At 41.3% G+C, this 57,671-nt stretch carries 47 protein-coding genes and 2 pseudogenes (1 of these 49 running past the window's edge); 37 read left to right on the forward strand and 12 right to left on the reverse strand.

Annotated features, from left to right (window positions below):
• Positions 1-35: 35 nt before the first annotated feature.
• Positions 36-686 (reverse strand): hypothetical protein, encoded by a 651-nt coding sequence (locus tag RMX89_RS22350; protein ID WP_322690486.1) that lies wholly within the window; start codon positions 684-686, stop codon positions 36-38.
• A gap of 288 nt (positions 687-974) precedes the next feature.
• On the opposite strand from RMX89_RS22350, the gene RMX89_RS22355 reads away from it, so the two are divergent.
• The 4 genes from RMX89_RS22355 to RMX89_RS22370 are packed head-to-tail and all read left to right on the forward strand — an operon-like array spanning position 975 to position 3,560.
• The gene (locus RMX89_RS22355; protein ID WP_322690487.1) at positions 975-1,229 is read left to right on the forward strand and encodes a SemiSWEET transporter; all 255 of its coding nucleotides are present in this window, start codon (positions 975-977) and stop codon (positions 1,227-1,229) included.
• A 21-nt stretch (positions 1,230-1,250) separates the two neighbouring features.
• Positions 1,251-2,897 (forward strand): radical SAM protein, encoded by a 1,647-nt coding sequence (locus RMX89_RS22360; protein WP_322690488.1) that lies wholly within the window; start codon positions 1,251-1,253, stop codon positions 2,895-2,897.
• A gap of 11 nt (positions 2,898-2,908) precedes the next feature.
• A complete protein-coding gene (locus tag RMX89_RS22365) occupies positions 2,909-3,097 on the forward strand; it encodes a CPXCG motif-containing cysteine-rich protein (RefSeq protein ID WP_322690489.1) in 189 nt (62 codons plus the stop codon).
• 19 nt (positions 3,098-3,116) lie between these two features.
• Complete coding sequence (locus RMX89_RS22370) at positions 3,117-3,560, forward strand: SRPBCC family protein (RefSeq protein WP_322690490.1); 444 nt, start codon at positions 3,117-3,119, stop codon at positions 3,558-3,560.
• A gap of 28 nt (positions 3,561-3,588) precedes the next feature.
• Here the strand turns inward: RMX89_RS22370 and RMX89_RS22375 are convergent, their stop codons facing one another.
• Positions 3,589-4,407, reverse strand: coding sequence for an SDR family oxidoreductase (locus RMX89_RS22375; protein WP_322690491.1), 819 nt, complete (start codon positions 4,405-4,407; stop codon positions 3,589-3,591).
• A gap of 350 nt (positions 4,408-4,757) precedes the next feature.
• On the opposite strand from RMX89_RS22375, the gene RMX89_RS22380 reads away from it, so the two are divergent.
• From RMX89_RS22380 to RMX89_RS22400, 5 genes are all read left to right on the forward strand, one after another.
• Positions 4,758-4,949: a chlorophyll a/b-binding protein gene (locus tag RMX89_RS22380; protein ID WP_322690492.1), complete on the forward strand. Its 192-nt coding sequence runs from the start codon at positions 4,758-4,760 to the stop codon at positions 4,947-4,949.
• A 331-nt stretch (positions 4,950-5,280) separates the two neighbouring features.
• Positions 5,281-6,042, forward strand: coding sequence for a beta-carotene ketolase CrtW (crtW, locus tag RMX89_RS22385; protein WP_322674389.1), 762 nt, complete (start codon positions 5,281-5,283; stop codon positions 6,040-6,042).
• Between the two features lie 112 nt (positions 6,043-6,154).
• On the forward strand, positions 6,155-7,135 hold the full coding sequence (cofG, locus tag RMX89_RS22390) for a 7,8-didemethyl-8-hydroxy-5-deazariboflavin synthase subunit CofG (protein ID WP_322690493.1): 981 nt from the start codon (positions 6,155-6,157) through the stop codon (positions 7,133-7,135).
• A 502-nt stretch (positions 7,136-7,637) separates the two neighbouring features.
• Positions 7,638-8,999: an ATP-binding protein gene (locus tag RMX89_RS22395; RefSeq protein ID WP_322690494.1), complete on the forward strand. Its 1,362-nt coding sequence runs from the start codon at positions 7,638-7,640 to the stop codon at positions 8,997-8,999.
• Positions 8,980-10,857 carry a tetratricopeptide repeat protein gene (locus tag RMX89_RS22400; protein ID WP_322690495.1) on the forward strand — a complete coding sequence of 626 codons (1,878 nt, stop codon included), beginning with the start codon at positions 8,980-8,982 and terminating at the stop codon, positions 10,855-10,857. Before RMX89_RS22395 ends, RMX89_RS22400 begins: the two co-directional genes overlap by 20 nt.
• A gap of 3 nt (positions 10,858-10,860) precedes the next feature.
• Here RMX89_RS22400 and RMX89_RS22405 read toward each other — a convergent pair whose 3' ends face one another.
• Positions 10,861-11,043 (reverse strand): hypothetical protein, encoded by a 183-nt coding sequence (locus RMX89_RS22405; protein WP_322690496.1) that lies wholly within the window; start codon positions 11,041-11,043, stop codon positions 10,861-10,863.
• Between the two features lie 40 nt (positions 11,044-11,083).
• On the opposite strand from RMX89_RS22405, the gene hflX reads away from it, so the two are divergent.
• The 5 genes from hflX (at position 11,084) to gshB (ending at position 18,060) form a co-directional block, all read left to right on the forward strand.
• Positions 11,084-12,829: a GTPase HflX gene (gene hflX / locus RMX89_RS22410; protein ID WP_322690519.1), complete on the forward strand. Its 1,746-nt coding sequence runs from the start codon at positions 11,084-11,086 to the stop codon at positions 12,827-12,829.
• Positions 12,830-13,262: 433 nt separating this feature from the next.
• Positions 13,263-14,144 carry a 2OG-Fe(II) oxygenase gene (locus tag RMX89_RS22415; protein WP_322690497.1) on the forward strand — a complete coding sequence of 294 codons (882 nt, stop codon included), beginning with the start codon at positions 13,263-13,265 and terminating at the stop codon, positions 14,142-14,144.
• Between the two features lie 446 nt (positions 14,145-14,590).
• The gene (locus tag RMX89_RS34565; RefSeq protein WP_416211999.1) at positions 14,591-16,060 is read left to right on the forward strand and encodes a PEP-CTERM sorting domain-containing protein; all 1,470 of its coding nucleotides are present in this window, start codon (positions 14,591-14,593) and stop codon (positions 16,058-16,060) included.
• Between the two features lie 521 nt (positions 16,061-16,581).
• Positions 16,582-16,854 carry a glutaredoxin 3 gene (gene grxC / locus RMX89_RS22425; RefSeq protein WP_190893995.1) on the forward strand — a complete coding sequence of 91 codons (273 nt, stop codon included), beginning with the start codon at positions 16,582-16,584 and terminating at the stop codon, positions 16,852-16,854.
• A 231-nt stretch (positions 16,855-17,085) separates the two neighbouring features.
• Positions 17,086-18,060, forward strand: a complete 975-nt coding sequence (gene gshB / locus RMX89_RS22430; RefSeq protein ID WP_322690498.1) for a glutathione synthase — start codon at positions 17,086-17,088, stop codon at positions 18,058-18,060.
• A gap of 533 nt (positions 18,061-18,593) precedes the next feature.
• Here the strand turns inward: gshB and ftsZ are convergent.
• The 3 genes from ftsZ to RMX89_RS22445 all read right to left on the reverse strand — a co-directional run bounded on the left by ftsZ (position 18,594) and on the right by RMX89_RS22445 (position 21,820).
• Positions 18,594-19,910 carry a cell division protein FtsZ gene (ftsZ, locus tag RMX89_RS22435; RefSeq protein ID WP_322674396.1) on the reverse strand — a complete coding sequence of 439 codons (1,317 nt, stop codon included), beginning with the start codon at positions 19,908-19,910 and terminating at the stop codon, positions 18,594-18,596.
• A gap of 60 nt (positions 19,911-19,970) precedes the next feature.
• Entirely contained in the window at positions 19,971-20,258 is a 288-nt protein-coding gene (locus tag RMX89_RS22440; RefSeq protein ID WP_322682504.1) for a hypothetical protein, read from the reverse strand.
• Positions 20,259-20,986: 728 nt separating this feature from the next.
• Entirely contained in the window at positions 20,987-21,820 is an 834-nt protein-coding gene (locus tag RMX89_RS22445) for a cell division protein FtsQ/DivIB (RefSeq protein WP_322674398.1), read from the reverse strand.
• Between the two features lie 880 nt (positions 21,821-22,700).
• On the opposite strand from RMX89_RS22445, the gene RMX89_RS22450 reads away from it, so the two are divergent.
• Complete coding sequence (locus tag RMX89_RS22450; protein WP_322690499.1) at positions 22,701-24,032, forward strand: P-loop NTPase fold protein; 1,332 nt, start codon at positions 22,701-22,703, stop codon at positions 24,030-24,032.
• 91 nt (positions 24,033-24,123) lie between these two features.
• A complete protein-coding gene (locus tag RMX89_RS22455) occupies positions 24,124-29,172 on the forward strand; it encodes a hypothetical protein (protein ID WP_322690500.1) in 5,049 nt (1,682 codons plus the stop codon).
• A gap of 110 nt (positions 29,173-29,282) precedes the next feature.
• On the opposite strand, the gene RMX89_RS22460 is transcribed toward RMX89_RS22455, so the two are convergent.
• A complete protein-coding gene (locus tag RMX89_RS22460; protein ID WP_322690501.1) occupies positions 29,283-29,630 on the reverse strand; it encodes a hypothetical protein in 348 nt (115 codons plus the stop codon).
• 787 nt (positions 29,631-30,417) lie between these two features.
• Here RMX89_RS22460 and RMX89_RS22465 point away from each other — a divergent pair.
• From RMX89_RS22465 to RMX89_RS22510, 10 genes are all read left to right on the forward strand, one after another.
• Positions 30,418-31,254: a photosystem II manganese-stabilizing polypeptide gene (locus RMX89_RS22465; RefSeq protein ID WP_322674402.1), complete on the forward strand. Its 837-nt coding sequence runs from the start codon at positions 30,418-30,420 to the stop codon at positions 31,252-31,254.
• A 767-nt stretch (positions 31,255-32,021) separates the two neighbouring features.
• Positions 32,022-32,798 carry an RNA polymerase sigma factor SigF gene (locus tag RMX89_RS22470; protein WP_322674403.1) on the forward strand — a complete coding sequence of 259 codons (777 nt, stop codon included), beginning with the start codon at positions 32,022-32,024 and terminating at the stop codon, positions 32,796-32,798.
• A 163-nt stretch (positions 32,799-32,961) separates the two neighbouring features.
• Positions 32,962-33,849: a hypothetical protein gene (locus RMX89_RS22475; protein WP_322690502.1), complete on the forward strand. Its 888-nt coding sequence runs from the start codon at positions 32,962-32,964 to the stop codon at positions 33,847-33,849.
• 2 nt (positions 33,850-33,851) lie between these two features.
• Complete coding sequence (locus RMX89_RS22480; RefSeq protein WP_322682509.1) at positions 33,852-34,100, forward strand: hypothetical protein; 249 nt, start codon at positions 33,852-33,854, stop codon at positions 34,098-34,100.
• A gap of 397 nt (positions 34,101-34,497) precedes the next feature.
• The gene (gene glyA, locus RMX89_RS22485; protein ID WP_322682510.1) at positions 34,498-35,781 is read left to right on the forward strand and encodes a serine hydroxymethyltransferase; all 1,284 of its coding nucleotides are present in this window, start codon (positions 34,498-34,500) and stop codon (positions 35,779-35,781) included.
• A gap of 117 nt (positions 35,782-35,898) precedes the next feature.
• A complete protein-coding gene (locus RMX89_RS22490) occupies positions 35,899-37,149 on the forward strand; it encodes a competence/damage-inducible protein A (protein WP_322690503.1) in 1,251 nt (416 codons plus the stop codon).
• A gap of 49 nt (positions 37,150-37,198) precedes the next feature.
• On the forward strand, positions 37,199-37,447 hold the full coding sequence (locus tag RMX89_RS22495; RefSeq protein ID WP_322690504.1) for a CopG family transcriptional regulator: 249 nt from the start codon (positions 37,199-37,201) through the stop codon (positions 37,445-37,447).
• A 399-nt stretch (positions 37,448-37,846) separates the two neighbouring features.
• The gene (locus RMX89_RS22500) at positions 37,847-38,290 is read left to right on the forward strand and encodes a hypothetical protein (RefSeq protein ID WP_322674408.1); all 444 of its coding nucleotides are present in this window, start codon (positions 37,847-37,849) and stop codon (positions 38,288-38,290) included.
• 736 nt (positions 38,291-39,026) lie between these two features.
• Positions 39,027-40,934: a 1-deoxy-D-xylulose-5-phosphate synthase gene (gene dxs, locus RMX89_RS22505; protein WP_322690505.1), complete on the forward strand. Its 1,908-nt coding sequence runs from the start codon at positions 39,027-39,029 to the stop codon at positions 40,932-40,934.
• 54 nt (positions 40,935-40,988) lie between these two features.
• The gene (locus RMX89_RS22510; protein WP_322690506.1) at positions 40,989-41,117 is read left to right on the forward strand and encodes a hypothetical protein; all 129 of its coding nucleotides are present in this window, start codon (positions 40,989-40,991) and stop codon (positions 41,115-41,117) included.
• Positions 41,118-41,215: 98 nt separating this feature from the next.
• Here the strand turns inward: RMX89_RS22510 and RMX89_RS22515 are convergent.
• Positions 41,216-41,425 (reverse strand): annotated as a pseudogene (locus RMX89_RS22515) (hypothetical protein); the annotation flags it as partial.
• Positions 41,426-42,443: 1,018 nt separating this feature from the next.
• On the opposite strand from RMX89_RS22515, the pseudogene RMX89_RS22520 reads away from it, so the two are divergent.
• From RMX89_RS22520 to RMX89_RS22550, 7 genes and pseudogenes are all read left to right on the forward strand, one after another.
• Positions 42,444-42,979, forward strand: a pseudogene (locus RMX89_RS22520) (GAF domain-containing protein).
• A gap of 81 nt (positions 42,980-43,060) precedes the next feature.
• Positions 43,061-43,450, forward strand: coding sequence for a VOC family protein (locus RMX89_RS22525; RefSeq protein WP_322690507.1), 390 nt, complete (start codon positions 43,061-43,063; stop codon positions 43,448-43,450).
• 86 nt (positions 43,451-43,536) lie between these two features.
• Positions 43,537-43,671, forward strand: a complete 135-nt coding sequence (locus tag RMX89_RS22530) for a hypothetical protein (RefSeq protein ID WP_322690508.1) — start codon at positions 43,537-43,539, stop codon at positions 43,669-43,671.
• Between the two features lie 6 nt (positions 43,672-43,677).
• Positions 43,678-43,857: a hypothetical protein gene (locus tag RMX89_RS22535; RefSeq protein WP_322690509.1), complete on the forward strand. Its 180-nt coding sequence runs from the start codon at positions 43,678-43,680 to the stop codon at positions 43,855-43,857.
• A gap of 129 nt (positions 43,858-43,986) precedes the next feature.
• Positions 43,987-45,165 carry a class I SAM-dependent methyltransferase gene (locus tag RMX89_RS22540; RefSeq protein WP_322690510.1) on the forward strand — a complete coding sequence of 393 codons (1,179 nt, stop codon included), beginning with the start codon at positions 43,987-43,989 and terminating at the stop codon, positions 45,163-45,165.
• Positions 45,166-45,589: 424 nt separating this feature from the next.
• Positions 45,590-46,468: an NAD(P)-dependent oxidoreductase gene (locus RMX89_RS22545; protein ID WP_322674413.1), complete on the forward strand. Its 879-nt coding sequence runs from the start codon at positions 45,590-45,592 to the stop codon at positions 46,466-46,468.
• A 200-nt stretch (positions 46,469-46,668) separates the two neighbouring features.
• The gene (locus RMX89_RS22550; protein ID WP_322690511.1) at positions 46,669-46,812 is read left to right on the forward strand and encodes a hypothetical protein; all 144 of its coding nucleotides are present in this window, start codon (positions 46,669-46,671) and stop codon (positions 46,810-46,812) included.
• Positions 46,813-46,846: 34 nt separating this feature from the next.
• Here the strand turns inward: RMX89_RS22550 and RMX89_RS22555 are convergent, their stop codons facing one another.
• Positions 46,847-48,922, reverse strand: a complete 2,076-nt coding sequence (locus tag RMX89_RS22555; RefSeq protein WP_322690512.1) for a chromosome segregation ATPase — start codon at positions 48,920-48,922, stop codon at positions 46,847-46,849.
• 160 nt (positions 48,923-49,082) lie between these two features.
• Complete coding sequence (gene hslO / locus RMX89_RS22560; RefSeq protein ID WP_322690520.1) at positions 49,083-49,982, reverse strand: Hsp33 family molecular chaperone HslO; 900 nt, start codon at positions 49,980-49,982, stop codon at positions 49,083-49,085.
• Positions 49,983-50,222: 240 nt separating this feature from the next.
• Between hslO and RMX89_RS22565 the strand changes: the two genes are divergently transcribed.
• A complete protein-coding gene (locus tag RMX89_RS22565) occupies positions 50,223-50,618 on the forward strand; it encodes a hypothetical protein (RefSeq protein ID WP_322682527.1) in 396 nt (131 codons plus the stop codon).
• 341 nt (positions 50,619-50,959) lie between these two features.
• Here the strand turns inward: RMX89_RS22565 and RMX89_RS22570 are convergent, their stop codons facing one another.
• Entirely contained in the window at positions 50,960-51,385 is a 426-nt protein-coding gene (locus RMX89_RS22570; protein ID WP_322674420.1) for a universal stress protein, read from the reverse strand.
• Positions 51,386-51,747: 362 nt separating this feature from the next.
• Positions 51,748-53,046: a histidinol dehydrogenase gene (gene hisD / locus RMX89_RS22575; RefSeq protein ID WP_322690513.1), complete on the reverse strand. Its 1,299-nt coding sequence runs from the start codon at positions 53,044-53,046 to the stop codon at positions 51,748-51,750.
• A gap of 744 nt (positions 53,047-53,790) precedes the next feature.
• Here hisD and rpsT point away from each other — a divergent pair.
• The 3 genes from rpsT to rpoB all read left to right on the forward strand — a co-directional run.
• Positions 53,791-54,087: a 30S ribosomal protein S20 gene (gene rpsT / locus RMX89_RS22580; RefSeq protein ID WP_322666272.1), complete on the forward strand. Its 297-nt coding sequence runs from the start codon at positions 53,791-53,793 to the stop codon at positions 54,085-54,087.
• 111 nt (positions 54,088-54,198) lie between these two features.
• Positions 54,199-54,996, forward strand: coding sequence for a TatD family hydrolase (locus RMX89_RS22585; RefSeq protein ID WP_322690514.1), 798 nt, complete (start codon positions 54,199-54,201; stop codon positions 54,994-54,996).
• An 889-nt stretch (positions 54,997-55,885) separates the two neighbouring features.
• Positions 55,886-57,671: the 5' portion of a DNA-directed RNA polymerase subunit beta gene (rpoB, locus tag RMX89_RS22590; protein ID WP_322674423.1), read on the forward strand. 1,514 nt of this gene lie beyond the right edge of the window; only the first 1,786 of its 3,300 coding nucleotides appear in the window; it begins with the start codon at positions 55,886-55,888; its stop codon lies beyond the right edge, outside the window.

Here is a 57,671-nt window from a genome sequence, read left to right on the forward strand (position 1 = left end):
TAATTCTATTTGATTCGCGTTCTCTCATATCGCTTTTAGTCTAAACTCCAGTCTAGTTGAGCAAATCTATTGTCAATAAAATTAATGTCTCCAATGTAAGGTAGGAATAATTCTTCTTTCTTTTTAATCAATTTTGCCAAATCACCCCAATCAATACAATAAAGAGGTGAACTACCTCCTCTTGGGGAAACCCACTTGTTTTTTATTTCTTTATTTTTAACTCTTTCTACTTTCTTTAACATATCTGTATTTGCAACTTGTTCCCACCAATTATCTCCAAGTTCCTTTGAGAATATTTTTTCAATAAAGCAACGAACCGAATTTTCGTAACAGTGGAGGATTACATATAAACTAGACATTCTATCGGCACTTAATACATCTTCATGATTAAGATAGGGCGTATTAAATATTTCAGTAGTTTCTAGTTTATTAAGAATTCCTATAAGCGTAGCTTTGGCGATTGACATGGCTACCCATAAAGAGCCATCATCTGAATAAATTGTACCGCTTAGTGCTTTGTTCCAACTATTTAATTCATCATTCATGTCAGCACTAACAAGTATTTGTTTAACACTGTCTATCCAGTTTGAAAAGTGCCGACAAATAACATCTGGAGAGTCATAAAACTCCTCCATGCTAGATAAACCAGACAATAATGCTTCTAGAATTTCTCGTTTATGTTTCATAATCTTTAAGCAAATGGGTAATTAATATTATATTACGTATATTAGTAGTATGTGATTATTTTAACTAGGTTAAACAATTTTATAAAGTAGAAAGGAAATTAATATTTTTAATTACTAGGGAATTAAAGTTTCTACGAGGCACTATTCACCCGAATTAAATATTTGTTTATCTGGGAGATTTGATGATCTTGACATTTGGATGATTCGTTCATTTAAATAAGTAATTTTCAAAAATCAGATAAAATTGTTATATATTATGGTATTGCAACTTAATATAAATAATTAAACATGGATTTTATAACAATTTTAGGATTAGCTGCCGCCACAATAACCACAATCTCTTTTTTGCCGCAGATGTTTAAAACTTGGCAAACAAAATCAGCAAAAGATGTTTCTTTAATTACCCTGATTACATTCATAAGTGGTGTTTTTTTGTGGCTCATCTATGGAATTTATTTACAATCCTTGCCAATTATTCTTGCTAACGCCATAACATTGATTTTTAACTTAATTATTCTATGGCTTAAAATTAAATATAGATAAACTTGCCTCTAACAAACACCTGTGACATCATCTGTATTTGACTCTGAACGCCTTCTCTTTACACCTACCACCCCAGACACCAACGCTATCCCCATAATCTTCGCCTTTCCCAACGAGTACAGCGTAGGTATCACTAGCCTTGGCTATCAGGTGGTGTGGGCAACTTTGGCAATGCGTGATGATGTGCAGGTAAGTCGCCTGTTTACAGATACTCACGAACAACTCCCCAGAACGCCGGAAATTGTGGGGTTTTCGATTTCGTGGGAACTGGATTATGTAAATATTTTAAATTTGCTGGAATCTTTAGAAATTCCCATTCGAGGAACCTCTCGTGATGATTCTCATCCGATAATTTTTGGTGGTGGCCCAGTTCTCACTGCTAACCCCGAACCTTTTGCAGATTTTTTTGATGTAATTTTGCTGGGGGATGGCGAAACTCTGTTAGGAAATTTTATTGAGGCTTACAAAGAAGTCAGAAATGCCTCCAGACAAACTCAACTAAAAAGACTTGCACAAATACCAGGAATTTATGTACCTAGTTTGTATGAGGTGGAATATCACACAAGAGATGGTGAAGTAAAATCAATTAAACCAATTTCTCCCGAAATTCCTGCCGTGGTACAAAAGCAAACTTATCGGGGAAATACCCTATCGGCTTCTACTGTAGTCACCCAAAAAGCGGCATGGGAAAATATTTATATGGTGGAAGTGGTGAGAAGTTGTCCAGAAATGTGCCGCTTTTGTTTGGCGAGTTATCTCACACTGCCTTTTAGAACAGCCAGTCTGGAAGATTCATTAATTCCAGCGATCGCCAAAGGTTTAGAAGTTACAAATCGGTTAGGATTATTAGGAGCTTCTGTTACACAGCATCCAGAGTTTGAAGCTTTGCTAGATTATATCAGTCAGCCAAAGTACGATGATGTCCGTCTCAGTATTGCCTCAGTGCGAACCAATACTGTAACAGTCCAGTTAGCAGAAACTTTGACTAAACGAGACACGCGATCGCTTACCATTGCTGTAGAAAGTGGTTCTGAGAAAATCCGCCAAATCGTCAACAAAAAGCTGCATAACGACGAAATTATCCAAGCAGCGATAAATGCCAAAGCTGGCGGCTTAAAAAGCTTGAAACTCTACGGAATGGCAGGAATTCCTGGTGAAGAAGCAGAAGATTTAGAGCAAACTGTGGCAATGATGCGTAATATCAAAAAAGCTGCGCCGGGATTGCGGTTAACATACGGATGTAGTACCTTTGTACCAAAAGCACACACACCGTTTCAATGGTTTGGAGTAAATCGGCAAGCAGAAAAGCGGTTGCAGTTTTTGCAAAAACAGCTAAAACCACAGGGGATAGAATTTCGCCCAGAAAGCTATAATTGGTCGATTATACAGGCTTTATTATCGAGAGGCGATCGCAGACTCTCCCAACTCCTAGAACTTACTCGTGACTTTGGCGATTCCTTGGGTAGTTACAAACGTGCTTTCAAGCAACTCAAAGGACAAATCCCCGACTTAGATTTCTACGTCCATACCGAGTGGTCAACAGAACAAGTATTACCCTGGAGCCACTTGCAAGGGCCTCTGCCACAGTCTACACTACTAAAGCATTTGGCTGATGCTAAAAGTTATATCAATCCATCTCCAAAAGAATTACAGCCATTGAATTCATAGCTGAAAACTTGATGCAAAACACAGCTAAGTATTACTGCGCTTATTGCGGCGAACCAAACTTAACTTTTATTGATTTGAGTGCTGGAGGACAACAATCTTACGTTGAAGATTGTCAAGTTTGTTGTAACCCAAATATTTTGTATGTGCGGGTTGATGAAGATACCCTAGATATCGAAATTGATACTGAATCTGAAAGCTGAATTTTAGGTTTTTCTTTCCATGCTGCACTTTAAACATTCTTCAATCATTAATGCCTCACCAGAAGTAGTTTGGAAATTTCACGAAAGGCCAGATATTTTGCAACTCTTGAATCCACCTTGGCAGCCGGTTCAAGTGGTTCGTCGTGAGGGAGGGCTGAACGTGGGCGCTATCACAGAATTTCGCCTATTTCTCGGCCCATTACCCTTAACTTGGTTAGCGCGTCATACTGAATGTGAAAAATATCGCCTGTTTACCGACGAACAGATATCTGGGCCTTTTGAATCTTGGATACATCGACATGAATTTGAACTGGAAAATGGTAAAACTAGGCTGACTGATGCTATTTCTTTTTCTATGCCTGGTGGAGGAACAGTTGAATTTGTCAGTGGTTGGTTAGTGCAAGTGCAACTAGAAGCTATGTTTCGCTATCGCCACTATGTAACAAAACGAGAATGCGAGTAACAATAGCAGAATGTGCTAGCAGCAAAAATTAATTATCCTGATTTTTCAACCCTTGCCGCGAAACCCACTTTATCAAACCAGGAAACAAGCGATACAAAGCTTGCGAGAAATTCGCCGAACCAACCATCACTTCCGATTTCTTATTCTTGACTGCATCCCAGATAGCATTTGCCACATCTTCAGGCTTCTCCACTACCGGATTTTTCAGCACAACCTCAAGCTGTCCACGACGAGTTTGAGCATCTTGCTTATCCTTGCCCCGAAAAACTGCCCGTTCCATTAAAGTACTCTTAATCAAATTCGGATAAATCCCACAAACATGAATCCCCTTTGGCTGTAGTTCTGCTTGTAACGCTTCCGTCAACCCTGTCACCCCAAACTTACTAGCGCAATAGGGTACTAAGTAAGCAGTTGGTACCTTACCGCCAATGGAACTTAAATTAACTATAGTTCCACTACCCCGCTCGAGGAAATGAGGTAGAAGGGTATTAATTGTGTGGATATATCCCCATAAATTAGTGTCTATAATTTGATGCCAATCACTGAGAGAAAATTGCTCTACGGGCCCTGATGCGAAGATGCCTGCATTGTTTATTAACACATCGATATAACCATAATGCTCCAATGCCTTTTGTACCAAGGTGTGTACTTGAGATGCGTCAGTGACATCACAAGTAACAGTCAATGGTGCTGCACGACCAAGGCTTTGTAACTCCTGCGCTACAGCTTCCAAACGGTCAGCATGACGAGCTGTAATTACAAGGTCATATCCTTGCCGAGAAAATAAAAGAGCTGTTGCTTTACCAATACCTTCAGAAGCACCTGTAATCAATACCGTAGGAGCCATACTATTATATATAAGTAGTAAATTTAAAAATATTATTTGCTCTTTCTTTATTATTATTTTGAGCAATAACATTCCAGAAACCTTCTAACTTTCGTTAGATTTTTTATGATATCCAAAATAGTTATTTAGCGAGATTATAAGTTTTCATTCGCAGTTGTTTGGTAAAAATACCTCTACTCTAAAGGGTAATAAAAACTATTATTGAACTTTTGCTAGATAAGTATTTCCTAAACATCTTCAAAATCTCATTCTTTAGAGTTGTTTCTACTTTAGGACTAGAGACAGATAGCGTCACATGGGTAATTTAAGTAATATGAACAATGTAATTAGCTTCTTAAGGAAACTTCACAATGGCACTTTATCCTAGCGATCAAACTGAAACTGCATACAATGGCAAAGACCGCAATGCTGGTGAACTTGGGCTAACTCCTCAGTCTGAACTTTGGAACGGTCGCTTGGCTATGATCGGTTTTCTAGCTTACCTACTTTGGGATCTAAATGGTTATAGCGTCGTGCGGGACGTACTTCACCTGATTTCTTAAACTCCCCGTTAATTATTGAGCGTCTTTGTTGCAGGCTTAGATTCTATCCGAAAGTATCAAATACAAGGCACTGGTTATAAGAAATACTAATCTTACCAGTGTCTTTATCCATATCACCCAACCTTTTAACCGAAAACGGTTTTTAAAATAGCATCTAGTTATGTAATAATAGTTCAAGTATCTTAATATTTCTATATATTTTTGTTCGTCGGCATTGTCCAGTGTAAAACATTTACCACTAACACAGTTTTCCGGCTAGTAGTTAGTAGTTTATGTAATTACTATATTTTATTTTTTGAATTTTCATCTGAATGTTAGGCGGAGTAAAAGTGTGATCGAGTTAGAACAACCACCCAGTCATCAAACAAAATTGACTTCAGTAGTGAAAAGTAAATCTCACTTTAAAGGACTTTTCATTGCTATTGTCATTGTTAGCGCATGGGTCATTAGCCTGAGTTTATTGCTTTCCCTTGATATCTCCAAGTTAAAATTTTGGATGCTATTGCCCGTTATACTATGGCAAACATTTTTATATACGGGATTATTTATTACATCTCATGATGCCATGCATGGGGTAGTGTTTTCCCAAAACAATAAGATTAATCATTTTATTGGGACATTAACTCTATCTCTTTATGGTCTTTTACCATATAAAAAATTATTAAAAAAGCATTGGTTACACCACCAAAATCCAGCAACTCAAATCGACCCAGATTTTCATAATGGTATACACAAAAACTTCTTTGCTTGGTATTTCCATTTTATGAAAGGTTACTGGAGTTGGGGACAAGTTATTGCTTTAACTCTTATATATCAGTTTGCTAATCGCATCCTTCATATACCCCATGCTAATCTAATAACTTTTTGGGTACTTCCTTCGCTTTTAAGTTCATTCCAATTATTTTATTTTGGTACTTTCCTTCCACATAGCGAACCAATTGCAGGGTATATTCAGCCTCATTGTGCCCAAACGATTAGCCGTCCAATTTGGTGGTCATTTCTCACGTGCTATCATTTCGGCTATCACGAAGAACATCACGAGTATCCCCATGTTTCTTGGTGGCAGTTACCAGAAATTTACAAAGCAAAATAGTTCTTGTTTATCTAATAAATAAGTGGGCGTGAATAATTAAAGGTTTGTAGTTAGCATCTCCAGCCTCTAAAATAAGTCTGGGGCTGCTTACTAGAGCAAATTTATTCTGCTTATGCCAATTAATAATTCTCGTCTTGTCACTTATAGCCCTGCTTATACAATCGTTCCCACTTACGAGTGCTTTAATCAGTGTAGTTACTGCAACTTTCGCAGCGAACCGGGTAAAAGTCCCTGGATGAGTATTTCAGATGCAGACAGTATTTTAAAACCACTTCAAAGCGAAAAAGTCTGTGAAATTCTTATACTCAGTGGTGAAGTGCATCCCCATTCGCCAAAGCGTCAGGCGTGGTTTGAGCGGATTTATGATTTGTGTGAATTAGCACTTTCAATGGGGTTTTTACCTCATACAAACGCGGGGCCACTGAGTTTTGAAGAAATGCAAAAGCTCAAGCGTGTGAATGTTTCGATGGGGCTGATGTTGGAACAGTTAACGCCAAGATTGTTAAATAGTGTACATCGGTACGCACCGAGTAAATTACCAGAAGTCCGTTTACAGCAATTGCAATGGGCGGGAGAGTTGCAGATCCCTTTTACAACTGGGTTACTGTTAGGAATTGGGGAAACAGTTGATGATTGGTGGGAAACATTAACAGCTATATCTGAACTGCATCAACGTTATCACCACATTCAAGAAGTTATTTTACAACCTCATAGTCCAGGACATCAGCAAACCTTTGATGCATCAGCTTTTGACCCTCATCAGTTACCAGAAGTAATTGCTAAAGCACGTCAGATTTTACCGCCAGATATTACTATTCAAATTCCGCCGAATTTAGTTAAAGATGACCGATGGTTACTCGCTTGTATCGAAGCTGGTGCGCGAGATTTGGGCGGAATAGGGCCAAAAGATGAGGTGAATCCCGATTATCCTCATGTTCAGGAGCAAACATTGAGAGAAATTTTACAGCCTGCGGGGTGGGAATTGATGGCGCGTTTACCAGTATATCCCCAGTTTGATGGCTGGTTGTCGGGGGAGTTGCAAAAATTGGTGAATCGGTGGCGAAAAACTTTAACTCCGGCTTTTCTTGTGTAATGACAAATAAGTAAAGATTTTTTTCTTCTCTGTTAAGCTGCTCTACATTTAAATTGCATATACTGGGCGGGCAGGATGCCCACCCCACAAGAGTTATACTTAACTCGATTATAGAAGTTAGATGTTTTTTAGCTTAGTGTCTTTGTTAATGAGTCTTTGATACTCGCCGACGAGTCTTTTTTACTCGTGAACGAGTCTTTTTTACTCGTGAATGAGTCTTTGATACTCGCCGACGAGTCTTTGATACTCGTGAATGAGTCTTTGATACTCGCCGACGAGTCTTTTTTACTCGTGAATGAGTCTTTGATACTCGCCGACGAGTCTTTGATACTCGTGAATGAGTCTTTGATACTAGTCAACGAGTATCAAAACTTCACTAATGAATTTAAGGGCTGTTGATTACCCAATCCCCAATCCCCAATCCCCAGTCCCCAGTCCCCAGTCCCCAGTCCCCAGTCCCCAATCCTACGTTATCATCGCACTAATCTAGTAAATTCTACCTATGGCTCAGGATTTTGCAACTTTAAAAAAGATATACAACGCTTTTGACCCATTTCGACCATTGCCCGCAGGAGATCCGGTTTATGTCGATTGTCAGGAAGTGCGAGGAGATGGCGACATTTTGGTAGAGGTGGGTAGAGAGATTTTGTACTCAGACAGAAAGACTTGTCAACTTTATGCCGGTCATCGTGGTGCAGGTAAATCAACAGAATTGCTGCGTCTTCAGAAATATTTAAATGAACAAGGTTGTTTTGTTGTCTATTTTGCGGCTGATGAACAAGATATCGAGCCAGAAGATGCCCAATATACAGATATTCTCCTTGCTTGTACACGACGTTTATTAGAAGCATTAAAAGATAACGCTAATCCTGAACCTTTGGTGTCATGGTTGAAAAGCCGCTGGGGTGATTTAAAAGATTTGCTACCTGACGTATCTTTAGAAGGTCTGGAGGTAGAGAAGGAAATTCCTCTTTTTGCCAAAATCACAGCCAAATTGAGAACTGAACCCAGTCTCCGCCACAAAATCCGCGAAAGAGTTAACCCGCACACCACAACTTTGATTTTGGCTTTGAATCAATTTATTGAAGATGCAAAAAAACGCTTACCTTCGGAATATTCTCAACTAGTAGTCATCGCTGATAATCTAGATCGGATTGTACCCATACCACAAGAAGATGGACGCAGCAATCACGAACATATTTTTTTAGATCGTAGCGAACAACTCAAAGCTTTAAATTGCCATCTAATTTATACAGTACCGATTTCATTGGTGTTCTCTAACCGCGCTACAGATTTACGAGATATCTATGGTAGTGATGCTCAAGTTTTACCAATGATTATGGTGCAAACTCCTGAAAATAAAAGTTATGAACGAGGAATTAATAAAGTCCAGGAATTGTTGCAAAAGCGGGTGAGTCAGATTGACTCTAACCTTTCTATCAGAAATATGTTTGAGCAGCCAGAAGCTTTACAGCAACTATGCTTAATGAGTGGAGGTCATGTGCGGAATTTGCTATTATTAATGAAAGAAGCAATTAAATATACTAATAATCTACCGATTACGACTAGAGCTTTACAACGGTCAATTAGCGAAACTAGAATTACCTACCGCAATACAGTTTATGCAGATGAATGGCAAGCACTAGCCAAAGTTTATCATTCTAAACAAATAGTAAATGATGAACAACACCGTAACTTATTATTCAATCGCTGTATTTTGGAATATCGCTACCGCGATAAAAAAGAACAAATTCAATGTTGGTATGATATTCATCCTTTAATTAAAGGAATTAAAGAATTTCAAGATGCTTTTGCTAGTTTGAACTTTAGTGAGACACAGCTTGATGAAACTGGAACTGACTGATTGGGATAAAGATTTACCAACAGAACCAAATGAAGAATATCAAGCCTTAGTCCGTACTCTTAACTTTACAGAAGGCTTTGGCTTGTTATTTGCTCGTTGTTCTCCGGCTGAGGGTGAGCAATTAATTGGCAAAGTTAAAGAAGATATAACTAATAAAAATATTGAGGTTTTGCGATTAAAGCAAGCTGTTACTAATTTATATGAAATCATAGATAAATTAGATAATAAAGAACAGATAGATATTTTATTTATTATAGGTTTAGAGCATTCATTTTATAAATATGAAGAGTCTAAAAGATTGACAGATTGGAATAGTAGAGATATTTATTCATATAGTTGGAAGAGTGTACCACCTGTTTTAATTAACCTGAATCAACAGCGAGAACGTTTTAGAGATAGCTTTAATATTTGTTTTGTTTTCTTTCTACCTCTATTTGCTATTAAATATTTTATTCAACGCGCCCCAGACTTCTTTGACTGGCGTTCGGGGTTGTTTGACTTTCCTATAGATGCAGAAACTCTCAAGCAAGAATCATCACGTATACTCCAGGATGGAGACTATGAAAAATATCTCACGCTAACACCAAAAGAAAGAACTCAAAAAATACTAGAAATTCAGGAATTGCTTGCAGAAAATCATCAAGTAACTAGTAGCCAAGTAGAATTACTGTTGAAATTGGGAAATTTGCATTCTAGTGGACAAGATTATACAAAAGCGATCGCATCCTACAATCAAGCACTGAAAATTAAACCTGATTACCACTATGCTTTGTTTTTCCGGGGCATTGCGTTAAATCATTTAGAACGTTATGAAGAAGCTCTTGCATCCTATGACCAAGGACTAAAAATTGAACCCGATTTCAACTATGCATGGTATTTACGGGGCAATGCACTAGATGATTTGGGACGCTTTGAAGAAGCTCTTGCATCCTATGACCAAGCACTGAAAATTAAACCAGATGACCACGAAGCTTGGTACTTCCGGGGCAATGCGCTAAGAAATTTAGGACGCAATGAAGAAGCAATTGCATCCTACAACCAAGCACTGAAGATTAAACTTGATTGCTATGAAGCTTGGAACAACCGGGGCATTGTGCTAAGGGATTTAGGACGCTTTGAAGAAGCAATTGCATCCTACGACCAAGCACTGAAAATTAAACCTAATAAACTCCAAGCTTGGAATAATCAGGGGATTGTGCTAAGGAATTTAGGACGCTTTGAAGAAGCAATTGTATCCTACGACCAAGCACTGAAAATTAAACCTGATGACCACGATGCTTGGTACAACCGGGGCATTGCACTAGTTAGTTTGGGACGCTTTGAAGAAGCAATTGCATCCTACGACCAAGCACTGAAAATTCGACCTGATGACCACGATACTTGGAACAACCGGGGCAATGCACTAGATGATTTGGGACGCAATGAAGAAGCAATTGCATCCTACGACCAAGCACTAAAAATTAAACCTGATGACCACGATGCTTGGTACAACCGGGGCATTGCACTAGTTAGTTTGGGACGCTTTGAAGAAGCAATTGCATCCTATAAGCAAGCATTGAAAATTAAACCTGACAAACACCAAGCTTGGAATAACTGGGGGATTGCGCTAAGGAATTTGGGACGCACTGAAGAAGCGATCGCATCCTACGACCAAGCACTGAAATTTAAACCAGATAAACACGAAGCTTGGTACAACAAAGCTTGCTGTTATGCCGTTCAAGGTAATATTGAGCAGGCGCTGGAAAATCTACAACAAGCAATTAATCTAAGTCCTGATGAATGCCGTGAATGGGCAAAAACCAACTCATATTTTGATAGTATCCGCGAAGATGAACGCTTTCAAGCTTTAATTCAATAACCGCTAGAAAGACTCAACTAATGTAGCGATTAATTTAGCGATCGCCTTCACACCTTCACTGAAAATACTAACTGAAATTAAAAGCGATGCTGATACATTACTAAATATATTCCCTCGCGAACTAATTACTAATGCATCCCTCAAAGGAGAGAGATAGGAGCCTAAACCCTGTTGTAAAATAGACATATAAGGATTCGGGGGGCCATTTAACTGGTCATAAACGCCTATAGAAACTATTTTTGGAAATCTCCAAGGTCTGAAGTCCAGCCAGCTGAAACAACTACAGCGGCTGTATCACCAGCGCATACCAGGCGATCGCATCACCACGCCTGAGTTTTCCCAGCGTCTGGCAGCAATTAGCACAGAAGTCAATCAGCCTGTGTGCGCCTACATCAACCGTCGCGGACAAGTGATTCGCGTCGGGGTAGGCACACCACGCCAAACGCAAATACCACCGATGGAATTGCCCCGTTACGGTGCAGAACGACTCAGTGGTATTCGTTGTATTGCCACCCATCTAAAGCCAGAACCGCCTAACGAAGCGGCACTCACGGCTATGGCACTGCAACGCTTAGATGCCCTAGTTGTTCTAAATATTACCGGAACCGGCTTTACACGGCGGGGAGGCGGTTCGACTGGATATGTCAAAGAAGCTTATCTAGCTCATCTGACACCCCAAGAGTCTCGCACCCTGATTACTAGTCCTGCGGCTCCCAAGATAGGCGAAAGCCAAATCCAATCCCCAAGTTGGAATATATCGCCACCTTTGGATTTAGACGATCTGGCAGACCAGGATTTAGTAGACTTGGTAGAAAATCTGGAAGCGGAATTCCAGCGTGAATTTATCGCCCAGGAAGTAGATGCTGACCACGATCGCGTGCTGATTGTGGGGCTGATGACTAGTGAAATGACTCCCCTACAATTCCAAGACACCCTATTAGAGTTGGCACGTTTAGTTGATACTGCTGGGGGAGATGTATTACAGACAATACAACAAAAGCGATCGCGCGTTCATCCCCAAACCGTAGTTGGCGAAGGTAAGGTGCAAGAAATTGCCCTAACCGCCCAAACACTAGGAGTCAACCTTGTTGTCTTTGACCGCGACCTCTCACCCTCCCAAGTCCGCAACTTAGAAATGCAAATTGGTATCCGGGTGGTTGACCGCACCGAAGTAATTTTGGATATTTTTGCCCAACGCGCTCAGTCCCGTGCCGGTAAGTTGCAAGTAGAACTAGCACAGTTAGAATACATGCAACCGCGACTAGCTGGTAGAGGTCGCACCATGTCCCGATTGGGTGGTGGTATTGGGACTCGTGGTCCTGGTGAAACCAAACTGGAAACTGAGCGCCGTGCAATTGGGCAGCGCATTTCTCGACTGCAAAAAGAAGTGAACCAATTGCAGGCCCATCGTTCGCGGTTACGGCAGCGACGGCAGCATCGAGAAGTTCCTTCAGTCGCTTTAGTTGGATATACCAACGCTGGCAAGTCTACTTTGCTGAATGCTCTCACGAATGCAGAAGTTTATACAGCCGACCAGTTATTTGCCACTCTCGATCCCACCACGCGCCGCCTAGTGATTCCTTATGGCGAAACAAATGAACATCAGGAGATTCTGATTACAGATACAGTAGGGTTTATACACGAACTGCCTGCATCGTTAATGGATGCCTTCCGCGCCACTTTGGAGGAAGTTACAGAAGCCGATGCCCTACTACACTTGGTGGATTTGTCTCACCCAGCTTGGTTGCGTCATATTCGCTCAGTCAGAGAAATTTTGGCACAAATGCCAATAACTCCTGGTCCGGCGCTAGTGATTTTTAATAAGATCGATCAAGCCAATAGTGAGACACTAGCCCTAGCTAGAGAAGAATTCCCTCTCGCGGTATTTATTTCTGCGAGTCAGCGTTTGGGATTAGAAACCCTACGTCAACGCCTTGCCAAGCTCATTGAATACGCCGTTGATTCCCAGTAAATACTGAAATAAATTTTTAATTTCTAATTGAAAATGCCGTAGTTAATAGTAACTATGGCATTTTTATTGAAATAATAGATATTTATACTTTACTAAAGCTTTATCGGTTTATGTGGAATTTGCTGAATGACAATATTATAAAAGACGTGCTAGAACAATTGATTAATGGTATTTTTCTGTTTCGTAGCTGATACAGTAATTGAATTTATCACTAAATAAACTCAATTACATATAAAGATTTAAGCATTGAACTTGTTTTTACTTAATTTTATACAGCAGAATTTAGAATTTAGGAGTAAAACATGCTTTATATCTGGGTAACAGATTTAGCTTGTCTATCTCACAACTTTAAATCTGCTATAAGTGCTCTATTAACCTTTCAGTATGACTTTTAGAGTTATCTCATTTATCAACATTATAGAAAGAGAGGTATATGCAATTAGCTTCACAGCAACTTGAGTCAAAAGATATCAAAGTACAGCTTCTTTTAACTGGAGGACATCAATACACCGTTTATTTAAAATCAGATGCACCTATACTGCATAGCCTTTTAACAACAGTTGTGGCTCGCGCCTACAAACAAGAATCTGAGTTACAGAATTTATTCCAAATTCCCATCAATGAAGGTCGCTCGGTTTTGTGTTTTCCTAGCGAACATCTTATAGGCGTAGTTACAGAACCCCCAATTTTTGTACAGCAATCAGAGAAAATACAACTGCAAAATGATTATATTTTGGCTTCTGATTATATACAAATAGATAATTTTCTTAAACCAGAAGAACACAAGAATTTACTCGAATACGTCCTTAAAAAAGAGTCGGTTTTTTTGCCAAGCAATACTTCTACCAACGACATTAATTATCGCCAATCAATGGTTATCTACTCATTCCCTGAATTTTCAGAACTGATATTAAAGAAAATTCAAACAATGATTCCTGATATTATAAGCAAATTAAACTTACCATCATTTTCTGTATCACAAATTGAAAGTCAACTCACTGCACATAATGATGGTAACTATTACAAACTTCATAATGATAATGGCAGTTCGGATACTGCTACTAGAGAGCTAACATACGTTTATTACTTTTATCAAGAACCAAAATCATTTTCTGGTGGAGAGTTGCTGATCTACGACAGCAAAATTGAAAATAACGTATATGTAAATGCTGAGACGTTCAAAACAGTTGAACCTCGCAACAACAGCATTGTATTCTTTATCAGCCGTTATATGCACGAAGTACTGCCTGTGAGTTGTCCCTCTCAAGCTTTTGGAGATAGTCGATTTACTATCAATGGCTGGGTGCGTCGATAAGCGAATTCAGTATAATCACTATACACTACCACAATGAATATTTAACTTTAGGGAAGGCGATCGCCTTCCCTAAATTATTGTAAACTCATAGCCAATCGACTTCCTGAATAATATCTTTAATTTAATTCAAAATAGTCTATCAAGATTACTTAAGTAATTTATTTATAATTTTAAAGCAAAGATTTAATTTTTCAATTAAAGCTACGACAATTACGTATTTCAACCAAAAACTTTTTATAGTAAAAATGCTGGATTATTGTAAAATAATTGCGGTAAACTCATTTCTTTATACTCTATTAAATTTTATATAAAGTTTAAAAAAATAGTATTAAATCTAAACTTTTTGTGCCATTTTAGATTAGCTAGTGATGTTTAATAGCACTCATATCAACATCATTATTAAGAGTTTTTCCATATCTTGTTTAAGACACAGAGGTTTGATTTACATGTCTCAAGCATATTCAAAAAAAATAGTTGGCTATATAACCTGTGGCCTATTATCATTCAGCTTAGCTGTAGGATCGCAAATGCCTCAAGCACAGGCAGGAAATGATAATGGCAACAGCAACAAAAATTCACCAGCACCCGCACCAACACCTTTAGAAGCTGTCAGAGAAGCATATAACAAATCAGTTATTCAGATGAACCAGACAGATGAACTAGCAAAGCTAGTGAAAGCTGATTATGAGAAATCTCAGAAAGATGCTGACAGCAAGAAAGCTGATACTGAGAAATCTCAGAAAGATACTGACAGCAAGAAGGTCGATTATGAGAAAGCTCAGAAAGAGGCTGACAACAAAAAAGCCGATTATGAGAAATCTCAGAAAGAGGCTGACAGCAAGAAAGCCGATTACGATAAATATCAGAAAGACACTGGCAACAAGAAAGCTGATTATGAGAAAGCTCAGAAAGACGCTGACAACAAAAAAGCCGATTATGAGAAAGCTCAGAAAGACGCTGATACCAGGAAAGCTGATTGTGACAAAGCTCAGAAAGACGCTAATAACAAGAAAGCTGATTATGAGAAAGCTCAGAAAGACGCTGACAACAAGAAAGCTGATTGTGACAAAGCTCAGAAAGACGCTGACAACAAGAAAGCTGATTATGAGAAGTCTCAGAAAGACGCTAATAACAAGAAAGCTGATTATGAGAAAGCTCAGAAAGACGCTGACAACAAGAAAGCTGATTGTAACAAAGCTCAGAAAGACGCTGACACCAAGAAAGCTGATTGTGACAAAGCTCAGAAAGAAGCTGACAACAAGAAAGCTGATTATGACAAAGCTCAGAAAGACGCTGACAACAAGAAAGCTGATTGTGACAAAGCTCAGAAAGACGCTGACAACAAGAAAGCTGATTGTGACAAAGCTCAGAAAGACGCTAATAACAAAAAAGCTGATTATGAGAAAGCTCAGAAAGACGCTGACAACAAGAAAGCTGATTGCGACAAAGCTGACAAAGAAGCTGACAACAAAAAAGCCGATGCTTACAACAAAAAAATAGAATGTGATAAAGCTGAGAAGGAAACTGCTACACCTAAGCCCACACCAGCACCAGCACCAGTGCCAGCACCAGCACCAGCGCCAGCACCAACACCCGCACCAGCGCCAACACCCGCACCAGCGCCAGCACCAACACCCGCACCAGCGCCAGCACCAGCGCCAGCACCAACACCCGCACCAGCGCCAGCACCAGCGCCAGCACCAGCGCCAGCACCAGCACCAGCGCCAGCGCCAGCACCAGCACCCGCACCCGCACCTGCTCCAACACCTGTACCATCAGTACCGCCTTACTATCAACCCCCTGCACCTCAACCGAAAAAAGTACCTGAACCCAGTACAACCGCAGCATTAGGATTATTTGCCTTGGGTGTTTTCAGACTCAAGAAGAAAAACAAAAAAAATATTTCCCAAAATTAAACCACACTGCTGAGTTTTAGTAGGAGAAAGCTTAAATATGGGTTTAGAAATGCTTATGCTCTTCTAGACCCATTTTTGTTAGAGGTAAGAAACACTAAACTAGAACTCACCTCAATAATTCCTGCTTTTTAATTAGCGCTTAGTAGCGAAAAAATTTGAGCGACAGAAACAATCTAAATATAATTACTGCTATTGCTAGCATTTAAACTGAAATATTATTAGCTGGTTAGGTCAGATGCAAAATAAAAATAATCTACATAATAGTTGGCTAGCTTAACCTTGGAGTTTAAATAAAGCTGCGTAAATAATTCAAGGTTTGTAGACGCTACGTGTAGCTTGCTTTCCCAAAGAGATACACTACAAATTAATCTCAATATTTTTACATTACTTAACATTACTTTTATTTATTTTTGCCTACTTACATCAGCGCCTTCTGTAGATTAGGTTATGAATGAATAAAGCAGTCACAGTCAGTGGCAAAGCTCTAAAATTAAAAAGTATTAAATCAAGTTGAGGATATCATGGCTGCAAAAGTAGAAATTTACACTTGGAGGACTTGCCCGTTTTGCATTCGTGCTAAAAGTTTGCTGAAAAACAAGGGTGTTGAATTTATCGAATACAGCATTGATGGGGATGAAGCAGCCAGAAATAAAATGGCTCAAAGAGCAAATGGACGCCGTTCTTTACCGCAAATTTTCATCAATGACGATCATATTGGTGGTTGTGATGATATCCACGCTTTAGATAGTCAAGGCAAGCTGGATGAGCTACTAACTTCTAGCAATAGCGTATAGGTTCAGAAGGTATTGCGATAGCGACAAACCACTGCAATTACACGGTAGTCGCTACAATTCTAGAAAAATAACACGCTGCCTTGTCTACAGGTTTCCTCACAAAACCAATCTGTCCACAAGACTTTACCCTCCAGATTCTACTCAGCAGTACATATGTACATCAATTGGTGAGAGCATCAAGAGATAATAATTGAATAACCATTTAATTTCTTGGTGATTGAGGTATAAAGGGTGAAACTGGCTTTTATCATTGATCCCATCCATCTGCTTGACCCGTGTCATGATACTAGTGTTGCCCTAATTGAAGCAGCGCAAATCCTGGGACACGAAGTTTGGGTGACTCAAGCAAATCTGCTGAGTGTGGCGGAGGGCAAAGCTTTGGCTGTTCTACAGCGAGTTGAAGTTGTACCAGTACAGTTGGTAGAGGGACGCTGGGTAGCGGCGAATCTTTGGTATAAGTTAAGCGATTCCTCCTTAACTTCTTTAGAGACAATGGACGCCGTATTTATGCGGACAGATCCACCTGTCAATGATTCCTACCTCTATGCCACCTACATTCTGGATTATATCGATCAAAATAAAACCCTGGTGATTAACAGTGCCAGTGGCATCCGAGGGGCAAATGAAAAAATGTACGCTCTTCAGTTTACCAAGGCGATTCCTGAAACGATTGTCAGTGCTGATAAGCAATTTATCCGGCAATTCGTGGAAGCAAAGGGGGCAGCAGTTCTCAAACCGTTGGGTAATAAAGCTGGCGAAGGAATTTTGTTTTTGCAATCAGGCGATCGCAATTTTAACTCTATTATTGAACTCAGTACCCTCCAAGGTAAAGTACCAGTAATGGTACAAACCTATTTACCAGAGGCAAAAGAAGGAGATAAGCGAATTATCTTGCTCAATGGTGAACCAATTGGTGCGCTCAATCGCCTCTCTAGTGGGACTGATTTTCGCAATAATATGGCAACTGGTGGTACAGTTGCTCAAACCGAAATTACCCCAAGGGAGTATGAAATTTGTACCCAAGTAGCCGAACGCTTACGCCAAGACGGCTTAATTTTTGTGGGTATTGACGTTATCGGTGGCTACCTAACTGAAGTTAACGTCACTAGTCCTACCGGAATTCGTGAGATTGACCGTCTAGATGGTACTCGCCTTGGTCATCAGGTTATTCAATGGATTGAACAGAGACTAAAAATCCAAAAATAATTTACATTTATTTTTTTGTTTCATGTCCTAACTTTCCAGCAAACAGACTTCTTTTGGACACTTGCGTGGGCTTGTTTCCTACGCTACTTGTTTTAAGTAAATATATTTACTTGTACGGAATATGAGTTTAGTGGATCGTAAAGGGTAGATGCATTCATGTCTACGATCGCCTGTAACGCTCGTGACGCTTAATGACTAGCTAACGCTGTGCTATCGCCTTTGGCGCCTTTCTTTGAGAGAAGACTGAAGACTTGCTAACACTGCGCTATCGGTGATGCATCCATAGTTGGGCAGGTATTCCTATTGTTTTGTTCTGAAAGCATAGCTGGACATGCAAGCCAGTAGACTCCTGCCCAAATTCATTCTATAAAGTAGCCTTCACAAGTTTTTTTACCAATTGGCAAAATTGGGTATGGCAAAAGATTGCTTATCCCTGCCCTTGGTAAAACCCTGGTGGCAGTAGCAGATTTTATACAGCGTTCAGCCTGACCGGAGACTGCTAAGTTAATCTAAAATCCCAAATTCCAAATCTTTTAATTCCTTGGTGTACGTCGGTTTCTCAGAAAATCAGGGATATCTAATCCAGGTTTTTCCTTTGGTTCTGGAATTGGAGTTGGGGTTGGAGTTGAACTTGGAGTTGAGGTTGGGGTATTAACTGTCGGTTGCTGTGTTGTTGGACGCTTCGAGGTATTAGGTGCTACTCGAACGTTAGCCACGCTTTGTTGTACCGCAGCTTGCACTTCACCTGTAAATCCAGTGGCAATTACAGTAATTCTTACCTCACCTTGGAGCCTGTCATCAATTACAGCCCCAAAAATAATATTGGCGTTGGGATCGACTACTTCATAGATTGCTTCTGCCGCTGCATTAACTTCATGCAAAGTCAGGTCAGTACCACCTGTAATATTAAATACAACTCCTCTAGCGCCTTCAATAGAACACTCTAGTAATGGTGAAGAAATAGCTGCGATCGCAGCTTCTCTGGCTCTAGATTTTCCAGAACTAACGCCAATTCCCATCAATGCCGATCCCGCATCTGCCATAACTGCTCGGACATCAGCAAAGTCAACGTTTACCAAACCGGGGATCGTGATGATATCAGAAATACCTTGCACCCCTTGCCGCAGTACATCATCTGCATAACGAAAAGCCTCTTGCACAGGCGTTTGTTCGGGGATCACTTCCAGCAGTTTGTTGTTAGGGATAATGATCAGTGTATCTACTCTACTTTTTAGTCCTTCAATACCTTGTTCTGCTTGACTGGTGCGGCGGCGTCCCTCAAAAACAAATGGACGTGTGACTACACCAACAGTGAGGGCACCCATTTCTTTGGCCACTTCTGCCACGATTGGTGCTGCACCCGTCCCAGTACCACCCCCCATACCAGCAGTGATAAATACTAAATCTGCACCCTCTAAAGCCGTAGCAATTTCGTCCCGTGATTCCTCAGCTGCCTTTTGACCAATAGCAGGATTACCACCTGCTCCTAAACCCCTCGTTAGCTTCTGCCCAATTTGCAATCGACTTGGAGCGCCAGCTAAGGTAAGAGCTTGGGCATCAGTATTAATTGACCAAAACTCTACGCCAGAGACATCAGACTCGATCATGCGGTTAACAGCATTGCCACCACCACCACCGACACCAATCACTTTGATGTTGGCGACCCGACCAGGAACAATCTCACCAATTCGGCTATTTTCCGGAGAAATTTTTTTATTATCGTGATTTTGCCCGAAGTTCAGCCCAGAGTTATTAAAGGGATTGGTCGAGTTAACTGCCAGAGAGAACCCCGGCTGTCCCGTAGATTGGGAATTTTTATAGTTAAGTCCTTGGTTATTATCAAGTGTCATTGGATTTGTGAAAGGGTAGATAAACGACTTTTTCAGGTGTTATTCACCTAAGAGTCAACTTTAGTTTGACAATGCCACAATAATATGGCGTTGTTCTTTATTGTTTTCACTACTGCCAAGCCTAACAGAATTGGCAGTGCGAAAATTTGCTATGGGATGAGCTTTTAACACAGCCGATCGCACAGCCAATTCTAGAGAAGTATACCTATATTTATCTAAAACTGACCTGTATAACTTCAACCAGACATTAATCTCTTGATTATTCTCAGCGGCGGGCATAACTGGTAAAGACACACTACAGCGTATCTTCTCTGTCTCAATAATAATATTGTTAATAAGTTTTACCATTGGGCATAATTGCAGCTTTAGACACAAAATTTACCTTCTACTTACTTATGCTTAAGTTAAACTAAGCAAGAATTTACTTGTCAGACTATACCTGATTAATTTGTTGTTTGGGTGGTCACAATGGACACTTTGTTGAAGCAATAGTCTATCTTACAAAAACTCTCACTAGTGCGGCCAACAAATCAAGATTTCCTAAGAGATTTCGTCACCTAATAGGAATTACAGCACAGAACAGTCCAAACTTATTGCCCAGAAGCAATGCTTACGCAATTTTGGCTGGCATTTTTCGTTACAGATTGAAACTTCGGTAAACTGTCTTTGGAAGTGTCCTCAACAGACCAAAGCCAGAGCCTTTTTGCTTCTGCACTTGGATGGCGGCATAAACCGTTCCATCAGTGACTTCTGCTCACGAGTCTGAATCTGAATGAAAAGCTCAAGCAATGTTCTCTTTTTTGCACTGGGTTTAGTCAAGGAATGTATGGGCAGAAGGCGTTTTATACGCGATAGGCCATCATTAGACTGTCTGACATTTTGCACCCTACTATTAGATGTTAGGGTAACAATTGAGGGTCTGTTACTCGCAATAGAGATTTTATGATTGATTTTCTCATTTTAATTAGAAGTTAATGCCGATTTTCGGGCGATTTGCTGGAAAACTGAAAATAATAAATATATTTATCAGCATAAAGCTTCTTAATTTACTAGAAACTATCAAAATAATAAACACGCTAGATGTTTTTAGGAATTTTGGCAGTTAATTTTTGATCTTTTTGGTTCATTTGTACTAATGGAAGTTCAGGATTTTTCAGATCGATATACTCTATTTGACCAGAATTAAATTTTGTTGCTAAATGACGCATTTGGGCGAGTACCTTAAATTGTTCAGACAATTGGGGACTTGGTACACCGAGATGCACGTTTCCTAATTCTGTTTTCAAAATTAAATTTGTTGGATTTTGGCAATCAATTTCTATAACTTTCACGGGACTTTGACTCACAGCTTCATGGAGTTGAGTCCAGTAAAGGCAATATTGATTTGGCGAACCAATTACTCTGAGATTTGGTAATTTTTTAGTAGGATTCAGTGATGTATATTTTTCTAAAGGCATCCAGGCCCCACTTGCATCTAGTAAGCCGATTGTTACTTTTTTGTTGCCACGTGTTTGAGTTACCGCTACAGGTACTCGTTCTTGGATTTCAATGATTAATCCAGGAGGAAATAGGCGGCGTCTGACGATCGCTTGGGCAATAGTTGGCTGTTTTTTCAAAGAGTTAGCGATCGCTGACGGTTCAATCCGCCACAAAGACTGAGGGTAAGACAGCACCAACAATGACTGAGTTGTTTGATCTGACAGCAATTTATTGCCTGATTTCATCACTATTTGTTTGGGAGCCTTTAGCATCCACATCGGTTGGACTGCCACCCACAACAATCCACCCGCTAAACCAGTAATGGCAAAGGTTCGCCAAATAGCTTGAATAATTTTCATCTGCCGCTGCCGACGCAATTTCTGGCGACGCTGGGCTAGATGCGTGCGGGAAACTGATATTATGCCAGCCATTCACACCCCTTTTTGGTTGCAATCTAAATTCCTTAACAAGCTCGTATCATTATTAATTTCAGTAAACACTGTTGGCATCTTTTAGCCGCTCTCCTCAAGACTTTTTTTATTTTTAGTAACACTTTACAGTAACTACACAATGATTATGGCGCTAGTAATTAGTTCTATTAAAGTTTCCGGTGTCCATTTTTAACTGACTGTAGTCTTTTTGACAAGTTATTTTTGAAGATTTTTCCTTAAAGATTACAAAATATTAATTGAGATGTGTGGGATTTGGCTTTCTTGACAAATAGAATGTGAAATGATACATAAGTATTCCTGGATCTCTGTATACCTTGCTATAATTCATACCAGTTACACCCATCAGCCATCCAAACTGAGAACCATGAAAATTTGTAGTTTTTTTTACTTGCTCCCTAAACCATATAATTTTGTGGCATGTCAAACAGAAGGGAGAGATTGTCAAAACTTCAATAGCAGGTGTAAAAAGGACAGATATGCTTAAGAGCTGACAGGTAGAGCGGCACCAATAAAAGATGAATCCTTGCCAGGTAAGGGTATAGGGAATAGAGTGTAGGTTTGGAAAAATCAAGAAAAGTAAAAATAAGTGCGAACATAAATAAAGTTATTCGTCACTATACCCCACACCCTACACCCCACACCCAAAAGCTTTGTAGATAATGGGTTTGCATTATCTTAGTGCCATTCGCTATTAGGATCGATTAAATCTCTACCATACTACTGACAGTAATCTGGCGACAAGTACTGTCTTTTGCAAGACACTACCATCTTGCGAGTCAATCCTCTATCTACATCCTAGATAGGGATTAATTGTATAAAGAATTCAAACTAAGCTGCATCTACATAAACCTCTACATACATGAAAACGACATTAAATTTGTCACGTTTTTATAAAGCATGTAACCCTAGCTACACGCTAAATATAAGTAACGTACTAGATCGGCAGTATTACATAGATTTTGCTGATGTACGTGGTTGCAAGATTGTCGAAGAATTGCAACGAACTATCATTCGTATTTCTCCTGACGAGCCAACCTGTCAGTTATTTACAGGCCATATCGGCTGCGGTAAGTCAACGGAATTGCAGCGCCTCAAGACAGAACTAGAATTGGCAGGATTTCATGTGGTTTATTTTGAGTCCAGTCAAGACTTAGACATGGCAGATATTGATATCAGCGATATTTTGCTGAGTGTAGCCCGTCAAGTCAGTGCCAGTTTAGAAGGGATTAGCATTAAACTCAAACCTGGTTACTTTACCAATTTGTTTAAAGAAGTAGGCGATTTTTTGCAAAGCCCCATAGAACTTTCTGGACAAGCAGAGTTGTCCTTGGGTATTGCCAAAATTACCGCCAAAACCAAAGATAGCACCCAGATGCGGAATCAACTGAGGCAATATCTGGAACCACGTACCAATAGTATTTTGCAGGCGATTAACGAAGAGATTTTAGAAAAGGCTGTTGAACAGCTAAAGCTAAGGGGTCAAAAAGGACTGGTAGTGATTGTAGATAATTTGGATCGAGTAGATATGCGTCCCTTAGCATCCGGGCGATCGCAACCAGAATATCTCTTCATTGACCGAGGCGAACAGTTACGCCGACTTAAATGCCACCTAGTTTACACAATTCCTCTAACGTTAATTTTCTCCAATGAGTATGAGACACTGAAAAATCGTCTGGGGGGAGGGATTGCACCAAAAGTACTACCGATGGTATTAGTGCGGCAAAGAGATGGCAGTGACTACGAACCAGGAATGTCACTAGTGCGCCAGTTAGTTCTAGCTAGAGCTTTTCCAGAAGTTCCTTTGAATAGCAGACTTTCATTAATTACAGAATTATTCGATCGCTCCGAAACCTTGGATCGTCTATGTCGCGTTAGTGGTGGTCACATTCGTAACTTATTAGGCTTACTTTATAGCTGCCTGCAACGACAAGATCCGCCTTTTTCTAGGGACTGCTTAGAAGCCGTGATTAAGGACTACCGCGACGATTTGCTATTAGCTATTGATGAATCCCAGTGGGAATTATTGTTTGAAGTAGTACAGCAGCAGAGAGTTAAAGGTGAGTCTGACTATCAGAGCTTACTAAGAAGTATGTATTTGTTTGAATATCGAGATCCTGTGGGGCGCTGGTTTGGCATCAGTCCAGCCTTGGCAGAAACAGAAAAAGTTTTGGCTTGGCAACAAAATAAGTAACAGTCAATTGTCATTTGTTATTGGTCATTAGTTCACTAACAAATGACCAATGCCCCATATCCAATGCCCCATATCCAATGCCCCATATCCAATGACTAATGACAAACAGCTACGCGTCTACACCAAAGAAAATCAGCATACTTTACAAAGATTGATTAGAGCGATCGCACTTTCCGAAGGTCAATTTGCTCTGATTTTAGTTCGATGCAACTATGGGCGATTACGCGAGCAAATGTTAGAGAATATTCGCTCGAACACTAAAGAAATTTATATCAGAGAAATCGTTCTCAATCCATCAACTACTTCTTTACACAGCACAATAATTTCAGAACTATCTTTAGATAATCCTGCCGTCCTTACAGACTCTTTACCGTCTGCTGTAATGATTTTCGGTATTGAATCAACTACCGACCTAGAAAACTTACTTACAGGTATCAACCAAGCACGAGATATCTATGCTGCTACTTTTCCATTTCCAGTCGTGTTGTGGCTACAGGATGAAGTAGCATCATTGCTTTCAAGATTAGCGCCTGATTTCAAAAGCTGGGCTGCAACCACTATCAAATTTGAAATGGCCAAAGCAGATTTAATTGCTTTGATATCTCAAGAGGAAGAATCTTTATTTGAAAAAGTTTTAGAAGCAGGTGCTGAAACGTTTTTATCTAATGCCTTCCTAGATTTAGATCCTAAGTCGCAACACCGCCACGAAATAGAATCAGCACGTAATGATTTACTACGCCTATATAACGTTAAATTAACACCAGGATTAGAAGCTAGTTTAGAATTTGTGTTGGGGCGAGATAAATACGCCAACGATCAAATTAATGGTGCTTTAGCCAATTATCAAAGAAGCCTAGCATTATGGCAGCAAGAAGCTAGGAGAATAGCAGAGTGGGAGAGTAATTCTTCTTTGCCCTTCTCATGTCCTCATCCTATGCCCCCCTCATCTTTACTCAAGCAAGCAATAGTACTATTCCACTTGGGGCTTTGTTATCACCGAATGGCAGATTTATATCAGAATACTAGTAGCTATTGCGAACATGCTCTGCTGTGGTTTAAACAATGCTTAGAGCTATTGGAGGAGGTACAAAGAGAAGACTTAGTTGCTAAATTCATTTTGCCTGCTTGTGAAATGCTGCAACGCTTACAAGCTTGGGATGACTTAAAAGAATTAGCTCAAAAGTCATTAAACCTACATAAAACTTATGGAACTCCCGCACAAGTTGCTCAAAATTATGGATTTTTGGCAAATGTGGCGGCTTCGGAATCGAATTGGGTACTGGCTCATGAATTAGCAAATACAGCACTTTCTATTTCCGAAGAAGTAACACAAGTCTCTCTGCGAGACGCTTTGCGAAGACGACGACAAGAAAGTTGGTATCTTCTGTTGCTAGCACGCACACAACGGCATTTGGGTGAGTGCGAGGAAGCTATCAATAACTTGGAATGGGCAAGGGTAGTTTGTGAGCTACAACATCAGCCATTACTATACTTAGAGATTTTAGAGGAACTGCGATCACTTTACTTTTTTGAGTGTCATAACTATACAGAAGCCTTTAAGCTGAAGCAAGAAAAAATTAAAATAGAACATCAGTATGGCTTTCGTGCCTTTATCGGAGCAAGTCAATTACAGCCACAACGCCCTAGAATTAACCCAGTACTAGAACCTCAGAAAATACCGTTTATTCCTGAAGAAATTGCTCAAGAGATATCTGCTTCTGGACGGCAACAAGATGTCAATCGCTTAATTGAAAGAATTGCCCGCGCTGACTACAAACTCACAGTTATTTATGGGCCATCTGGTGTAGGGAAAAGTTCAATTCTCAAAGCTGGTTTAGTCCCAGCACTCAAGGGAAAAGTTATTGGTGAACGTATTCCTATACCGATTGTTTTGTCTGTTTATACTGATTGGATAACAATCTTGAGTAGCAGTATCAACCAAGCATTAGCATACACAGGAATATCGGTTAATATTGACTCTACACCTACCATAATACTAGAAAGAATTCGGCTAGCATCTGAGCGCAATTATACAATAGTTATCATATTAGACCAGTTTGAAGAATTTTTCTTTGTTAATAATCCTCCTACACAAAGAATAGAATTTTATAAATTTTTTAGTGAATGTTTAAATATTTCTTATGTAAAAATTATTCTTTCATTACGAGAAGATTATTTACATCATTTGTTAGAGTTTGAACGTTTGAGTCAGAAAAATAGTACTGGCTTATATGATTTAGGAGTAATTAATAAAAATATCCTTGATAAGGATATTCGCTACTATTTAGGAAAATTCTCTAGCCGAGATGCCAAAGCCATAATTCACAGCCTTACTCAACGTTCACATTATGAACTAAGTGAAGAATTGATTAACCGATTAGTCCAGGATTTGACAGGAGAACTAGACGAAGTACATCCAATTGAATTACAAATAGTCGGCGCTCAACTACAAATAGAAAACATTACGACACTTGCAGAATATAAGCTTTGTGGTGGCTCGGCAAAATTAGTGGAACGCTGGTTAGGGGAAGTTATCAAAGACTGCGGTCAAGAGAACGAAGATTTAAGTTGGAAATTATTATTTGAATTAACAGATGAAAAGGGGACGCGACCTTTAAAAACTAAAGCTGATTTAGCAGCTGCATTAGTTAATAATTATGATATAGATACGATATCAAGCTTTGACAAAGTTGGAGAACTGATTTTAGAAATATTGGTGGGTTCAGGCTTGGTATTGCGAGTCAGAGAAGAGTTAGGCGATCGCTACCAGTTGGTTCACGATTATTTAGTTGAACCAATTCGCCAAAAGAACAACTATGGTATGCTCGCTGAATTAGAAAAAATCAAACTTGAAAAAACTAGAGCCGAAGCAGCCCAACAACTTAGTCAAAAGCAACTAAATTTGGTATTGCAACGACGATTGCGGGAAGCACGGATAGCAGGTGCAATCCTAGCAATTATGGGAGGAACAATAGCAGCGTTATGGTGGCAAGCCGACTTACAAAAAAGAGCAGCAATCCGCCAAACTCTACGAGCTGAACGTAGTGAAACCAACTTGAAAATTAGTGGAATCGCTGCTGCTAGCGAAGCTCTGTTTGCATCTAATAAAGAATTTGATGCCTTATTAGAAGGTTTGCGGGCTTGGAGAAAACTGAAACAAGCAGAGATCGTGCAGCCAGATACCCGAATGCGGGTGGTAACAGCCTTACAACAAGCAGTTTACGGGGTAACTGAGGTTAACCGTCTGGAAGGGCACACTGATGTTGTCTGGGGAGTAACTTTTAGCCCAGATGGTCAGTTGCTAGCATCAGGCAGTAAAGATAAAACAGTGAAACTTTGGCGTCCTGACGGTACCTTACTCCAAACCCTTAAAGGTCACACTGGTGCTGTTACCTGTGTAAGTTTCAGCCCTGATGGTCAAACTCTAGCATCCGCCAGCATTGACAAAACAGTGCAAATCTGGCACAAAAACCCGGTTACAGATGAATTTGACCCTAAACCATATAAAACCCTGAAAGGATACGGAGATTCGGTTGACAGCGTTAATTTCAGTCCTGATGGTGAGTTGTTAGCTACTGGCGGTAAGGATACAACTGTAAAACTCTGGCACAAAGACGGTAGCTTAGTAAAAATACTGAGAGGACATCGAGGGTGGGTTAACTGGGTAAACTTTAGTCCCGATGGTCAATTCATCGCCTCGGCCAGCGACGATAAAACAGTAAAAATCTGGCGACGGGACGGTAGCCTTGTTACAACTTTGCAGGGACATCAACAAGCTGTGATGATAGCTGTTTTCAGCCCAGACGGTAAATTCTTGGCCTCAACAGGTCGAGATAAAACAGTGAAACTTTGGCTCAGGGAAAGTAACAGCACTAAACACAGTTTTGACTTTCGTCCTTACAAAACTTTACGGCAGCATCGCAGTACAGTGTGGAGTTTGAGCTTTAGTTCCGATAGTAAAAAGTTAGCTTCCGCAGGTGAAGATAAAACCATAAACCTCTGGAGTATTACTGGTACTTTACTCAAAACCTTCAAAGGACACAGCGATGATGTTGTCAGTTTAGCTTTCAGTCCAAAAAACAAATTGCTAGCTTCAGGAAGTTTCGACAAAAGTATAAAACTATGGAGTTTAGATGCTCCAAGACCGTCTATTCTTCAAGGGCATCGGAAGCGAGTTTTGAGCGTTGCTTGGAGTCCCGATGGCCGGATGCTAGCTTCTGGTAGTCGCGATCGCACTGTCAAACTTTGGCAACGATACACCACCAATGGCGAGGTCAAAACTCGACTTTACAAAACTTTGGTGGGGCACAAAAATGAAGTTACTAGTGTCAGTTTTGACCCCAAAGGTGAAATGCTGGCTTCAGGAAGTTTTGACAAAACAGTGAAACTTTGGCGGTTAGACGGTACTTTAATCATGACTCTCCACGGGCATAGTAATAGTGTGATGAGCGTGAATTTCAGTCCTGATGGTCAGTTTTTGGCTTCAGCTAGCAAAGATAAAACAGTGAAACTTTGGGATCGTGAGGGCAAGTTGCTCAAAACCTTAGTGGGGCATCAGGATGCTGTAAATAGTGTAAACTTCAGCCATAATAGTCAAGTTTTAGCCTCTGCCAGTGATGACCAAACTGTTAAACTTTGGCAACGGGATGGTACATTGTTAAAAACTTTCTCACCCCATAACAGCTGGGTGACAGGTGTCAGCTTTAGTCCCACTGACGAGTTACTGGCTTCTGCCAGCTGGGATAACACCGTAAAACTGTGGCGACGGGATGGGACGTTATTAAAAACCTTATTAAAAGGGTACAGCGATAGCGTCAATGCCGTGACTTTCAGCCCCAATGGTGAATTACTCGCCGCCGCCAATTGGGACAGTACAGTGAAACTCTGGAGTCCTGAAGGCAAGTTAATTAAAAGTCTTAATGGACATCGCGCTGGGGTATTAAGTGTCAGTTTTAGCCCAGATGGTCAAACACTAGCATCAGCAAGTACTGACAACACGATAATTCTGTGGAATTTAAATCTTGACGACCTGCTTGTTCGTGGTTGCGATTGGGTGAGTGATTACCTTAAGCACAACCGCAATCTTGAAGAGCGCGATCGCCTTCTTTGCGATGGGATAATCCGTACAAACCGTTTTTAATTACAAATTATGAATTAGGTTGAAGCCTCAATGAGCAACCGCTTTTAGTTTAGCGGTTGGTGAGGCGATCGGAGTTATTAATTCAAAGCTAGAAATAAATTTCGAGCTAATCAGCTAAAAGAGCGATCGCTCTCCAAAACTTCATGGCTATTTTCTTCGGGAGCCTCTTGTGGCAAATTTATTAAAAAGGCTTGTAGCCTCATGCGCTCAATGTAGGGCCAGCCTCCCTCAGACTCAATATCTTTCAGCAGTGAGTAAAGTTGGCGGCGGTTAACAGGCAAACTTTCTTGAAAAATCCCATCCCGGATCTCTCGGTGTAACTGCTCTAATTGCCGCAGCAAAGCCAAAAGAGCTACAGTATCGCCTTCACAACCTGTAGCGGCATCATACACCACAGTTGCAATCGCTTGCAGTTTACCAGACAACTTCTCTGATTCAATATTTTTGCGATCGTTCATGCCACCTTTTCCGTATAAATGAGGTCAACTCAAATTTACCGGAGATTTTTAATTTTCCCTAGTTTGTCAGTTGTCTCCATGTTACCGCATCTCCTGAGTTGCCCTAATTAGGGGTGAATATAACTAGATTTGTATCTTTATCAAAAGCAATTGCGATCGCTCCAAAAAGAGCGTAGTAACCTTTAGCATAGGCTTTACAGAAGCTAGATGCGATCGAGACGAGACTTTCTTGGATTTTGAGAACTTTGATTTTGAGTTAAAAAAAATCGTATGATCTGGCTGATTTACCCATCCAACAATGGGCTGTATGTAGTGGCGTCACATACATGATACAAAAAGACTTGGGCGACGACGCTTTTGCAATAAGCAAGAGCAAAGTGCGAAGCAGACACCCCTGTTTGCACTTTTCAAGGCACAAGCATTTATGCTTCTCTGTGTGAGGCTTACTCATACACTCGCCCAACTCCAAACAAATGCCACCAACAGTAAAACTGCTGGTTTTTTGCTCCCCTAGTAACACACATCCAAAATGGATGCAGTGTTCTACTTAGTCTGGGGTTTACACTCCAAGCTCAAGAGAGCGACACGTTTAACTACGTTTAGCAGAGAAAAGTTTGAGCAGCGTCTGACAACTAGACACCCGAACACTTGCTTCAACTCTCTTAATCAGAGCAAAGCCGTGTCCGAACAAAGGTAGCTTTTTGCAGAGTAGCGGCTTCTCATCAGAGATCAAAGCTTCGATGCAGTTTTACAACTTAGATATTAATTTTTGAGATTGAGGTTGACCATGAGGTATCGCGCTTTAATTGTTGCATTCTTGGCTTTGTGCCTGGGGCTAATAACCGCTTGTAGTGATGCTCCTACTACCAGTAGTGGTAGAGATGTACTCACTTACGATCAAATTCGCGGCACTGGCTTGGCTAACAAATGCCCCCAACTAGGAGAAACACGCCGTGGCTCCATTCCCATTGATTCTAGCCAGTCTTATACCATCAAAGAACTTTGCTTGGAACCAACTAGCTTCTTCATCAAAGAAGAACCTGCTAATAAACGCCAAGAAGCAGAATTTGTTGCCGGCAAATTGTTGACCAGATACACTTCCACTATTGACCAGGTGCAAGGTAATCTAAAAGTTAACGCAGATAATAGCCTGACCTTTACGGAAACTGATGGTCTTGACTTCCAAGCCATCACTGTGCAACTTCCTGGTGGTGAGCGAGTACCTTTCCTCTTCACCATCAAAAATTTGGTTGCTCAAAGCCAACCCAGCTTGACCAGTATTAACACCTCTACGGACTTTGAAGGCAGCTTTAAAGTCCCTTCCTATCGTGGTGCTGCCTTCCTAGATCCTAAAGGTCGTGGTGTCGTCAGTGGCTACGATAATGCTGTTGCTCTCCCCGCCCAAGCAGATGATGAACAACTTACCCGCACTAACGTCAAGCGTGCTGAAAATCTCAATGGCAAGATTTCTCTGCAAATCGCTAAAATAGACGGTTCTAGCGGTGAAATTGCTGGCACTTTCGAGAGCGAACAGCCATCTGATACAGATTTAGGTGCTGGCGAACCTAAAGAAGTCAAGATTCGCGGTCTATTTTATGGACGGGTTGAATCGATTCGTGGCTAAATCCTTGAAAGTAAGGTAACTGACTGGCACTCAAAACGACAATTCTGTAACTATTCAGACTTGCTCGCAAAAGTTAAACTATCCACCCTCTTGAAAAAAGAGGGTAGATAGATTTTTAAAAAAATGGGGATAAAGGTAAATCTGAGTAAAATTATGGGCAAAATAGCCCTGGCAATTGAAAAAATTTTTATTCCTCAGTCTTATGGGTCACTTGATTTATCCCTTTAACCTTTTTCCTTTCATTAAAACACTATAGACTTAAGTACAAAAAAGGGTGAGATGCCCTTTTTTTATTGGCTTGCGTAAATATACATAATTTTTTTTAAATTATTAGTAATTTTTAATTATTGGATAAATTTTAGTGGAATGAGCACGTAATTTTACTGTGAATCCAACTTTTGCTTGTGAAATAAAAGCTGGACTACTGTTGTTTCGTTTATCTAAATTAACTTCATGATTAATTAACTCAAGTTAAGTACAATCTCGGTTTGATATTTAGTGATTAATTTTATATTTTATTTCTATGTGGTTCTAAAAAAGCTACAAGTCATATCAAAGATAAATAACCAACTAAATAATGATTTCGCCCATTTAAATTTTGCTCGATTGTCAAGTAACCTATGGAATTTTAATAGAAAGTCTTTATTATCTACCATAGTATTTGCTAGGAAATATATCGCAATATTTCATTTGATATCGTGCGATCGCAGCTGAATTTAAAAAGCGAATAATAATTGATTCTTTATTTGCTCAATAAACCCGGTGCTATGCCTACCACAGTCACCAATGAACTAAAGCACGAAATTTGGCAGTTGTTGCGAGAATATCAGCAATCTCCGTCAGAAAACATCCGCAATCAACTGGTAAAACTCAATTTTGGACTTGTGAGAAAAGAAGCTCACTATTGGACAAATCAATGTCATGAAACCTACGATGATTTGCTCCAGGTTGGATGTTTGGGTTTAATCAGAGCTATTGAAAGATTTGAAATTTCCAAGGGACATGCCTTCAGTTCCTACGCTCTTCCCTATATTCGGGGTGAAATTCAACACTATCTCCGAGATAAAGGTGTCACCGTACGAATTCCTCGGAAATGGTTAGCGCTCCAACAGCAAGCAATAGGAGTATCACGTTCTTGGCGTGAAAAACACAATCGGCAACCAACCGACTCGGAATTAGCCGCAGCACTGGAAATTTCTCCAAACGAATGGCAAGAAATTAAATTAGCATGGGTCAATCGCGCTCCCTTAAGTCTTGATGTGCCAATCCAAGATGGAGAAGAAGGTTCTACCTGCTTGGGAGAATTGGTTCCAGATCCTCACTATCGCAGCTTTCAACTGGCACAAGAAGACCAACTTCGCTTACAACAAGCTTTGGTTCAGCTAGAAAAACGCACCCGCGATGTGTTGGAATGTGTGTTTTTGCAAGATTTGACCCAAAAACAAGTCGCAGAACATCTGGGCATCAGTGTAGTAACGGTTTCCCGTCGAGTCAAGAAAGGACTGGATTTGATGAAAGAGCTTATGGGTGTGACAGAAGATTGACTGCAAAAAACAAACCGCAGTTATACTGGGTATGCAGTGCTAAAAATAACCCTTGAAATGTAAAAAATTAGGTTATAAAGGGAACATACTTTGCCTTTGATCCAAATTTTAGGCATTGTTTATTTTCACTTTTCAATTTTCCAATGGCTTTTGAGAAAGGCTCATGGGCATAACTTCAAAAATTACAATTGCAGCTATTCTAACTTTGGCGCTCGCCGGATGTGCTTCTGAAGATACACCACAAGCCATCAATCCTGTGCCAGTTCCCAAAATAGCAAAAAAGTCGCCACCAGCGGCTCAATCCTTTAAGAATCCAGTGATACCGGCTAAACAGGTCTCACAAGTTAATCTTGCATCTGTTAACTTGATTCAATCCACGAATGCTACAGAGCGGACACGGGAACTTGTGGTATCAAAAGCTAGAAGCGATCCTTTTGCACAACTTTTCGGGCAGACTATTCCCGGAATGGCTAAAACATCTGGAAGACCAGTTCCCGTGGTTCCTAAACTACCTACTGCATCACTAGCAGTACGAAAACTTCCAACACGCAGAATCGCTTTAAATCCAAAGAAAAACAACGTTTCTTCTGTACCAAAAAAAGTCAATCCTACTTTGACTTCAGTTGTACCAAAAAAAGTCAATCCTACTTTGACTTCAGTGTTGCCTAAAGTTTTGCCTCAAGTTGTTCCCAATCCCACTTTAGTCTCTGTATTACCACCACCAGCACAGCCTGAGTTAGCAAGGGCAGTAGTTGTGACTGGTGTAGTTCTAATTAGTAAAGAACCACAAGCAATTATCAAGGTACCGGATGAGCCGACAAGTCGGTATGTACAAGCGGGACAGCGATTAGCAAATGGTGTACTGATTAAACGTATTGAAATGAATCAGGGCTACAACCCCATCGTGATTTTGGAACAATATGGTATTGAAGTTGCCAAAATGGTAGGGGAAGGGACTGTCAAATCAACGTCGTCAGCTGCATCTGCTAGCGGCAATGCAATTTCAGTGACAACGCCCCCCCAAAATACGTTTAATGTGGGAGCTTCATAAAGATGGAGACTAAGGAAATTGAATTCGCTGGTTTGCCTTTAGCTGTTTATAGAGAAATAGCAGCTCATTTACGTCAAGTCGAAGGGGTGGAAGTGGATTTAATTCCCCAGTCATCCCAACAGTTTGATTACAATCAAAGTCAAATTGCTGGCTTGAGCCTCTCGTGGACAGCAAACTCTAGCTTAGAAAGTCGGCAACGAGTTAACCAGATTTTGGCTTACTATCAAAATCGCTATATGAATTCTATTTGATTTTTTGATTTGTGAGAATTGCAACCCGCGGAACCCCGACTTATTAAAGAAGTCGGGGTTCTTGTTGTTCATGAATCATGCTACAGAGCAGCGATGTCTCCGACGGGCTACGCCTACGCACTAAGCATTATTTAACATAGGTTCATAAACAATACTGTCTAACGACCTCACAACACCCAGCAAGGTGAGGATTTCAAAAAGCAACGTTATGATAATTAATGCATTAATCGAGCTTGGGTCTAATAATAAATTAAGTTGGCACAAATAAACCTCAATAGTACGGAGACGATTAATTGCCTCTGTACAGCAGTCAAAAACCATTGCTCTTGACTGTATATTTAGGGGCTGCGCCTAACCAAAATCAGCCGTTGTACAAATTTCCATAAGGATAATTCAAGTGACTAGGACTAATTCAGACTTTCTTTCTTCCAGCGATCCGGCGATCGCAGGGTTAATCAACGACGAACTACAGCGTCAGCAAGATCACTTGGAATTGATTGCTAGTGAAAACTTTACGTCTGCTGCTGTACTGGCGGCTCAAGGTTCGGTACTGACAAATAAATATGCTGAGGGATTACCTGGTAAACGCTACTATGGCGGTTGTGAGTTTATCGACAAAATCGAGCAACTAGCGATCGACCGTGCTAAACAGATATTTGGTGCGGCTCATGCGAATGTACAACCCCATTCTGGTGCACAAGCCAATTTTGCAGTATTTCTATCGCTGCTGGAACCAGGGGACAAAATTATGGGGATGGATTTGTCTCATGGGGGACATCTTACCCACGGTTCTCCTGTAAATTTTTCAGGTAAGTGGTTCCAAGTTAGCCACTACGGTGTCAGTCAACAAACAGAACAACTTGACTACGATCAAATTCGCGAGCTGGCGCTGAGGGAGCGTCCTAAGCTCTTGATTTGTGGTTATTCGGCTTATCCACGTGTAATTGACTTTGAAAAATTCCGTAGTATTGCTGATGAAATCGGCGCTTACTTACTCGCTGATATTGCTCACATTGCTGGTTTAGTTGCCACTGGTCTTCATCCCGACCCCATTCCTCACTGTCACGTGGTAACAACAACTACCCATAAGACTCTACGCGGCCCTAGAGGGGGTTTAATCTTGACTAGCGACGCAGAACTAGGTAAAAAGCTAGATAAATCTGTTTTTCCTGGCAGCCAAGGCGGGCCATTGGAACACGTGATTGCTGCCAAGGCAGTAGCTTTTGGAGAAGCCCTCAAACCTGAGTTTAAAACCTATTCTGCCCAAGTGATTGAAAATGCTCGTGCTTTGGCCGAACAACTGCAAAACCGTGGTTTAAAGTTAGTATCTAACGGCACTGACAATCATTTAATTTTGGTAGATTTACGATCTGTAAGTCTAACTGGTAAGCAGGCAGATCGGCTAGTCAGTAACGTGAATATTACTGCTAATAAGAATACTATTCCCTTCGATCCGCAGTCGCCATTTGTTACTAGCGGTCTGAGGTTAGGTTCGCCAGCAATGACCACGCGGGGCTTAGGAGTAGCAGAATTTACCGAGATTGCCAATATTATTAGCGATCGCTTACTTTCTCCAGATTCCGACGTAGTAACCCAAGATTGTCGTCAACGGGTAGCGGCATTGTGCGATCGCTTCCCCTTATATCCTCATCTGGAAATTCCTGTACCAGCATTAGCCTGAGATGATAGTTAGGAGTTAAGAGTTAAGAGTGATGAGTTTTAAGTTTTGAACTTTTAACTCTAACTCCTAACTCCAAACTCCTAACTCCTAATTCCAAACTCCTAACTATTCCTTCTAATGAGTGCAGAAATTATTTGTGTTGGTACTGAACTATTGCTAGGAGATATCCTCAACGGCAATGCTCAATTTTTGGCGCAACAATTAGCGCAACTAGGTATTCCCCACTACTATCAAACAGTGGTTGGGGATAATCCAGAACGGTTGAAGCAAGTTATAGAAATTGCTATTTCCAGAGCGCAAATTCTCATGTTCACTGGTGGACTCGGCCCCACACCAGACGATCTCACCTGTGAAACCATCGCCGATTTTTTTAAAGTCCCTTTGGTAGAACGTTCTGACATTATTGAAGACATAACGCAGAAATTTGCCCAACGTGGTCGGGTTATGTCACCAAGTAACCGCAAGCAGGCTTTGATTCCCCAAGGTGCAGAAATTCTCCCCAACCCTACTGGAACAGCACCCGGTATCATTTGGCAACCTCGTCCTGAAATCACGATTTTTACCTTTCCCGGTGTTCCCAGTGAAATGCATGTGATGTGGGAAGAAATAGCTGTGCCATTTCTCAAAAGTCAAGGTTGGGGTAAAGAAATTATTTACAGTCGGAGTTTAAAGTTTTGGGGTATTGGTGAATCTGCTTTAGCGGAAAAGGTTGCTTCGTATTTAAAGTTGCCAAATCCCACAGTCGCCCCTTATGCAGGTAAAGGGGAAGTTAGATTGCGAGTTTCTGCAAAAGCAAATTCAGAAGCAGCCTCAGAAGCCCTAATTGCGCCCATTGAAAAACAACTTAAAGAAATTGCCGGACTGGATTTTTATGGCGTTAATAATGATACTCTCGCTTCTGTAGTTGGTCAGTTGTTACGGGCATCAAAAGAAACGCTTTCAGTGGCAGAATCTTGTACTGGTGGCGGTTTAGGGCAAATGTTGACTGAAATTTCTGGGAGTTCTGATTACTTTTGGGGTGGAGTAATTTCTTATGACAATTCTGTGAAGGTTAGGCTGTTGGGGGTTAATCAGGAAGATTTAGATAAATTTGGAGCGGTAAGTGCTACTGTTGCAGAGCAAATGGCTGTTGGAGTCAAAACCCGCCTTGCAACAACTTGGGGACTGAGTATTACTGGAATTGCTGGCCCAACCGGAGGGACAGATACAAAGCCAGTGGGTTTAGTTTACATTGGTTTAGCCGGGCCAAACGATGAAGTGACAAGTTTTGAGTATCAGTTTGGTACTGTGCGAGGTCGAGCTTTAATTCGTCATGTGAGTGCAAATGCAGCGTTGGATAATTTGCGCCGGAAGTTGTTGACGAGGTAGCAGATATATTATGTTTGTCATACAGATTGTATGACAAACGAACCTAACGATGCGAATTAATGCACGATTAGATGACGAGTATGCCGATCGACTAGCCTTTATTCAACAGCAGACTAATCAAGCAGTAACGAATGTGATTAAGTCTGCTATTGCGTTGTATTACCAGCAGCTTCAGCAGGAACAAAAGAATGCGTTGTTGATGCTGACCCAAACAGGTTTTATTGGTTGCGGTTATACAGATTCGGATCTGTCTGTAAATTACAAGTCAATTCTGAGAGATGCCTTGAAAGCTAAGTAGATTTGTGTGATTTCTGCACCCCGGTTTCAAAGAATTTCTAATTGAAACTCAGCATTGGCTTTGTAGTAGGTGTACTACCGATCGGATGTTGGATTGGACTGAAGAAAAAATCAGAATGCAAACGCTCCAATCGTAAAAATTCAATTGCGATGGCGTAATCGCCCCTTGGAAGCGATCGCAAGTTAATTAACTGAAGGGCGATCGCGGATGTTCAAAAACTGTAAACTGTTTAATTTTACCTTGAATTCCCAAGAAATAATCTTTACTCAAAATTCAATCTATCAAAATAGTGAATTCATTTCATAACTATTGATGCCAGAACTTCTATCTAGGGATCGATATCGCTAACAAGCTAAATGAAGTAGAAATAGTATACTAAATCACATGAGATTGTATTGTATGAAATCCAATTATGTTGCAAAACAGCTTTCCACGGTAAAACGCTGGATGGCCACAGCGCTGTTTTGTATGTTAGCGATCGCTTTCGTTTGGCAAGGTGCATTTTTCTCGAACACCTCAGCAATGGCCGATCCTGCTGGAACCTTGATTGCATATGATGATGCAGATCGCGCTCAAGAGAAAGCTAGTAGAGATGCTGGACGAACCAAAAATTTCATTGATGATACAGCAGATAAAGTTAAGGACGCTGCCAAGAGCAATGCCAGTAAAGTTGACCAAGCAACAGACAATGGTAGCTTTATTGAGCGCAAAGCCAAAAAAGATGCCGCTACAATTCAGAAGAGAGCAAATGAAGATGCATCTCGGACTAAAGAAGCAGTAGACAATACCAAGAATGTTGTTGAACGTACTGTTGAAAACATTAAGGATGCTTTTGGTAAATAGAGATATAGCAATCCTATTGGATTTGTAAAAATCGAAAACTTTAAATTTCCGACTTCTTAAAGGGGTCGGAAATATTGTTGTTTGCTAGTAATTTCGGAAAATCTAAGGTTACATCAGCAATTTACAGGTAGTTAAACATTATGTTAGGGTAACACAGATAGCTCTGCATCCCCATAAGGTATTGTAATTAATGCCTCTTTTCCAGTTGCAGACTTTTAACGAGATATATACTAATAATAAATGAAGTTAGATAAAGTAATTAAGTAGCTTTAGATACATATTTATCACAGTTATAAGAATTAGCGATCGCTGATAAAATTAGCTGCTGTCACCGAAGAAGAGTAGAAACTCTAGTTAAATATTTACTAGCAATTATGCTAGATATATAGCTGTAAACAAAATATTTGATTTTCTTTTGTACTAACTTAAGATGGCAAAAGTGAGTAATCTGCTTAATGAACTTCCGCAAATTGCTCTTCAAAAACTTATTTTTATATACGCATCGCAGGCATTTTATAAGTAGCATTACCCACGTAAAAATGTGTTATAAATTTAACTGATTGCAATCTTATTTGACGAATTGTTAATGGTTAACAAATTTTTCACTATCATCAATTAAGAAGTTATACTTTCCACTACAACTTAGTAACAATGTAAGAGTTTGATTCTGTAGACAACCCGACCGTGGGAAAATCAAAATACCGAGACTCGAAGTTAGAGAGGAAAACCTTATAATATGCATCTGAGCGAAATCACCCATCCTAATCAGTTGCACGGTTTATCTGTTCGCCAACTGCAACAGATTGCCCGTCAGATTCGAGATAAGCATCTTCAAACAGTAGCAGTTAATGGTGGACACTTAGGGCCAGGGTTGGGTGTTGTCGAATTAACACTAGGACTTTACCAAACACTGGACTTAGATCGGGATAAAGTTATTTGGGATGTAGGACACCAGGCTTATCCCCACAAACTGCTTACAGGACGTTACGATCGCTTCCACACCCTCAGACAAAAGGACGGAGTTGCAGGCTATCTCAAACGGGGTGAAAACAAGTTTGACCACTTTGGGGCTGGACACGCTTCTACAAGTATTTCAGCAGCTTTGGGTATGGCTTTAGCGCGAGACTTGAAAGGGGAAAAATTTAAAGCCGTTGCTGTGATTGGGGATGGGGCACTAACTGGCGGCATGGCTTTAGAAGCCATCAACCATGCCGGACACATGCCGAAAACCAACCTGTTGGTTGTTCTCAATGACAACGACATGTCCATATCTCGCAACGTCGGCGCGATTCCCCGCTATCTCAACAAAATGCGCCTCAGCCAACCGGTGCAATTTATTAAAGATAATCTTGAGGAACAGTTTAAGCAAATCCCCTTCGTGGGCGAATCCCTCTCACCCGAACTCGGACGCATCAAAGAAGGTATGAAGCGTTTGGCTGTTCCGAAGGTAGGTGCAGTTTTTGAAGAACTCGGCTTTACTTACATTGGGCCAGTGGATGGGCATAATCTCGAAGAATTGATTGCCACCTTCCAACAAGCACATCAGATACCAGGCCCAGTTTTGGTACATGTAGCAACAGTAAAAGGCAAAGGTTATGAAATTGCCGAACTAGATCAAGTTGGCTACCACGCCCAAAGCCCCTTCAACGTCGCAACTGGCAAAGCCATTCCTTCTAATAAACCCAAACCTCCGGCTTATGCCAAAGTCTTTTCTCACACTCTGGTAAAACTTGCCGAACAAAATCCGAAAATCATCGGGATTACTGCGGCTATGGCAACGGGGACAGGTTTAGATAAACTTCAAGCAAAATTGCCCAATCAATATGTTGATGTGGGCATTGCGGAACAACACGCAATTACCCTAGCAGCAGGACTTGCAAGCGAAGGGATGCGCCCTGTAGCAGCTATTTATTCCACCTTCTTGCAACGCGCCTACGACCAGATAATTCATGATGTCTGCATCCAAAACCTGCCAGTATTCTTCTGCTTGGATCGGGCGGGAATCGTCGGATCTGATGGCCCCACCCATCAAGGTATGTATGATATTGCCTATCTGCGTTGCATTCCTAACATGGTAATCATGGCCCCCAAAGACGAGGCAGAACTGCAAAGCATGGTAGTAACTGGCGTTAATCATACCAGCGGCCCGATCGCAATGCGCTACCCTCGTGGCAATGGCTACGGCGTTCCCTTGATGGAGGAAGGCTGGGAACCTTTGGAAATCGGCAAAGGTGAGATTCTGCGTACAGGCGATGATGTGTTAATTGTTGCTTATGGCACAATGGTCTATCCAGGAATGCAAGCTGCGGAAATTCTCAGCGAACACGGCATTGAAGCAACTGTAATTAATGCCCGTTTCGTTAAGCCTTTAGATACCGAGTTGATTTTGCCTTTAGCGAAGAAAATCAGCCGCGTTGTCACCTTAGAAGAAGGCTGTGTAATGGGTGGCTTTGGTAGTGCGATCGCCGAGGCTTTACTAGATGCAGATATTCTCGTTCCTGTCAAGCGATTTGGTGTACCAGATGTATTGGTAGATCATGCTGAACCCAATGAATCTAAGACAGAACTAGGTTTAACCAGTCATCAAATAGCAGAGAGAGTATTGCAAGCTTTCTTTAAGCGGCAACTATCTGCTGTGGTTTAGTTTACTTATCAACGGTATTATCTAAAAATAACCCCTGTTATAGGGGTTATTTTTGTGAGAATATTAGCGATCGCTGGACTTTCAGAATTTCGTATCCCTCGCGAATTTAACAACTTATTTGATTTCCAAAAAGCCGCCGTACAGCTAGCAGCACGTCATGTAACTAGGCGTGGCGGCGTGTGAAGAATCTACCGCAGCGATACCCAGAGATAAACAGCATCACGAGTTAGTAAATAAGAGTGCTGAATTGATTGCTGAAGATTGTCTTCTGATTTTGCTTAAATTTCTATATGGATTAATAGCCAAATTTCTTGTTCTTGAATTTGCCAGACTTTAACTAATTTATCTGCATATCTCCTACCTTGTTCTGCTTCGCGGGCTATTTGTTGAAATTCCTTATCAAGAAATTTGTGGGGACGTTCTCAATTAATTATTTCTGCTGTTTGGGGAAAGAACAATTGCATTGCTTGGGCAAAGTAAGCTTCTAAAATTTATTTCCACAGGCTATTATTGTCTGCTCTTTCCAGTTCTTCTGTCATCAGTTTATTGCTATACCATTTAGAAATCCTAAATTATTTGTGAACAACAAGATACTCGACTTCTTGCAGAAGCTCTAAAGGGCGGTTAGAAACGGCATCTACACAGACAAAACCCACCTTTGTGAATTTCAAAGCCTCAATTGTTCTTTAGTCTATGTTCGCGTAGCATTCCGCAGTAAAAGTAGACTTGCTTTGTATAACTGCGAATTCTATTTGCTTTGGCTCTAAGTTGACTTTTGCTTGTGGAAAATACTGAAATAAGAAAGCAAACTGGGGTTTGAGAAAGTAAAAGCTGATTTGACTTGCGGAAAACACCAAAATGAGAAAGCAAACTGGAGTTTGAATAAGTAAAAGCTGATTTGACTTGCGGAAAACACCAAAATGAGAAAGCAAAAGCTTCTTTTGAGTAAGTCAAAGCTTCTTTTGAGAAAGCATTTCAGTATTTTGAGAAAGCAAACGGGCATTTTTGTAAAGCAATTAGGAATTTTGGTAAAGTAATCAGCAAATCTACCTGATAATTCAAAATTACGGCTGTACAAATCAAGCCAACATTTAGAGAAATTCATAACTTTTCCGTATAATTTATCAGTTTAATTAAATATAAGGGATTTATAAAGTATAAAAAGCATGGGTAAAAATTTAACTTGTATAAAGAGGGTTTATTAAAGTCTGCTAGCGCAGACTTAATTTTTATAACCACAGATTTATTTTCTGAATAGAAATACTCAGCATATTTTTTGGAAATTTAAAAAACTTTAACTTTAAATTTATAATTTTAAATTTTTGGGTGCAAATTAAAACAATCGAATTTCTTTATAATTTATTTGAAATTCACCGCAGAGTTTAAATAGTATTATGTTCCGTTAAAATGGCATTACTGCTATAAATACAACAATGTATTTAAATAAAGTCTAATAAATTACTATATATATAAATCGGGTAGCATTTACTTAGTAGTAATTTTAGAACCGTGCAAATTCATTCTCACTCAAAATTTAATCATAGCTGCGATCGCCGCGAGCAGGGTTTGCAAAAATTGCTCGATCGCCTTGTCATATCAATAGAGCGAAATGAGTTAGTCCGGCAAACAACAAATCAACTCTGAGAATCGCTTCAGGTCGATCGGGTGTGTTGTATTATTTTTATGGGCAGTGGGAAGGACAGGTGACTTTTGAATCTTTGAGTTCTAAAGAATTCTCAATACTGGGTTCCACTGCCCCAGATGATTGTTTTAACAACGAGTATGCTGCTTTATACTTAGCAGAACGTATAAAAGCGATCGCTGATATTGAATTAAAGCCAATCCAGCCTTGTCACCGAGATTTTCTCCGCAGTATCCAGGTTCGTGCCAATTTAGTTGTACCAATTGTCATCCCTAAAGGATTATGGGGATTGCTGGTAGCACATCACTGTCAAGGGCCTCATAATTGGTCGCCATCAGATATAGAAATGATGCAAATAGGGGCACAAACTCTAGAAACAGATCGTAATATTCTGGAGAGTTAAGTAACTGTGTATTCAAATCGCCTACAGTTAAATAGGAGAGATACTCGCCAGCACTGATTTTTCTAATAAGGAGAAAGAACTGTGAAATTTGGTTACACGGTCATCTGGGTAGATGATGTGGTTAAGACAGTTGAGTTTTACGAAAAAGCTTTTGGTTTAGTTCGTCGCACTCTCCTGGAAAAGGGGCAGTCTATCTGGGCCGAAATCGAAACCGGAAACACTACACTAGCTTTCTCTTCTAGTAATGAAGCACAGAAGTTATTTCCTGGTGGCTGCCATCCCAACCACGTTACACAACCACCGGCTTCAATCCAGATATCATTTATTACTCCTGATGTTGGCAGTGCTTATATGAGAGCGATCGGGGCTGGTGCAAAAACACTAGATGCTCCTAAAACCCAGCATGGGGGACACACAATTGCTCGTGTCCGCGATCCCAATGGTGTGCTGGTGTCGTTGGTGAGTGCCTAAGTAGCAAATTGCCTTCTATCGATCTAGATGGCTATGGGCAGCGCGATCGCCTTTTAGCAAGACGCAACCCACAAGGGTAAATTACGATGCTGCGTTTCTTGGCTGATGAGAACTTGAACAATCAAGTTATTCGTGGCGTTCTGCGTCGTAACTGTAATATTGATATTGTCCGTGTTCAGGATGTTGGATTGACTGAAGCAGACGATCCAAATGTATTATAATGGGCAGTGCAAAACAGGCGTGTAGTCCTAACTCATGGTGTCGCGACGATGATAACTTTTGCTTATGAACGATTACAAGCAGGCTTGGCAATGCCTGGTTTATTTGAGATCGGTCGTCGTGTTTGGGTTGGTTTAGCGATCGCAGAAATTTTGTTGCTAGATGAATGTAGCTTAGAAGAAGAATAGGAAGGACAAGTCCGGTTCTTGCCTTTGCGTTAACGATTGGAGGCGATTAATTTGACTGACGTTGGCGTAGCCTGTCGTCGTTGATAAGCATTTGTTTTTTGTAGTCCCCAATCTAAAATCTGAAATTTTATGGATTCCAATGCTTTGCTGTGTGCAGCGATCGCCAATCACATTACCACCAATCCTCAAAAACGAATTACTTTTGCCCAATTCATGGATATGGCATTATACCATCCTGAATACGGCTACTATTCCAGCGATGCAGTCAAAATAGGCTTTAAAGATAGTGATTTTTTTACCTCTCCCAATCTCTGTTCTGACTTTGGCGAGTTACTCGCAGAACAATTTTTGCAAATGTGGGAGATTTTAGGAAAACCTGTACCCTTTTCTCTGGTAGAAATGGGAGCAGGTCAAGGATTGCTTGCATTGCATATCCTTAAATATCATCAGCTACACTACCCAGATTTTTTTACCGCCCTAGAGTACATAATTGTTGAAAAGTCTCCAACTTTAAGACAAGAACAGCAGCAACGCTTGCAAGATTTCTCTGTGCGTTGGTGTAATTTAGAGGAGATACCACCAAATGCGATCGCTGGTTGCTTTTTCTCTAACGAGTTAGTAGATGCCTTCCCCGTGCATCAATTTATCCTAGAAGCGGGAGAACTCCGAGAAATTTATGTAACTACAGATAGTAATCAGAAAGAAACCTGTTCATCATTCGTGGAAGTCACAGGGGAACCTTCAACGCCCCAACTAGCTGAATATTTAGACTTAGTGGAAATGAACTTTACCGAAAGTGCATATCCAGATGGCTACCGTAGTGAAATTAATTTAGCGGCTGGTGACTGGTTGAGTATAGTAGCAGACCGCTTGCAGCGCGGCTATGTGTTAACAATTGATTATGGCTACCCCGCCAGCCGTTACTACAATCCCAGGCGATCGCAAGGAACGTTACAGTGCTATTATCACCACCGCTTCCATGACAACCCTTATATTAATATTGGGCGACAAGATATAACTGCCCATGTTGACTTTACAGCTTTGGAACGCTGGGGCCAGAAGTGTAATTTAAAGAATGTTGGTTTTATTCAGCAGGGATTATTTTTGATGGCATTGGGATTAGGCGATCAGATTGCAGCTCTTTCCCAGCAAAAGCAACCTCTTTCGCAGCTACTACAGCATCGGGATGCACTACACCAACTTCTAGACCCCACAGGACTCGGCGGTTTTGGAGTTTTAATTCAGAGCAAAGGTCTGGACAATACAGAAATTTCTCAACCATTAAAAGGATTGATTCTGCCAGAGTAAGTGTAAATTTGAAAAGTTAAAACTCTATTTAAGAATGCAGTATCAGTCTTATTTAGACTAGCATAACAGTGATTACTGTAAAGTTAAACACACTACCAAAGTAATAATTATGTCCACTCATGACCTGTTAATGCTAGTAACACTACTTACCCCTGGTATATTACTGTCAGTGATAATTATGTTAACTTTTGCTGCCGGTGGTTGATTGCCAGAGTCAGGAAGTAAGAAAACTGGGATTTAGGATTGTATTTTAAATTTCAAATAACTACTTCCCAACTAAATTTGAATCAAACAATGCGATGTTCACGATGGGCTATAACGCTCAATGACTCGCTCTAAGCGTTGGCGCAGCCTCTTTAAGAGTTGCTATGCCAAAAGCTTTACGCAACGCTTATGGTGACGCTGTACTAAAGGAACGTAAAAAATGAAGGTGGCATTTCTGGGAACTGGACTGATGGGACTACCAATGGCTCAAAGGTTATTAGCCGCAGATATACAGCTAGTGGCCTACAATCGTACCCCAGAAAAATTAGCATCACTACAAGCAGCTGGGGCTGAAATTGCTACACATCCCCGCCATGCCATTCGTGCTGCTGAGTGCGTAATTCTTATGCTGACTAATGCTCCAGCTATTTACAATGTGTTGCTTTCAGATACTGCTTGGCAAACTTTGGAAGGGCGCACGATTATCCAAATGGGAACAATTACGCCCACAGAAAGCCAGGAAATTAGAGATGCAGTTGTTGGGGGTGGTGGTGAGTACTTAGAAGCGCCCGTATTAGGGAGTATCCCAGAAGCAAAAGCTGGCAAGTTGAGTGTTATGGTAGGGGCCGAGCCAGAACAATACGAACGCCACTTGAAGTTACTCCAAAATTTTGGGACAGAACCTTTACTTATCGGGCCAGTGGGATCTGCGGCGGCGCTTAAATTGGCACTAAATCAATTAATAGCTTCTCTAACAACTAGCTTTGCTTTGAGTCTAGCTTTTGTCCAGCGTCAAGGTGTCGATGTAGATGTGTTTATGCAAATCTTGCGCGACAGTCCCCTTTACGCAGCTACCTTTGACAAAAAGCTACAACGGATGTTAGATGGCAATTATGCCGATCCCAATTTTCCCACAAAACACTTGCTTAAAGATACGGAATTATTTATCTCGGAAGCGAAATCTCGGAGTTTGGATCTCAGCAGTATTAAAGGAGTGCGGCAAATCTTGCAAACAGCTGTAAAAATGTCATTTGCTGATGATGATTACTCATCACTATTTTCAGTCATTAAAGAATGGGGAGAAGCGATCGGAGAATAAAGAATTTAAGCTTCATCTCACGCCTGACAGCAGGGTAAACTAAGCGTTAACAACCACGTATAAAGGGTTTTTACTGAAGCTTGAAGCATTCATTTTTGCATTTACTGTTCAATAAGCATTTATTGAATGAGCAAATTATGATACTCTAAACCGATTCAGTAATTGTCTTTTTGATTAAGTCGAAGTTAGGGTTGTGCGTAGTGCAACCCCAACTTGTGGTGCGCGTAGGCGTAGCCCGCACTTCTCTGCGAGACGGTGCGCGTAGCTTGCTTCCACGAAGTGGTACGACAAAGCTCAGTGACCACCGCAAGCATCGCATGAATCGACGGATGCAAAAAACCTAGAATTGGATAACCCGCAACTTGAGTTAATAGACAATTACTGGCCATTAATAGTAGTTGAGCGAGGAAATGGTAGAGATTCAGGCGCAGACGAAGGCTGAGGTTCAGGTTGGGGATTGAGAAAATCCTGCCAAGTCTTAATTTGCTCTTGCGCTGCACTGTAAGCAGCACTACCGCGTGGAATCGATTTGGCAATGTCAATGCCTCTAGCAATATCAGACTGACCTTGAGTGCGTGCTATTTCTAACAATTGCTGACTCCATTGGTCAATAGCCTGATTTGCATCCATACGTAAGATGCTATTGTTTGAAACTCGATCCGCCAGTCGTATTGCCTCAACCAAGGCTTCTGGAGTACCAGCGGCTCCCACTTCTTGGGCTTTTCTCCAGTTTTCTCTAGTGCGAATTTGCCCTTCCCAGTCATTGATCGCAGCTTGTGCTTCCCCAGAAAGCGCCCTTCCCGATGAAGCTATTTGTTGAGCTGTGCTAATGGCGGCGGTGAGATTGCCACTCTGGGCCAGTTCTTGTGCTCGATCTAAGTAAGGCTGATCTTGAATTCGCTCAATCTTTCCTGCCCAAGTACGAATTTTTTTGCGTGCTTCTGGATATAATGCACGACCTCGACGAATTTCGCTAGCCTGGGCGATCGCAGCTTGCAAGGAGTTAATATCCTCGAATATTGCGATCTGTTCGGCGCGGTCTAAGTAAGGTTGGTCTTCAATTGTCTCCACTTGGGCATTCCAGCGACCTATCTCTTGTCTAGCTTCTGCGCCTCTAGGGTTACTAGCAGGAATAAGCTGTACTTGGGCGATCGCTGCGTTTAAATTAGGGACTGTTCCCTGGCTAGCCAATATTCTTGCTTTTTCCAAATGGGCAACATCTTCAATTTCCAACTGCCAACGAGCAATTAGTTGCTGTGCTTCGTTATACACTGGTCTGGAAGGATCGATTTGTTGTGCTTGAGCGATCGCTGCCTCTAAACCAGAAACATTACCGAGCCAAGCACTTCTTTTTGCGTCAGCTATGGCAATAAAATCATCAGTTTCGCCTTGTAGTTTCGTACTTTCCGGTATTTGCCTAGCAATATTTAGCGCTTCATCCGCATCCTTTTTATCTAGTTTCGCCTGTGCCAATTCCAGCATTTTGCGTCCAAATGCCGGAACCGCTTCCTGAGCTTTTTGATAAATATAACTTTCTTGCCCAATGGACTCGGCTAACTTGATCGCTTCTAGGATGTTATCAACTACTTTACTGTTTGCTAAACTTTCGGCTTTTCCTAACTTATCGCCATCTTCCCGTGCTGTAGCAATCAGACGATTCAATTGGTCGTATTTAGTACCCGCCCAGTACTGGTTGTCTACGCGCAGCATTTTAGCGGATAACATGAACGCTGATTGCCAGCGCCGTTCCTTTACTTCGGCGATCGCACCATTGTATGTGGCTTCAGCCTTTGACCAAATTGACTGCCATTTGTCAACTTGTTCATCGACTAATTTATAAGCTGCTACATCTTCGGGTATTTTACGAGCAGTCGCGATCGCTTCCTCTAAATTACCAGTTTGGAAACTTTGATCGGCTAGCTTCAAAATATCCCGCGACCATTCTTCGATGAAACGATCGATTTCTCCATGCAACGGGTGATTTTGTGGTAGTTGCTTCACCAGAGCGATCGCTTGTAATAGGTCGTTCACTGTTTGCTTAGAAGCCGCTAACTGAGCGCAATGTAGCCGCACAGAAGCACTAGCTAGCGGCCAGAAAATCGAAGGGCAATTAGGGGCAGATGGCAACTTTAGCAGCATTGCCATTGCCAAGAATCCGACACTGCTGGGAATCAACATTAGTAGTACTAGCCACAATGTCCAGCTTTTCATCCAGCGTGGCCATTTTCCAGAAGTACTATTGAGTTGGGCAGTTTCCTCTGAATTACTATTTATAGGTAATCCTTTCTTATGGTTTTTTTTTCGCCGCTTCACTGGCTTGGAGGTAGAACCAGTAGCTGGGACATCAAATGGCTGAGTTTCACCGAATTGTTCTGTTCGGGATAATCTTTTGCTTTGATCTGGCTCTCTTCCACTGGCTGAAGACCAACTGTCTGGAATATCCCGCTCTGTCATCTCTCACACCAAAATAATTGAATAGCGCTCTGTTTTAGGTTGATAATTCCATTGTTGACATAGTAACTTTCTCGTCATTAAAAAGCTACTTTTTTGATTATCTCTCTCCACAGAGTACCATTATCAATCTCAAAAATCAGTGCTATTTTATACTTTATCCTCAAACAGCAGATTCGGCTTGCAAATCGGAAATTAGTTGAGCTAACTGATCGCTACTTGCCTGGTAGACGTTGCCGCAAAAGTCGCAAGTTGCTTCGGCACCATCATCCTTGATAATCATATCTTGCAGTTCAGCTTCTCCCAAAATCTTTAGTGCCCCCAAAACGCGATCGAAAGAGCAACCACAGTGGAAGCGCAACATTTGGCGTTCGGAAAAGATTTCCAACCCCATATCTCCCAATAAGTCATCAAAGATTTCAGGTAACGTCTTCCCAGCTTGCAACAATGGCGTAAATCCTGCTAGACTAGCAACCCGTGATTCTAACGTTTCTACTAAGGCTTCGTCTCTGGCGGCTTTGGGCAATACTTGTATCAGTAACCCTCCAGCAGCAGTTACTCCCGCTGCTCCTACAAACACACCTAAAACTAAAGCCGAAGGTGTTTGTTCGGAATTCACCAGATAATGAGCGACATCATCACCAATTTCGCCAGAAACTAGTTCTACCGTACTAGAGTAAGGATAACCATAACCGATATCCCGCACAACGTAGAGGTAGCCGCTACCCACAGCACCACCAACATCTAATTTACCTTTGGCGTTGGGAGGCAATTCTATAGATGGATTTCCAACATATCCGCGTACTGTACCATCCAAGCCTGCATCTACTAATATGCCACCCAAAGGGCCATCGCCCTTCACCCGAACATTCACTCTCGATCCAGTCCGCTTCATACTAGAAGCCATTAACAAGCCCGCCGTCATAGTCCGACCCAGTGCTGCCGTTGCCACATAAGAAAGCTTGTGGCGCTGCCGTGCTTCTTCTGTTAAACGTGTGGCGATCGCACCTACGGCACGAATTCCACCTTCGGCTGCTGTTGCACGAATTAACTGATCCGCCATGAATAACCTTACATTTCTTAACAAGTTCACTTTTTCTATTCTAAGTTCTCTGCTGCAAGAAAAGTAACGTAGTCGGGTGTTACGCAAATAAACGGCTGTCATTGGTCATTGGTCATTAGTTATTTGCAAAGGACATAGACGCGCTAGCGGCTTCCCGCAGGGTAGGACTGATAACTAATGACAAAAACTATTTGCAATATTAGAAATAGCGATGTCTTATCTTTAGGTAATCCAAGAAAAATGCTGGGTAATTTTCAACAAAGCCAACTACGGATTGAAATTGAAGCATCAACAGATGCAATTCGTGATAGTCTGCTGCATCCCGTGCAACTAAAAAAATGGCTTTTAGGACAACGTTTTGCGCCAGGAATGCCAGAAGAACTACTTCCCGGATTCCAGTTTACAACCTGGACTGGGCCAATCGCGATTCATCATCAAGTAAAGGTTGTCAAATCCAATTGCCTTCGCTTACTACTCAGCGGAGGCATTGACGGGTTCCACGAATGGTACTGGGGAGAAGGTTGGGTACAGTCCCGCTTGGAAGGAGTTTCAATTTTGCCCTTGAATTTGGGTCAAACACTCAGCTTGTTGAGCTTGCGTCAGTTTTTAGCAACTCAAGAACGTTTAATTGACTGAACGTAGAAAAGGGGTTTTCCTTGTCTCTATGGCTAGCCTTTTCAAGGTGACTTCCAAAAATCTCTTTTTTGTTTCTGTGCCACGGACACTTTGCTCAAGTAGGGAAACCCGCTTATGCAAGTGTCCTCTCTGTGGCTCTGCTGTTTAAAAATAATTTATTTAAGGACTCTAGACGCAGAGAACACAGAATTGCATAGATTAAAATTTTTAAACTCCTTGTGCACCATGTTGTCCACTTTCTAAACTCATGGTAGTTAGCTATCAGTGCCATTATTATATTTCAGGTATTCTTCAAAGGCTAGTTTTGGGGTGGCTATAGTCATGATTCCCCTTTTAAATTTTTACCTTGGTTTGACGACTAACACTGAACAATTAGCCTCTTCTACAACTTGACTGCTAACAGAACCCTGAACAATTCGTTTCATCCCCATCAAGCCCCGACTGCCAATTACGATCAAGTCAGTTTTATAAATATTGGCAAGACGAATAATTTCTTCAGCGGGATCGCCAGTTACTAACTCTAACTCACTTCTGGCTGATAACTTTTCCTGATATAATTGCAGTTGCTTTTCAATATGAAAATAAGAAAACGTTGGGGACTCTGGCTGAGGGCGATCGGCAGGTAGTTCCATTTCTGACTCTGGTGTGAGAAACACATGACAGAGAATAACCTTGGCGTCTTTTGAAAACACCAAACTATCTAAAGCTTGAATTACTCGTTCTGAAATATCCGAACCATCCAGAGCTACCAAAACACTATTTAGCACTGCTCTCGTCTCCTAAAGAGTAGACCCCTTACATACATAAGTATCTAGCAAAATTAGTCAGCAGTGACACTAAACTAATTTTTTATCTGACAACTTAAGTTTAGATATTTGAGGCTACGCCATAGGTAAGCTAGTTTTACGCCACTTTCATGCGAACGGGTTGTAGCAACTTTTCTGGAGAAGCTTTTCACGAGTTTTTGAGAGAGGAAAACCCTCTCCCAGCAACTACTGTCGGCAATGCCCCACTCGTGCTTAAAAAATAGCTGAAGGTAGGACAGCAAATGGTGTGCTTTAGCGTAGCTTACCGTAGGTATCGTTATCCAAACTTCCAGTTATGATAAAAAATTAAGCATTCCAAATCACTATTCTTGCTGGATTCGGCGTCGGACTGAATCAGCATGAGAAGGTAAACCTTCTGCTGTTGCTAGCACATCTATGGCACCAGCCACATTTTGCAGTGCGGTTTGGGAGTATTGAATAATACTAGAGTGTTTAAGGAAAGTTTCCACCCCCAATGCCGAAGCATAACGGGCAGCACCAGAAGTTGGCAAGGTATGATTAGGACCTGCCAAATAATCTCCTACAGCTTCTGGTGTTGAGTAACCCAAAAAGATTGCCCCAGCGTGGCGAATCTGTGGTAAAAGTGCCCAAGGGTCTTTGACTTCTAATTCCAGGTGTTCGGGGGCAAATTCATTTGAGAGTTCTGCTGCGGCTTGGAGCGATTCCACAACGATAATCAAGCCGTAGTGAGCGATCGCTTTTTCTGTATCTATTCGCCGTGGATGATCGACTAGCTGTCTTTCCAAAGCTAATTGCACATTTTTCGCCAAAGCCGCATCTGTCGTCAGCAAAATTGCTGCCGCCATTGGATCGTGTTCGGCTTGGGCTAGTAAGTCAGCAGCTACATGCACCGGATTTGCGGTTTCATCGGCAATCACTAGCACTTCGCTAGGGCCTGCTAAAGAATCAATGCCAACGGTGCCATAGACAAGTTTTTTCGCTAGGGTGACATAAATGTTACCAGGGCCGGTAATCACATCCACTTTTGGAATTGTTTCTGTACCATAAGCTAAAGCGGCGATCGCTTGTGCGCCCCCAATACGATAAATTTCTTGCACCCCTGCTTCTTGGGCAGCTACCAAGACTGCTGGGTTAATAGCACCCCCTGGCCCTGGTGGTGTTACCATCACCACGTGCGGTACAGCAGCAACATGAGCCGGAATTGCATTCATTAGCACTGTACTGGGATAGGCGGCACGGCCACCAGGCACATACAACCCGGCTCGGTCTACAGGGGTGTAGCGTTTGCCCAGTACTACTTCATCGTCACCAAAGTGTACCCAGCTTTTTGGTACTCGCTGACGATGAAACGCTTCAATTTGGCGGCAAGCTAGCCGAACTGCATTCAACAACTCTTTTGATACCTGTTGATAGGCTGCATCCAATTCCGAGCCTGTAACTCTGAGTTCTTCTGCTTTCAGGGTTTGTTTGTCAAATTCGTCCGTGTAATGCAATACAGCTTTGTCGCCTTGGCGCTTCACTGTTTGCAAAATTTCCCGCACCGTCGCTTCTTTGTGAAGTACCTGTTCGTCATGGGTGCGATCGCAGATCCGTTGTAGTTCTGCTCTAACGTCTGCCTGCTGAGTAATAATTCGCAGCATGGAGTAAGGACAATGCCAAAATTATAATATTGCCACCTGAGATTTAGTATTGCTCTTGACCCACTGGGGTGTGCAAGCTGACTCTAATTCTCTTCTCTAGCTTAACCTGGATTTTTTTGATACTCTCAAGGCTACCAGCGTATAGTTTGCTTGAGAAGGCGACTTAATTGCTCAATCCGACAAGCCTTGACTGGCTAGCGGTAGGAAGCAGGTGTGCCATTTCCCACTCCCCTTACACCATTTCCCTCAATCTTTGGGGATGCAGATGGTATGTTTACACATCCAATCCTCTGAATTTACAGGGCTTATGGTTGGAGTATAATTTTTACTTATTTCCCTAACTTTTACTAGTTAATGTGTGTACAGGCACGATATATCGGTTCTATACTTGACAACCCCTGAGATTTAGCTCTTTACAGTTCCTGCCTCTAAATAATACATTTGGTTTACGGACAAATTATATTTATTGGCAATCACATTGCTTAATCAGGTTGCGATCGGTTAGGGTGAAATTTATTTAGATGTATTTTAGTTTAACGCATTTCCTCAATTGACGAAATACTGAATTGGCGAGTATAGACTATAGAACTAATACTAATAATGTAATGACGATCTTCATTCATGCCCACCAATACCTAATTCCATAATTTTTTTAGGAAATTATAATATTGGCAATTTGAATGCTATATTAGTAAGTCTAGTAGTGTGTGTACATAATTAATAATCGTATTTTTGGAATTGACTGTGGCGAATACAAAGTCTGCTCTTAAGCGTGCCCAAATCGCAGAACGTAACCGACTGCGTAATAAATCTTACAAATCAGCAGTCAAGACGCTGATGAAAAAATATCTCAATGCTGTAGCTGCTTATACAGCTAATCCTACCCCAGAATTAAAACAAGAAGCACAGGCTCGGTTATCCGAGGCTTATGGGAAAATTGATAAGGCGATCAAACGAGGTGTTCTTCACCCAAATAATGGGGCAAGGAAAAAATCCAGATTGGCTCACAGACTAAAACCCCTCACACAAACAGCTGAGTAATCATTGGTAATTTGTCCTTAGTCATTAGTCATTGGTAACAAAACAAACGACAAATGACGAAGGACAAAAAACATAGACGCGCCAGCGGCTTCCCGCAGGGTAGGACAAAAGATGCAACTGATAGACACGCACGTACATCTCAACTTTGATAGTTTTCAGCCGGATTTAGCAATAGTGCGATCGCGGTGGCAAGAAGCAGGTGTAGTGCGTTTAGTGCATTCCTGTGTTCACCCGGAGGAGTTTTCCAATATTCAATCTATAACCCAAGAGTTTCCTGAGATTAGTTTTGCTGTAGGATTACATCCTTTAGATGCTGATAAATGGAATAGCGAGACAGCTGAGAAAATCAAAACTTTAGCGAGTTCTGACTCAAAAGTGGTAGCAATTGGAGAAATGGGTCTGGATTTTTACAAAGCTGATAACTATGAGCAACAGTATCTGGTGTTTGAGTCTCAGTTGGCGATCGCATCTGAACTAAACTTACCAGTGATTATCCACTGCCGTGATGCTGCCGTGGCAACCAAAGAAGTGTTGCAAAAATGGCGGCAACTCAAAGGAGAAAGAGTGCGGGGTGTGATGCATTGCTGGGGAGGAACACCTGAAGAAACTCAATGGTTTCTCGATTTAGGCTTTTATATCAGCTTTAGCGGAACAGTGACATTCAAAAGTGCCAAAGCGATCCAATCTTCTGCGGCGATGGTGAGTAGCGATCGCCTACTGATTGAAACAGACTGCCCATTTCTCGCTCCAGTTCCGAAACGGGGCGAGAGGCGCAACGAGCCTGCCTACGTACTTTATGTAGCCGAGCAAGTAGCTAAACTGCGTCAGGAAACGGTAGAGGCGATCGCTCATCAAACCACCCAAAATGCTTGTGAATTATTCGGTCTGTCAATATCAAGTGTGTCCTAGTATCTTTTGTTAAGTTGTGTTAAAAAAATAAAACTAGAGGGGGACAAAAATATGCTAATATTATTGCCTCAAAAAGATTTTGCTTGCGCCATAATAAGAGAGGAAGGAGCATAAAACTTTTCATCTTAAATTTACCATACTGTTATGGCTTGCCCATCCTCAAAATCTCTACAAGCGGATGCTCTCCAGGCATTACTAACCGTACCAACCTAAATTGAGCTAGACTTTTGCACAACATCTGTTTAGTGTGTATTGAACCTATTCAAAATCGTTAAAGAAAAATTGCCTTGTGAGTATAATCCAGCAAAATGAAGTTATTCTGATTCAAAATCGACAAGGTGCGGATCGTTCCCTCAGTCTTAGGATATCTAAGAATATCACTGAGAGTATCAACAGCGGGGTGGATTTCAAACACACTGTGTAGAGCTGCGTCAGCAAATTAACGCGCTTTTTGGAGGGGAAGTGAAGAAAGTAAATCAAATTCAGGAATATTTTAACTGGATATTCTTTTTGAAATGGGCATTGGGAAGCCAGTGCTTTGAGTGGCTTTGGCAACTTGTACCGCTTCGAGGAAGTAAGCTATGCATAGCGTCTGCGGCCAGACAAGCAACTGGCGTCATTCGGTATGGGATGCAGGAGGAAAAGACTTTCAGCAAGTTTTCCCCCGATTTCATAGTACCGAGTGCCTATCACTTAGTCCCTATTAGGGGTGATTGCTTCCTTGTCAAAATTGCTCATTCCAGCCAGATTTAATCGCTGGAGCCTACACCCATAAATTACAAGTGTCTAAGAAAAAGTTCCCAAACAGCTAAGGACACTGGCTAGCAGTGGGAAGCGTCAAAAAGCAGTGTCCAAGGGAAAATTGTACCAGGTTGACAAAGGAAGAGGCATGACTAAAGAAACATATATGGAACCCGCCTTTCTATTGCCCGACTTGATTGAAATCCAGCGCTCAAGTTTTCGCTGGTTTTTAGAAGAAGGGCTGATAGAAGAACTGAACTCCTTTAGTCCTATTACAGATTATACGGGTAAATTAGAACTGCACTTTTTGGGTCATAACTACAAACTCAAGGAGCCAAAGTACAGCGTCGAAGAAGCCAAACGGCGGGATAGTACTTATGCTGTGCAAATGTATGTTCCCACACGGTTGATTAATAAGGAAACCGGGGAAATCAAAGAGCAAGAGGTATTCATTGGTGATTTGCCTTTAATGACCGATCGCGGCACGTTTATTATTAACGGAGCCGAGCGGGTAATTGTCAACCAAATAGTGCGATCGCCAGGGGTTTATTACAAATCAGAAATCGACAAAAACGGGCGGCGTACTTATTCAGCTAGCTTAATTCCCAACCGGGGTGCATGGCTGAAATTTGAAACAGACCGTAACGATTTGGTGTGGGTACGGATTGACAAAACCCGCAAACTATCAGCGCAGGTACTACTAAAAGCTTTAGGGTTATCAGACAACGAAATCTTTGATGCCTTACGCCATCCAGAGTATTTCCAAAAAACCATCGAAAAAGAAGGGCAGTTTTCTGAAGAAGAAGCCCTGATGGAGTTATATCGGAAACTGCGTCCTGGTGAACCACCCACAGTATTAGGTGGACAACAACTCCTAGATTCTCGTTTCTTTGACCCAAAACGTTATGACCTTGGTCGCGTTGGACGGTACAAACTCAACAAGAAATTGCGCCTTTCTGTTCCCGACACAATGCGCGTGTTAACTCCTGGTGATATCTTGGCAGCTGTAGATTACCTAATCAACCTAGAATATGATATAGGTAATATTGACGACATTGACCATTTAGGTAATCGCCGGGTGAGAAGCGTCGGTGAATTGCTCCAAAACCAAGTGCGGGTAGGGTTAAACCGCTTAGAAAGAATCATTCGGGAGCGGATGACGGTATCCGATGCTGAAGTGCTAACTCCCGCTTCCTTGGTGAACCCCAAACCATTAGTAGCAGCAATTAAAGAATTCTTTGGTTCCAGTCAGTTAAGTCAGTTCATGGATCAAACCAATCCTCTGGCGGAACTGACCCACAAACGCCGTTTGAGTGCCCTTGGTCCTGGTGGTTTAACCCGCGAACGCGCTGGATTTGCAGTGCGAGATATACATCCTAGTCACTATGGACGCATTTGCCCCATTGAGACACCAGAAGGTCCAAACGCCGGATTGATTGGCTCTTTGGCAACGCATGCAAGGGTAAATCTGTACGGCTTCTTAGAAACACCATTTAGACCTGTAGAAAATGGGCGAGTTAGATTTGATCTACCTCCAGCCTACATGACAGCCGATGAAGAAGACGACCTACGGGTTGCTCCTGGAGACATTCCTGTAGATGAAACTGGGCACATTATTGGTCCACAAGTACCAGTCCGGTATCGCCAAGAATTTTCCACCACAACACCGGAACAGGTTGATTACGTAGCAGTATCTCCGGTACAGATTGTGTCGGTAGCAACCAGCATGATTCCTTTCTTGGAGCATGATGACGCTAACCGAGCGCTGATGGGATCGAACATGCAACGGCAAGCAGTCCCCCTACTCAAACCAGAGCGTCCTTTGGTGGGTACTGGTTTGGAAGCCCAAGGAGCAAGAGACTCTGGGATGGTGATTGTATCGCGCACCGATGGCGATGTTACTTATGTAGATGCTACAGAAATTCGCGTCCGTC

It is taken from the genome of Nostoc sp. DedSLP04, assembly GCF_034530775.1.
Taxonomy (GTDB): Bacteria; Cyanobacteriota; Cyanobacteriia; order Cyanobacteriales; family Nostocaceae; genus Nostoc.

What these genes read in the sequence shown, in the direction of transcription:
- RMX89_RS22350 (WP_322690486.1), bottom strand. Translation starts at nt 686, where the DNA reads ATGAAACATAAACGAGAAATTCTAGAAGCATTATTGTCTGGTTTATCT.
- RMX89_RS22355 (WP_322690487.1), top strand. Translation starts at nt 975, where the DNA reads ATGGATTTTATAACAATTTTAGGATTAGCTGCCGCCACAATAACCACA.
- RMX89_RS22365 (WP_322690489.1), top strand. Translation starts at nt 2,909, where the DNA reads ATGCAAAACACAGCTAAGTATTACTGCGCTTATTGCGGCGAACCAAAC.
- RMX89_RS22370 (WP_322690490.1), top strand. Translation starts at nt 3,117, where the DNA reads ATGCTGCACTTTAAACATTCTTCAATCATTAATGCCTCACCAGAAGTA.
- RMX89_RS22375 (WP_322690491.1), bottom strand. Translation starts at nt 4,407, where the DNA reads ATGGCTCCTACGGTATTGATTACAGGTGCTTCTGAAGGTATTGGTAAA.
- RMX89_RS22380 (WP_322690492.1), top strand. Translation starts at nt 4,758, where the DNA reads ATGGCACTTTATCCTAGCGATCAAACTGAAACTGCATACAATGGCAAA.
- cofG (WP_322690493.1), top strand. Translation starts at nt 6,155, where the DNA reads ATGCCAATTAATAATTCTCGTCTTGTCACTTATAGCCCTGCTTATACA.
- RMX89_RS22395 (WP_322690494.1), top strand. Translation starts at nt 7,638, where the DNA reads ATGGCTCAGGATTTTGCAACTTTAAAAAAGATATACAACGCTTTTGAC.
- RMX89_RS22400 (WP_322690495.1), top strand. Translation starts at nt 8,980, where the DNA reads ATGAAACTGGAACTGACTGATTGGGATAAAGATTTACCAACAGAACCA.
- RMX89_RS22405 (WP_322690496.1), bottom strand. Translation starts at nt 11,043, where the DNA reads ATGTCTATTTTACAACAGGGTTTAGGCTCCTATCTCTCTCCTTTGAGG.
- RMX89_RS22415 (WP_322690497.1), top strand. Translation starts at nt 13,263, where the DNA reads ATGCAATTAGCTTCACAGCAACTTGAGTCAAAAGATATCAAAGTACAG.
- RMX89_RS34565 (WP_416211999.1), top strand. Translation starts at nt 14,591, where the DNA reads ATGTCTCAAGCATATTCAAAAAAAATAGTTGGCTATATAACCTGTGGC.
- grxC (WP_190893995.1), top strand. Translation starts at nt 16,582, where the DNA reads ATGGCTGCAAAAGTAGAAATTTACACTTGGAGGACTTGCCCGTTTTGC.
- ftsZ (WP_322674396.1), bottom strand. Translation starts at nt 19,910, where the DNA reads ATGACACTTGATAATAACCAAGGACTTAACTATAAAAATTCCCAATCT.
- RMX89_RS22440 (WP_322682504.1), bottom strand. Translation starts at nt 20,258, where the DNA reads ATGGTAAAACTTATTAACAATATTATTATTGAGACAGAGAAGATACGC.
- RMX89_RS22445 (WP_322674398.1), bottom strand. Translation starts at nt 21,820, where the DNA reads ATGGCTGGCATAATATCAGTTTCCCGCACGCATCTAGCCCAGCGTCGC.
- RMX89_RS22450 (WP_322690499.1), top strand. Translation starts at nt 22,701, where the DNA reads ATGAAAACGACATTAAATTTGTCACGTTTTTATAAAGCATGTAACCCT.
- RMX89_RS22455 (WP_322690500.1), top strand. Translation starts at nt 24,124, where the DNA reads ATGACTAATGACAAACAGCTACGCGTCTACACCAAAGAAAATCAGCAT.
- RMX89_RS22460 (WP_322690501.1), bottom strand. Translation starts at nt 29,630, where the DNA reads ATGAACGATCGCAAAAATATTGAATCAGAGAAGTTGTCTGGTAAACTG.
- RMX89_RS22465 (WP_322674402.1), top strand. Translation starts at nt 30,418, where the DNA reads ATGAGGTATCGCGCTTTAATTGTTGCATTCTTGGCTTTGTGCCTGGGG.
- RMX89_RS22470 (WP_322674403.1), top strand. Translation starts at nt 32,022, where the DNA reads ATGCCTACCACAGTCACCAATGAACTAAAGCACGAAATTTGGCAGTTG.
- RMX89_RS22475 (WP_322690502.1), top strand. Translation starts at nt 32,962, where the DNA reads ATGGGCATAACTTCAAAAATTACAATTGCAGCTATTCTAACTTTGGCG.
- RMX89_RS22480 (WP_322682509.1), top strand. Translation starts at nt 33,852, where the DNA reads ATGGAGACTAAGGAAATTGAATTCGCTGGTTTGCCTTTAGCTGTTTAT.
- RMX89_RS22490 (WP_322690503.1), top strand. Translation starts at nt 35,899, where the DNA reads ATGAGTGCAGAAATTATTTGTGTTGGTACTGAACTATTGCTAGGAGAT.
- RMX89_RS22495 (WP_322690504.1), top strand. Translation starts at nt 37,199, where the DNA reads ATGCGAATTAATGCACGATTAGATGACGAGTATGCCGATCGACTAGCC.
- RMX89_RS22500 (WP_322674408.1), top strand. Translation starts at nt 37,847, where the DNA reads ATGAAATCCAATTATGTTGCAAAACAGCTTTCCACGGTAAAACGCTGG.
- dxs (WP_322690505.1), top strand. Translation starts at nt 39,027, where the DNA reads ATGCATCTGAGCGAAATCACCCATCCTAATCAGTTGCACGGTTTATCT.
- RMX89_RS22530 (WP_322690508.1), top strand. Translation starts at nt 43,537, where the DNA reads ATGCTGCGTTTCTTGGCTGATGAGAACTTGAACAATCAAGTTATTCGT.
- RMX89_RS22540 (WP_322690510.1), top strand. Translation starts at nt 43,987, where the DNA reads ATGGATTCCAATGCTTTGCTGTGTGCAGCGATCGCCAATCACATTACC.
- RMX89_RS22545 (WP_322674413.1), top strand. Translation starts at nt 45,590, where the DNA reads ATGAAGGTGGCATTTCTGGGAACTGGACTGATGGGACTACCAATGGCT.
- RMX89_RS22555 (WP_322690512.1), bottom strand. Translation starts at nt 48,922, where the DNA reads ATGACAGAGCGGGATATTCCAGACAGTTGGTCTTCAGCCAGTGGAAGA.
- hslO (WP_322690520.1), bottom strand. Translation starts at nt 49,982, where the DNA reads ATGGCGGATCAGTTAATTCGTGCAACAGCAGCCGAAGGTGGAATTCGT.
- RMX89_RS22565 (WP_322682527.1), top strand. Translation starts at nt 50,223, where the DNA reads ATGCTGGGTAATTTTCAACAAAGCCAACTACGGATTGAAATTGAAGCA.
- hisD (WP_322690513.1), bottom strand. Translation starts at nt 53,046, where the DNA reads ATGCTGCGAATTATTACTCAGCAGGCAGACGTTAGAGCAGAACTACAA.
- RMX89_RS22585 (WP_322690514.1), top strand. Translation starts at nt 54,199, where the DNA reads ATGCAACTGATAGACACGCACGTACATCTCAACTTTGATAGTTTTCAG.